Origin of the sequence: Pseudomonas sp. PAMC 26793 (assembly GCF_000313235.1) — a bacterium.
GTDB lineage: Bacteria > Pseudomonadota > Gammaproteobacteria > Pseudomonadales > Pseudomonadaceae > Aquipseudomonas > Aquipseudomonas yamanorum.
On sequence record NZ_AMXG01000054.1, the window covers coordinates 1 to 56,236 of the forward strand.

54 protein-coding genes and 1 pseudogene are annotated in these 56,236 nt (G+C 61.1%); 30 read left to right on the plus strand and 25 right to left on the minus strand.

Going from position 1 to position 56,236, the window contains the following annotated elements; translation table 11 throughout:
• Positions 1-641: 641 nt before the first annotated feature.
• Together macA and D109_RS0127830 are read left to right on the plus strand one after the other, a co-directional pair.
• The gene (gene macA / locus D109_RS0127825) at positions 642-1,793 is read left to right on the plus strand and encodes a macrolide transporter subunit MacA (RefSeq protein WP_026078267.1); all 1,152 of its coding nucleotides are present in this window, start codon (positions 642-644) and stop codon (positions 1,791-1,793) included.
• A gap of 3 nt (positions 1,794-1,796) precedes the next feature.
• A complete protein-coding gene (locus tag D109_RS0127830; RefSeq protein ID WP_026078268.1) occupies positions 1,797-3,755 on the plus strand; it encodes a MacB family efflux pump subunit in 1,959 nt (652 codons plus the stop codon).
• 123 nt (positions 3,756-3,878) lie between these two features.
• Here the strand turns inward: D109_RS0127830 and D109_RS0127835 are convergent, their stop codons facing one another.
• Together D109_RS0127835 and D109_RS0127840 are read right to left on the minus strand one after the other, a co-directional pair.
• Positions 3,879-4,580 (minus strand): helix-turn-helix transcriptional regulator, encoded by a 702-nt coding sequence (locus D109_RS0127835; RefSeq protein WP_017479792.1) that lies wholly within the window; start codon positions 4,578-4,580, stop codon positions 3,879-3,881.
• A gap of 185 nt (positions 4,581-4,765) precedes the next feature.
• Positions 4,766-6,010 carry a methionine gamma-lyase gene (locus D109_RS0127840; protein ID WP_017479793.1) on the minus strand — a complete coding sequence of 415 codons (1,245 nt, stop codon included), beginning with the start codon at positions 6,008-6,010 and terminating at the stop codon, positions 4,766-4,768.
• Between the two features lie 124 nt (positions 6,011-6,134).
• Between D109_RS0127840 and D109_RS0127845 the strand changes: the two genes are divergently transcribed.
• The 7 genes from D109_RS0127845 (at position 6,135) to D109_RS0127875 (ending at position 12,805) form a co-directional block, all read left to right on the plus strand.
• Entirely contained in the window at positions 6,135-6,605 is a 471-nt protein-coding gene (locus D109_RS0127845) for an Lrp/AsnC family transcriptional regulator (protein ID WP_017479794.1), read from the plus strand.
• 609 nt (positions 6,606-7,214) lie between these two features.
• Positions 7,215-8,444: a formamidase gene (gene fmdA, locus D109_RS0127850; RefSeq protein ID WP_017479795.1), complete on the plus strand. Its 1,230-nt coding sequence runs from the start codon at positions 7,215-7,217 to the stop codon at positions 8,442-8,444.
• 2 nt (positions 8,445-8,446) lie between these two features.
• Positions 8,447-8,794 (plus strand): zinc ribbon domain-containing protein, encoded by a 348-nt coding sequence (locus D109_RS0127855; RefSeq protein ID WP_017479796.1) that lies wholly within the window; start codon positions 8,447-8,449, stop codon positions 8,792-8,794.
• A 15-nt stretch (positions 8,795-8,809) separates the two neighbouring features.
• Positions 8,810-9,853 (plus strand): aliphatic amidase, encoded by a 1,044-nt coding sequence (locus D109_RS0127860; protein ID WP_017479797.1) that lies wholly within the window; start codon positions 8,810-8,812, stop codon positions 9,851-9,853.
• A 3-nt stretch (positions 9,854-9,856) separates the two neighbouring features.
• Positions 9,857-10,813, plus strand: a complete 957-nt coding sequence (locus D109_RS0127865; protein WP_017479798.1) for an AAA family ATPase — start codon at positions 9,857-9,859, stop codon at positions 10,811-10,813.
• Between the two features lie 50 nt (positions 10,814-10,863).
• Entirely contained in the window at positions 10,864-11,427 is a 564-nt protein-coding gene (locus tag D109_RS0127870; RefSeq protein ID WP_003218595.1) for a DUF2239 family protein, read from the plus strand.
• A 22-nt stretch (positions 11,428-11,449) separates the two neighbouring features.
• Positions 11,450-12,805 (plus strand): MATE family efflux transporter, encoded by a 1,356-nt coding sequence (locus D109_RS0127875; RefSeq protein ID WP_017479799.1) that lies wholly within the window; start codon positions 11,450-11,452, stop codon positions 12,803-12,805.
• Between the two features lie 812 nt (positions 12,806-13,617).
• Here D109_RS0127875 and potE read toward each other — a convergent pair.
• Both potE and D109_RS0127885 read right to left on the minus strand, forming a co-directional pair.
• Entirely contained in the window at positions 13,618-14,934 is a 1,317-nt protein-coding gene (potE, locus tag D109_RS0127880) for a putrescine-ornithine antiporter (protein ID WP_017479800.1), read from the minus strand.
• Positions 14,935-14,984: 50 nt separating this feature from the next.
• Positions 14,985-15,881, minus strand: coding sequence for an AraC family transcriptional regulator (locus D109_RS0127885; RefSeq protein WP_017479801.1), 897 nt, complete (start codon positions 15,879-15,881; stop codon positions 14,985-14,987).
• A 139-nt stretch (positions 15,882-16,020) separates the two neighbouring features.
• On the opposite strand from D109_RS0127885, the gene D109_RS0127890 reads away from it, so the two are divergent.
• Both D109_RS0127890 and D109_RS0127895 read left to right on the plus strand, forming a co-directional pair.
• Complete coding sequence (locus D109_RS0127890; protein ID WP_017479802.1) at positions 16,021-16,764, plus strand: SDR family NAD(P)-dependent oxidoreductase; 744 nt, start codon at positions 16,021-16,023, stop codon at positions 16,762-16,764.
• A 16-nt stretch (positions 16,765-16,780) separates the two neighbouring features.
• The gene (locus D109_RS0127895; RefSeq protein WP_017479803.1) at positions 16,781-17,185 is read left to right on the plus strand and encodes a VOC family protein; all 405 of its coding nucleotides are present in this window, start codon (positions 16,781-16,783) and stop codon (positions 17,183-17,185) included.
• Between the two features lie 19 nt (positions 17,186-17,204).
• Here D109_RS0127895 and D109_RS0127900 read toward each other — a convergent pair whose 3' ends face one another.
• Positions 17,205-17,636 (minus strand): hypothetical protein, encoded by a 432-nt coding sequence (locus D109_RS0127900; RefSeq protein WP_017479804.1) that lies wholly within the window; start codon positions 17,634-17,636, stop codon positions 17,205-17,207.
• Positions 17,637-17,797: 161 nt separating this feature from the next.
• On the opposite strand from D109_RS0127900, the gene D109_RS0127905 reads away from it, so the two are divergent.
• A complete protein-coding gene (locus tag D109_RS0127905) occupies positions 17,798-18,799 on the plus strand; it encodes an ABC transporter substrate-binding protein (RefSeq protein WP_017479805.1) in 1,002 nt (333 codons plus the stop codon).
• 160 nt (positions 18,800-18,959) lie between these two features.
• Here the strand turns inward: D109_RS0127905 and D109_RS0127910 are convergent, their stop codons facing one another.
• On the minus strand, positions 18,960-19,748 hold the full coding sequence (locus D109_RS0127910; protein ID WP_017479806.1) for a helix-turn-helix domain-containing protein: 789 nt from the start codon (positions 19,746-19,748) through the stop codon (positions 18,960-18,962).
• 85 nt (positions 19,749-19,833) lie between these two features.
• Between D109_RS0127910 and D109_RS0127915 the strand changes: the two genes are divergently transcribed.
• The 3 genes from D109_RS0127915 (at position 19,834) to D109_RS0127925 (ending at position 22,720) form a co-directional block, all read left to right on the plus strand.
• Positions 19,834-20,832 (plus strand): bile acid:sodium symporter family protein, encoded by a 999-nt coding sequence (locus D109_RS0127915; RefSeq protein ID WP_017479807.1) that lies wholly within the window; start codon positions 19,834-19,836, stop codon positions 20,830-20,832.
• An 88-nt stretch (positions 20,833-20,920) separates the two neighbouring features.
• Entirely contained in the window at positions 20,921-22,111 is a 1,191-nt protein-coding gene (locus tag D109_RS0127920) for a sugar transporter (RefSeq protein WP_017479808.1), read from the plus strand.
• A 42-nt stretch (positions 22,112-22,153) separates the two neighbouring features.
• Positions 22,154-22,720 (plus strand): hypothetical protein, encoded by a 567-nt coding sequence (locus tag D109_RS0127925; RefSeq protein ID WP_017479809.1) that lies wholly within the window; start codon positions 22,154-22,156, stop codon positions 22,718-22,720.
• An 18-nt stretch (positions 22,721-22,738) separates the two neighbouring features.
• Here D109_RS0127925 and D109_RS1000000135080 read toward each other — a convergent pair.
• Positions 22,739-22,819 (minus strand): annotated as a pseudogene (locus D109_RS1000000135080) (outer membrane lipoprotein carrier protein LolA); the annotation flags it as partial.
• Between the two features lie 35 nt (positions 22,820-22,854).
• On the opposite strand from D109_RS1000000135080, the gene D109_RS0127930 reads away from it, so the two are divergent.
• From D109_RS0127930 to D109_RS0127955, 6 genes are all read left to right on the plus strand, one after another.
• Positions 22,855-23,223, plus strand: a complete 369-nt coding sequence (locus D109_RS0127930; protein WP_017479810.1) for a lysozyme inhibitor LprI family protein — start codon at positions 22,855-22,857, stop codon at positions 23,221-23,223.
• 192 nt (positions 23,224-23,415) lie between these two features.
• Positions 23,416-23,619, plus strand: a complete 204-nt coding sequence (locus D109_RS0127935) for a toxin-antitoxin system YwqK family antitoxin (protein WP_371103598.1) — start codon at positions 23,416-23,418, stop codon at positions 23,617-23,619.
• Positions 23,616-24,044 (plus strand): hypothetical protein, encoded by a 429-nt coding sequence (locus D109_RS0127940; RefSeq protein ID WP_017479812.1) that lies wholly within the window; start codon positions 23,616-23,618, stop codon positions 24,042-24,044. The genes D109_RS0127935 and D109_RS0127940 overlap by 4 nt, the downstream gene beginning before the upstream one ends.
• An 18-nt stretch (positions 24,045-24,062) precedes the next feature.
• Positions 24,063-24,533 carry a hypothetical protein gene (locus D109_RS0127945; RefSeq protein WP_017479813.1) on the plus strand — a complete coding sequence of 157 codons (471 nt, stop codon included), beginning with the start codon at positions 24,063-24,065 and terminating at the stop codon, positions 24,531-24,533.
• 435 nt (positions 24,534-24,968) lie between these two features.
• The gene (locus D109_RS0127950) at positions 24,969-26,522 is read left to right on the plus strand and encodes a TerC family protein (RefSeq protein WP_017479814.1); all 1,554 of its coding nucleotides are present in this window, start codon (positions 24,969-24,971) and stop codon (positions 26,520-26,522) included.
• Positions 26,523-26,601: 79 nt separating this feature from the next.
• Entirely contained in the window at positions 26,602-27,444 is an 843-nt protein-coding gene (locus D109_RS0127955; RefSeq protein WP_017479815.1) for a PhzF family phenazine biosynthesis protein, read from the plus strand.
• Here the strand turns inward: D109_RS0127955 and D109_RS1000000133425 are convergent.
• Complete coding sequence (locus D109_RS1000000133425; RefSeq protein ID WP_081585412.1) at positions 27,380-27,757, minus strand: co-chaperone YbbN; 378 nt, start codon at positions 27,755-27,757, stop codon at positions 27,380-27,382. The two genes, D109_RS0127955 and D109_RS1000000133425, sit on opposite strands and share 65 nt — an antisense overlap.
• Before the next feature lie 156 nt (positions 27,758-27,913).
• Positions 27,914-28,150: a hypothetical protein gene (locus D109_RS0127960; RefSeq protein WP_017479816.1), complete on the minus strand. Its 237-nt coding sequence runs from the start codon at positions 28,148-28,150 to the stop codon at positions 27,914-27,916.
• Between the two features lie 337 nt (positions 28,151-28,487).
• Between D109_RS0127960 and D109_RS0127965 the strand changes: the two genes are divergently transcribed.
• From D109_RS0127965 to D109_RS0128000, 8 genes are all read left to right on the plus strand, one after another.
• A complete protein-coding gene (locus D109_RS0127965; protein WP_017479817.1) occupies positions 28,488-29,336 on the plus strand; it encodes a transporter substrate-binding domain-containing protein in 849 nt (282 codons plus the stop codon).
• Between the two features lie 53 nt (positions 29,337-29,389).
• Complete coding sequence (locus tag D109_RS0127970; protein ID WP_003207993.1) at positions 29,390-30,052, plus strand: amino acid ABC transporter permease; 663 nt, start codon at positions 29,390-29,392, stop codon at positions 30,050-30,052.
• Positions 30,053-30,061: 9 nt separating this feature from the next.
• Positions 30,062-30,724: an amino acid ABC transporter permease gene (locus tag D109_RS0127975; protein ID WP_017479818.1), complete on the plus strand. Its 663-nt coding sequence runs from the start codon at positions 30,062-30,064 to the stop codon at positions 30,722-30,724.
• Positions 30,721-31,506, plus strand: coding sequence for an amino acid ABC transporter ATP-binding protein (locus D109_RS0127980; RefSeq protein ID WP_017479819.1), 786 nt, complete (start codon positions 30,721-30,723; stop codon positions 31,504-31,506). Before D109_RS0127975 ends, D109_RS0127980 begins: the two co-directional genes overlap by 4 nt.
• 24 nt (positions 31,507-31,530) lie before the next feature.
• Positions 31,531-31,920, plus strand: coding sequence for a RidA family protein (locus D109_RS0127985; RefSeq protein WP_003208000.1), 390 nt, complete (start codon positions 31,531-31,533; stop codon positions 31,918-31,920).
• A 169-nt stretch (positions 31,921-32,089) separates the two neighbouring features.
• Positions 32,090-32,854 (plus strand): IclR family transcriptional regulator, encoded by a 765-nt coding sequence (locus tag D109_RS0127990; RefSeq protein ID WP_017479820.1) that lies wholly within the window; start codon positions 32,090-32,092, stop codon positions 32,852-32,854.
• Positions 32,855-32,863: 9 nt separating this feature from the next.
• A complete protein-coding gene (locus tag D109_RS0127995; RefSeq protein WP_017479821.1) occupies positions 32,864-34,072 on the plus strand; it encodes an amino acid deaminase in 1,209 nt (402 codons plus the stop codon).
• 129 nt (positions 34,073-34,201) lie between these two features.
• Positions 34,202-35,110 (plus strand): sugar kinase, encoded by a 909-nt coding sequence (locus D109_RS0128000; RefSeq protein WP_017479822.1) that lies wholly within the window; start codon positions 34,202-34,204, stop codon positions 35,108-35,110.
• A gap of 116 nt (positions 35,111-35,226) precedes the next feature.
• Here the strand turns inward: D109_RS0128000 and D109_RS0128005 are convergent, their stop codons facing one another.
• The 15 genes from D109_RS0128005 to D109_RS0128075 all read right to left on the minus strand — a co-directional run bounded on the left by D109_RS0128005 (position 35,227) and on the right by D109_RS0128075 (position 54,260).
• The gene (locus tag D109_RS0128005) at positions 35,227-35,502 is read right to left on the minus strand and encodes a peptidylprolyl isomerase (protein WP_010173346.1); all 276 of its coding nucleotides are present in this window, start codon (positions 35,500-35,502) and stop codon (positions 35,227-35,229) included.
• A gap of 42 nt (positions 35,503-35,544) precedes the next feature.
• The gene (locus D109_RS0128010; RefSeq protein ID WP_026078270.1) at positions 35,545-38,082 is read right to left on the minus strand and encodes a PAS domain-containing protein; all 2,538 of its coding nucleotides are present in this window, start codon (positions 38,080-38,082) and stop codon (positions 35,545-35,547) included.
• 135 nt (positions 38,083-38,217) lie between these two features.
• The gene (locus D109_RS0128015; RefSeq protein WP_017479824.1) at positions 38,218-40,176 is read right to left on the minus strand and encodes an acetoacetate--CoA ligase; all 1,959 of its coding nucleotides are present in this window, start codon (positions 40,174-40,176) and stop codon (positions 38,218-38,220) included.
• Positions 40,177-40,304: 128 nt separating this feature from the next.
• Positions 40,305-41,078: a 3-hydroxybutyrate dehydrogenase gene (locus tag D109_RS0128020; protein ID WP_017479825.1), complete on the minus strand. Its 774-nt coding sequence runs from the start codon at positions 41,076-41,078 to the stop codon at positions 40,305-40,307.
• 7 nt (positions 41,079-41,085) lie between these two features.
• Positions 41,086-42,477: a GntP family permease gene (locus D109_RS0128025; protein ID WP_017479826.1), complete on the minus strand. Its 1,392-nt coding sequence runs from the start codon at positions 42,475-42,477 to the stop codon at positions 41,086-41,088.
• Between the two features lie 295 nt (positions 42,478-42,772).
• Positions 42,773-44,170, minus strand: coding sequence for a sigma-54-dependent Fis family transcriptional regulator (locus tag D109_RS0128030; RefSeq protein ID WP_017479827.1), 1,398 nt, complete (start codon positions 44,168-44,170; stop codon positions 42,773-42,775).
• Entirely contained in the window at positions 44,167-45,738 is a 1,572-nt protein-coding gene (locus D109_RS0128035) for an ABC transporter ATP-binding protein (protein ID WP_017479828.1), read from the minus strand. The genes D109_RS0128030 and D109_RS0128035 overlap by 4 nt, the downstream gene beginning before the upstream one ends.
• Positions 45,739-45,749: 11 nt before the next feature.
• Positions 45,750-46,772, minus strand: coding sequence for an ABC transporter permease (locus tag D109_RS0128040; RefSeq protein WP_003208019.1), 1,023 nt, complete (start codon positions 46,770-46,772; stop codon positions 45,750-45,752).
• The gene (locus D109_RS0128045; RefSeq protein ID WP_017479829.1) at positions 46,772-47,833 is read right to left on the minus strand and encodes a microcin C ABC transporter permease YejB; all 1,062 of its coding nucleotides are present in this window, start codon (positions 47,831-47,833) and stop codon (positions 46,772-46,774) included. Before D109_RS0128045 ends, D109_RS0128040 begins: the two co-directional genes overlap by 1 nt.
• Positions 47,833-49,692 (minus strand): extracellular solute-binding protein, encoded by a 1,860-nt coding sequence (locus tag D109_RS0128050; RefSeq protein ID WP_017479830.1) that lies wholly within the window; start codon positions 49,690-49,692, stop codon positions 47,833-47,835. The genes D109_RS0128045 and D109_RS0128050 overlap by 1 nt, the downstream gene beginning before the upstream one ends.
• A gap of 140 nt (positions 49,693-49,832) precedes the next feature.
• Positions 49,833-50,114 carry a peptidylprolyl isomerase gene (locus D109_RS0128055; protein ID WP_017479831.1) on the minus strand — a complete coding sequence of 94 codons (282 nt, stop codon included), beginning with the start codon at positions 50,112-50,114 and terminating at the stop codon, positions 49,833-49,835.
• Between the two features lie 88 nt (positions 50,115-50,202).
• Entirely contained in the window at positions 50,203-51,120 is a 918-nt protein-coding gene (locus D109_RS0128060) for a LuxR C-terminal-related transcriptional regulator (protein WP_017479832.1), read from the minus strand.
• Entirely contained in the window at positions 51,117-52,535 is a 1,419-nt protein-coding gene (locus D109_RS0128065) for an aminotransferase (protein WP_017479833.1), read from the minus strand. Before D109_RS0128065 ends, D109_RS0128060 begins: the two co-directional genes overlap by 4 nt.
• A gap of 25 nt (positions 52,536-52,560) precedes the next feature.
• A complete protein-coding gene (locus D109_RS0128070; RefSeq protein ID WP_017479834.1) occupies positions 52,561-53,661 on the minus strand; it encodes a polyamine ABC transporter substrate-binding protein in 1,101 nt (366 codons plus the stop codon).
• Between the two features lie 104 nt (positions 53,662-53,765).
• Positions 53,766-54,260, minus strand: a complete 495-nt coding sequence (locus tag D109_RS0128075) for a DUF1543 domain-containing protein (RefSeq protein WP_017479835.1) — start codon at positions 54,258-54,260, stop codon at positions 53,766-53,768.
• Between the two features lie 108 nt (positions 54,261-54,368).
• On the opposite strand from D109_RS0128075, the gene D109_RS0128080 reads away from it, so the two are divergent.
• On the plus strand, positions 54,369-55,190 hold the full coding sequence (locus D109_RS0128080) for an aldo/keto reductase (protein ID WP_017479836.1): 822 nt from the start codon (positions 54,369-54,371) through the stop codon (positions 55,188-55,190).
• Between the two features lie 55 nt (positions 55,191-55,245).
• Here the strand turns inward: D109_RS0128080 and D109_RS0128085 are convergent, their stop codons facing one another.
• The gene (locus D109_RS0128085; protein ID WP_017479837.1) at positions 55,246-55,761 is read right to left on the minus strand and encodes an Hcp family type VI secretion system effector; all 516 of its coding nucleotides are present in this window, start codon (positions 55,759-55,761) and stop codon (positions 55,246-55,248) included.
• Between the last annotated feature and the right edge of the window lie 475 nt (positions 55,762-56,236).

A 56,236-nucleotide genomic window follows, 5' to 3' on the forward strand; every position in this document is an offset into this window, starting at 1 on the left:
CTAAATCGGCATCCCTGCCGATTTACCCGCTCCACCGTGCCTACTTGCGGCCATCGTGGTTAACGGGGCCCGCAGATCAAGATCAAGATCAAAAGCACGGCGGCCTGAAAGCCGACCTGAGTGTTAGAAGCAAAGGCAAAAGCTGCTTTTCTGTAGGAGCTGGCTTGCCTGCGATGCAGACACCTCGGTGTATCAGGCAGACCCAGTTGATGCCATCGCAGGCAAGCCAGCTCCCACATTTGACCGTGCCCGCTATAGCTTTTGATTTGGCTTTTAAACACTCAAGCCGGCCGGTAGGCCGCTGTGCTCTTGCTGTTGATCTTGATTTTGATCTTAGGCGCCCCGTTAAACCACGCTGGCCGAACGCAGGCTTTGGAGCGTGGGTAACCCGGCAGGACGCCGGGTTAGCCGCGCTGGGCCAAGGATGGCCCATCGCGGCGGCCCACGGTCCAAAGCCGGAGTGAGGGAACACCGAGCCTAGGCGAGGTGCCGAGTGGTGGGGCAAGAGCGTTTTGCTTACTTTTGCGCTGTTCAAAAGTGAGCCGCTGTAAGAGCGGAACCCATATCAGCCGTTACCAAAAAAACGGATATGTACTCCGAGCCAAAAGCCGGACCAACTTCAACGTCTTCTGTGGTCACTTATGGAAAAGTCAAAGCTTCGCAAAACAGGAATGGCCCTGGCCCTGGCAATCGCCGCCGCCCTGACCATCTACGCCGTGCAGGCCCCGGCAGACGCGCCGCAATACCTGACCGCCACCGCCGAACGCAGTGATATCGAAAACGCTGTCCTGGCCACCGGCTTGCTCGAAGGCGTCAAGCAGGTCGACGTCGGCGCCCAGGTCTCCGGCCAGCTCAAGTCCTTGAAGGTAAAGGTCGGCGACAAGGTCAAGAAGGGCCAATGGCTCGCCGAAATCGACCCGTTGATCCTGCAAAACACCCTGCGTAAAGCCGAGGTCGACGAAGAAAACCTCCAGGCCCAACGCCGCGCCACCGCGGCTCAACTCAAGGAAACCAAATCCGTCTACGAGCGCTACCAGGGCCTGCAAGAGGACGAATCCGTGTCCCGCCAGGACTTCGAAACCGCCGAGTCCAACTACGAAGTGCAACGCGCCAACCTGATGTCCCTCGACGCCCAGATCAAAAGCGCCCACATCCAGATCGACACCGCCAAGATCAACCTGGCCTACACCCGCATCGTCGCGCCGATCGATGGCGACGTGGTGGGCATCGTCACCCAGGAAGGCCAGACCGTGATCGCCAGCCAACTGGCGCCGGTCCTGCTCAAGCTGGCAGATCTGGACACCATGACCGTCAAGGCCCAGGTCTCCGAGGCCGACGTGATCCACATCAGCCCCGGCCAACAGGTGTACTTCACCATCCTCGGCGAGGCCGACAAACGCTACTACGCCAAACTGCGCGGCACTGAACCTGCGCCGCAAAACTTTCTCGAAACCCAGACTGCCGGCACCCCAAAACAAAATACCGCGGTGTTCTATAACGCCCTGTTCGACGTGCCCAACCCCGACCACCGGCTGCGCATCGCCATGACCGCCCAGGTGCGGATCGTGCTCGACACCGCCAAGGCCGCACTGACCGTGCCGGTGGCCGCACTCGGCCCGCGCAATGCCGACGGCAGCTTTCCGGTGCGGGTGCTGGACGCCAAGGGCAAGGCCAACACGCGACAGGTGAAGACCGGCATCAACAACAACGTCAAGGTGCAGATCCTCGATGGCCTGGCCGAAGGCGACAAGGTGGTGATCGGCGATGCATCGCCCGCCGTGGCGGGGGGCTGATTGATGACTCAGCCACTGCTGGAGCTTAAAGGCATCGTGCGCAGTTTCATGGCCGGTGACCGCGAATTCATTGCCCTCAAGGGCATCGACCTGACTATCCATGCCGGGGAAATGGTGGCGATCACCGGGGCCTCGGGCTCGGGTAAATCGACCCTGATGAACATCCTCGGCGGCCTCGACTACGCCACTGCCGGCAGCTACAAGATCAATGGCATCGAAACCCGCACCCTGGGGGATGAGCAACTGGCCGAACTGCGCCGCGACTACTTCGGTTTTATCTTTCAGCGTTACCACTTGCTGGCGCACTTGAGCGCGTTGCACAACGTGGAAATGCCGGCGATTTATGCCGGTACGCCGGAAACCGCCAGGCACAGTCGGGCAGGGGAGTTGCTGGCACGCCTGGGTTTGTCGGGGCATCTGACCCATCGTCCGAGCCAGCTTTCCGGCGGCCAGCAACAGCGGGTGAGTATCGCCCGGGCCTTGATGAATGGCGGCGAAGTGATCCTCGCCGACGAGCCCACCGGGGCCCTCGATACCCATAGCGGCAAGGAAGTGATGCGCATCCTGGCCGAGCTGCATGCCGCCGGGCACACGGTGATCATCGTCACCCATGACCCGAAAGTCGCGGCCAATGCCCAGCGGATCATTGAGGTGCGCGATGGCGAGATTGTCAGTGACCGCGCCAATCAGAGCGTCGGCCTCGACCTGCCCACCGAAGCGCCCATCGAGCCCAAGCGCAGCGGTGCGCGCAAATTGGTGGCGAGCCTCGGGCTGTTCAAGGAGGCCTTCAACATGGCCTGGGTTGCGCTGATTTCCCATCGCATGCGCACCTTGCTGACCATGCTCGGCATTGTCATCGGCATCACCTCGGTGGTGTCGATCTCGGCCATCGGTGAAGGTGCCAAGCGCTATGTGCTCAAGGACATCCAGGCCATTGGCAGCAACACCATCGACATCTTTCCCGGCAAGAGTTTCGGTGACAGCCGCGCCTCGGCCATCGAGACATTGTTGCCGTCGGATGTGGAGGCGCTGAACCAGCTGTATTACGTCGACAGCGCCACGCCGGTGGTGGGGCGCAACCTGTTATTGCGCTACGGCAACATCGACCTGGATGCCCAGGTCAATGGCGTCAGCGACCGCTACTTCCAGGTCAAGGGCCTGAAGCTCGAAGCCGGGATTACCTTCAGCGAAAGCGACGCCCGGCGCCAGGCCCAGGTGGTGGTGATCGATCACAACACGCGCCATCGGTTGTTCGGGCCCGGGGTGGATCCGTTGGGCCAGGTGATCCTGGTGGGCAGCCTGCCGTGCACGGTGATCGGGGTGACGGCGGACAACAAAAACATGTTCGCCGCCAGCAAGGCGTTGAACGTGTGGGTGCCGTATGAGACGGCAGCGGGGCGGCTGTTGGGCCAGCGTCATCTGGACAGCATCACCGTGCGCATCAAGGACGGCCAGCCGAGCAAGGTGGTGGAAGAGAACGTCACCAAGCTGATGTTGCAGCGCCACGGCACCAAAGATTTCTTTACCAACAACCTCGACAGCATCATGCAGACGGTGCAGAAAACCAGCCGGTCCCTGGCGCTGCTGTTGTCGTTGATTGCGGTGATTTCGTTGTTGGTGGGGGGCATCGGGGTGATGAATATCATGCTGGTGTCGGTGACCGAGCGCACCCGTGAGATCGGGATTCGCATGGCGGTGGGCGCGCGGCAATCGGATATTCGCCAGCAGTTCCTGGTAGAAGCGGTGATGGTCTGCCTGATTGGCGGGATGATCGGCATCTCGCTGTCATTCGCCATTGGCTATCTGTTTTCGTTGTTTGTGAAAGAGTGGGAAATGGTGTTTTCCCTGGGGTCGGTGGTGACGGCGTTTGCATGTTCGACGTTGATCGGGATTGTGTTCGGGTTTGTGCCGGCGAGGAATGCGGCGCGGCTGGATCCGATTGAAGCCCTGGCCCGGGATTAAGCCGGGTAGAGATCAACATGTGGGAGCGGGCTTGCTCGCGAATGCGGTGGATCAGTCACACATGTATTGACTGACACATCGCATTCGCGAGCAAGCCCGCTCCCACATTTGTCCTGCGGTGTTCTAGAGCGTTGCGTTTTCTTCTGCGGCGTACATCCAGCGCATCAACGAATGCCGGCCACTGATGCCCATCTTGATCGCCGCCCGCTTGAGGTAGCTCTCGATGGTATTGACCTTCAGCGCCAACTGCTCCGCCAGTTCCGGCGCGGTACGCCCGGCCAGCAACCCCACGCACACCTCCAGCTCACGGCTGGACAGGGCCAGCCCCGATTGCGCGAGGCGTTCTTCGAAGCGTCGGCGCAAGGTGTCGATGCCGGGTTGCTGCGGCGCTTCACTGTCGGGGCCGCTGGGGTGCAGGGCGCTGATGTGCTTTTCAACCATCGGCAGCAGCAAGGAGGAGAAGTCTTGCAGGATGATCCGTTCCTGCTGGGAAAAGCTTTCGGAGGGGTTCGAGCGATACACCGACAGCACGTAGCTGACGTCATCCTTGCGCCGGGTCAGGTGCAGCTGTGCGGCGGCCTGGGCTTCGTCGAGCCCGGGCACCGTGTCGGTGTACACCGGGCTGATCCCCAGCATTCGCGAGCTGCCGGCCTTGCGCGGCGCGTGTTCCCTTGGACTCACGGGCATTTGGGTGATGTGCGTGGCGTCGACTGCCAGTTGGGTGAGGATCAGGTCATGCAGCATGCGCGGGAAATGTCGGCTGCCGGTGCTGGCGATGACCTTGCCAATGTGGGGGAACAGGTGTGAGTTCATCATTTCATCCATGAGTTTCAAGGAGGGCGGCGTACAGGGCAGTGATCTCCATGACTGCCGCCTCGTATGCTAGTACAGGCTTTCGCAAACGGGCCAACGAATGGATCAAATTTTTTGCAGTGCAGGGCGCAACGGGAAAAGCCCGACCTTTTCAGGCCGGGCTATTGGTAAACGTCGCGCCTGGTTGTGAATTTACCTCAAGCGTGATGAACGTTTTGCTGCACAACCCTAGATTTCGGTTTCAGGGCACAGGCGTGCAGTGCCTGCTCAACGTCCGCCAACAGATCGGCGACATCCTCAAGACCCGCCGAGAGCCGCACCAGTCCTTCGGAAATCCCGTGGTGGGCGCGTTGTTCCGGGGTGTAGGTGGAGTGGGTCATGCTGGCCGGGTGCTGGGCCAGTGACTCGGCATCCCCCAGGCTCACTGCCCGGGTGAACAGCTTGAGGGCATTCATGAAACGCCGGCCCATCTCGATGCCGCCCTTGAGTTCAAACGCGATCATGCCGCCGGATTGTTTCATCTGCCGGGCGGCCAATTCGTATTGGGGGAAGGAGCGCAAGCCGGGGTAGGTCACCCATTCCACCAGGGGATGAGCCTGCAAGGCTTCGGCGATGGCCAGGGCGTTGCTGCAATGACGGTCCATGCGCAGGGCCAGGGTCTTGAGGCCGCGCATCAGCAGGGCCGCGTCCTGGGGCGACATCACCGCGCCGGTCAGGTCCTTGAGCCCTTGCAGGCGAATGCGCTGGGCCAGGGCCTGGCTGCTGACGGCGATACCGGCAGTGATATCGCCGTGGCCGCTGAGGTATTTGGTGGCCGAGTGCACCACCACGTCGGCGCCCATTTCCAGTGGGCGTTGCAGGTAGGGGGTGCAGTAGGTGTTGTCCACCACCACGGTGATGCCGGGTTGTTGGTGGGCGATGTTGGCGACGGCGGCGATATCCACCAGTTGCAGGTTGGGGTTGGCCGGGGTCTCGAAATAGATCATGCGCGTGGCCGGGTTGATGGCCTCGCGCAGGGCGATCAGGTCGGTGAGGTCGACGTGGCGGACCTTGATGCCGAACTCGCCGATGCCGTGATGCAGCAGGGCGAAGGTGCAGCCGTAGAGGGTCTGGCTGACGATGATCTCGTCACCGGGGCGCAGCAGGGTCCAGAACGTCGCCGCAATCGCGCCCATGCCGGAACTGAAGGCCACGGCGGCTTCGCCGTTTTCCAGGGTGGCCATGCGCGATTCCAGCAGGGCCAGGGTGGGGTTGGAGATGCGGGTGTAGAAGTGCCCGTTTTCTTCACCGGCAAAGCAGGCGGCACCGTATTCGGCGGTGGGGAAGGCGAAGGTGGCCGACAGGTAGATCGGCGGCACGAGAGCGCCGTGATGGTCCTGTGGGTCGTAGCCGTGGTGGATGGCACGGGTGGAAAAGCCGAACGTATTGTGTTTATTTTTCATGGTCGGACGCTCCTTATTTCCTACAATGCTATGCTTATAACGGCGGCCGAACGTTCCATAGTTTGGTGGGAAAACCCGGTAGATTGGGATGAAAAACAATAAAAATGACGTTTTGAGGCAAGATATGCCCATTCATCTGGATCGGACTGACAAGGCACTTTTAAACGCCTTGCAGGGCAATGCGCGGTTGACGGTGGCGGAGTTGGCGGAGCGGGTGTCGCTGACCACTTCGCCGTGTTGGCGGCGGGTGAAGAACCTCGAGGACAGTGGGGTGATCGGGGGGTATCAGGCGATCCTGTCACCCAAGGCGCTGGGGTACGGGGTGACGGCGTTTGTCAGCATCATGATGGACACGCACTCCCGCGAGGTGGCCCGTGCGTTTGAGCAACGGTTGCTGGAGATTCCCGAGATTGTGGCGTGTCACAACGTTTCGGGGCGGTATGATTTTTTGTTGGAAGTGGTGGCGAAGGATCTGGAGTCGTTTGGGGAGTTTGCCCGGGAGGTGTTGCAGGGGTTGCCGTGTGTTAAGGAGATTTACTCCAGTTTCTCGTACAAGTCGGTTCGGCCGTTGCGGGTGATTCCTTTGCCGGAGTGATGGTGTACATATCCGTTTCTTCGGTAACGGCGGCTTATGGTTCCGCTCTTACAGCGGGTCACTTTTGGCAAACGCCCGGAATGCCGGCCCAGCCAAAAGTAACCAAAAGGTCTTTGCCCCACCACTCGGTGCCTCGCTTAGGCTCGGCATGCCCGCACTCCGGCCATCGTGGTTAACGGGGCCCGCAGATCAAAATCAAAAGCAGATCAAAAGCAGAGCACAGCGGCCTCCCGGCCGGCTTGAGTGTTAAAAGCAAAAGCAAAAACCAGAGCGAACACAGAGCTGCTTTTCTGTGGGAGCGGGCTTGCTCGCGAAAAACCTGAGGTCGCCGCGTTCAGCCAGAATGCCCGTGTCATCGTTAACGACCTTCGCGAGCAAGCCCGCTCCCACATTTGGACCGTGCCCGCTTTAGCTTTTGATTTTGCTCTTCAACACTCAAGCCGGCCGGGAGCCGCTGTAAGAGCGGAAACCTAAATGGCCGTTACCTAAATAACGGATATGCCCCCAACCCCAACCCCAAAGCCACATACGTCATCCAACGTATTCCCCGCCCAACCCCATCCCCGCGAGACTGCTCCCGACAGCCAAGCCACCTCCGGGAGCACCTCGATGACCGACACCCTGATCAAAGTCGACCTCAACCAACCCGTCACCGAAAACGAGCAAATCCACAACCGTTGGCACCCGGACATCCCGATGGCCTGTTGGGTCAAACCCGGCGATGACTTCATCCTCGAAACCTACGACTGGACCGCCGGCGCCATCAAGAACAACGACGACGCCAGCGACGTGCGCGACGTCGACCTCTCCACCGTGCATTACCTTTCCGGCCCAGTGGGCGTACACGGCGCCGAACCCGGCGACCTGCTGGTGGTCGACCTGCTCGACATCGGCGCCAAAGCCGACTCCCAGTGGGGTTTCAACGGCTTCTTCTCCCGCCAGAACGGCGGCGGCTTCCTCACCGACCACTTCCCCAGCGCGCAAAAAGCCATCTGGGATTTCAAGGGCATGTTCACCAGCTCTCGACACATCCCGGGCGTGAACTTCGCCGGCCTGATCCACCCGGGCCTGATCGGCTGCCTGCCCGACCCGGTGATGCTCGCCGACTGGAACCGCCGCGAGCAGGAACTGATCGACACCAACCCGACCCGCGTCCCACCCCTGGCCAACGCCCCGCTGGCCGCCACCGCACACATGGGCAAACTCAAGGGCGCGGCCCTTGACGACGCCGCCGCCACCGGCGCCCGCACCGTGCCGCCCCGTGAGCATGGCGGCAACTGCGATATCAAGGATCTGTCCCGCGGTTCGAAGATCTATTTCCCTGTGTACGTCAACGGCGCCGGACTGTCGGTGGGGGACTTGCACTTCAGCCAGGGCGACGGCGAAATCACTTTTTGCGGCGCCATCGAAATGGCCGGCTGGGTGCACATGAAGGTCGAGCTGATCAAGGGCGGCATGGCCAAGTACGGGATCAAAAACCCGGTGTTCAAGCCAAGCCCGATCACCCCGAACTACAAGAACTACCTGATCTTCGAAGGCATCTCCGTCGACGAACAGGGGCAGCAGCACTACCTGGACGTCAATGTCGCTTACCGCCAGGCCTGCCTGAATGCGATCAACTACCTGACCAAGTTCGGCTACTCGCCGGCCCAGGGTTATGCGTTGCTCGGCTCGGCGCCGGTGCAGGGGCATATCAGCGGCGTGGTGGACATCCCCAACGCCTGCGCGACGTTGTGGCTGCCCACCGAAATCTTCGAGTTCGACATCAACCCCAACGCCAACGGCCCGACCCAATTCCTCGACGGCAGCATCGACCTGCCCATCGCACCGGACCTGTAGCCATGCCGACCTATGAATATGCCTGTGAGTCCTGCGGCACCTTCACGATGCTGCGGCCCATGGCCCAGCGTCACGAACCCAGCCAGTGCCCGTATTGCGACGGCCCGGGCGGGCAGTTGCTGCTGTCGGCACCGGCGCTGACCACGCTGTCGGCCAATCAGCGCAAGGCGATTGCCGGCAACGAGCGCAGCGCCCATGCGCCGCAAACCGTCGGCGAGTATCAGGAGGCGCGCAAGCACCCGGCGGGCTGCAGTTGCTGTGGCAGCCGCAAACCGGTGGTGCCAAGCAAGGCCAACCCGCTGGGGCTCAAGACCAAGACCGGGCCACGGCCCTGGATGATCAGTCACTGACCGAGGAGATTTGCAATGCGCCATGGCGACATATCCAGCAGCCCGGACACGGTCGGCGTTGCTGTCGTGAACTACAAGATGCCGCGCCTGCACAGCAAGGCCGAGGTCATCGATAACGCGAAGAAGATTGCCGAGATCATTGTCGGCATGAAGCAGGGTTTGCCCGGCATGGACCTGGTGGTGTTCCCCGAATACAGCACCATGGGGATCATGTACGACCACGACGAGATGATGGCCACCGCCGCGAGCATTCCCGGCGAGGAGACGGCGATCTTCTCGGCGGCCTGTCGCCAGGCCAATACCTGGGGCGTGTTTTCCCTGACCGGTGAGCGCCATGAAGAGCATCCCCACAAGGCGCCGTACAACACGCTGGTGTTGATCAACAACCTGGGAGAGATCGTCCAGCGCTATCGCAAGTGCATTCCGTGGTGCCCGATCGAGGGTTGGTACCCGGGCGACCGCACCTATGTCTGCGACGGGCCCAAGGGCATGAAGGTCAGCCTGATCATCTGCGACGACGGCAACTACCCGGAGATCTGGCGCGACTGTGCAATGAAAGGCGCCGAGCTGATCGTGCGTTGCCAGGGCTATATGTACCCGGCCAAGGAGCAGCAGGTGCAGATGTCCAAGAGCATGGCCTGGGCCAATAACTGCTACGTGGCGGTGGCGAATGCGGCGGGGTTCGACGGGGTGTATTCGTACTTCGGGCACTCGGCGATCATTGGTTTTGATGGCCGTACCCTGGGGGAGTGCGGCGAAGAGGAAATGGGCATTCAGTACGCCCAACTGTCGGTGTCGCAGATCCGCGACGCGCGGGCCAATGATCAGTCGCAGAACCATCTGTTCAAGCTGCTGCACCGTGGCTACACCGGCATGCACGCTTCGGGCGACGGGGACAAGGGCGTGGCGGATTGTCCGTTCGAGTTCTATCGCACCTGGGTGTTGGACGCGCAAAAGGCCCGGGAAAATGTCGAGGCATTTACCCGCAGCACCGTCGGTGTCGCCGAATGCCCGGTGGGGCAATTGCCCCATGGCGGTAAAGAAAAAACGGCGGGTTGAGGCATGCGGTTTACCTTTGAGCCGGCTCAGGTCATGGCCTTGCTACGCAGCCGCATCGTCGGCCAGGACGCGGCCCTGGCCCAGGTGGAAGGCTTGCTCAAGGTGGTCAAGGCCGATATCGGCGAGCGCGAGCGGCCGTTGAGCGTCAACCTGTTCATGGGGCCGACCGGGGTCGGCAAGACAGAAATTGTCCGGCTGCTGGCCCTGGCCTTGCACGGGCGTGCCGACGGGTTCTGCCGCATCGACATGCACACCCTGGCCCAGGAGCATTACGCCGCTGCCTTGACCGGGGCGCCGCCGGGTTACGTCGGCAGCAAGGAAGGCATCAGCCTGTTCGACAGCGAACTGATCCAGGGCAGCTATAGCCGCCCCGGCATCGTGTTGTTCGACGAGTTGGAAAAGGCCAGCCAGGAAGTGGTGCGCAGCCTGTTGGGCATTCTTGAAAACGGCCAACTGACGCTGGCGGGTGGCGCTCGCACGCTGGACTTTCGCAACAGCCTGATCTTCATGACCAGCAATATCGGTGCACAACAGGCGCGCCGCCATCGACAGCGATTTGCCCCGTTGCGCTGGTTGAGGCGTGGGGAGGCGGCGGTGTTGGAGGACGCCTTGCACAGTCACTTCGAGCCGGAGTTTCTCAATCGCATCGACCGTATCCTGATGTTCGAGTCCATCGACCATCAATGGATTGAAGCGCTGCTTGAGGTGGAACTTGGCAAACTCAATCAACGCCTGGCGACGCAGCAGCGTTCATTGGTGCTGGATGAATCGGCACGTGCCTGGCTGTGCCGCGACCATGACGTACGCTTTGGTGCCCGTGCCTTGGGCCGCCGATTGCGGGTGGAACTTGAGCCGGCGATTGCCGAGTGTCTGCTGGGTGATCCGGGTGTGGGCCCCATGGGCGCGACTGTCGACAGTGATCGTTTGGTGGTTTCGCGACAAGCGGCTTGCAACAAATAAATTCCAAGCTAATATAATCCGGGTAAAACAATATATTCCGGGTAAAAGTCATGAGCGCATCACACTGCACCGCCTTCCTTGGTCACCAACGCGTGGCCGCCGGCTCTTATGCCGATGTCGCCAAAAACCTGAAAAACCTCGACCTGTCGACGGGCAGCTTGCTGGTGTTCGATGACGCCAGCGGTGTTCAAGTCGACTACCCCTGGCCCGCCGGTTACGCACCACAGCAACCGACCGTCGCGGTGACGGAGGCCGACGTGCCGGCGTCACCTACCGTAGGCCGACCGAAGCTGGGGGTGGTCGCCCGTGAAGTGACCCTGCTGCCACGGCATTGGGAGTGGCTGGGGCAACAACGCGGCGGCGCCTCGGCGGCTTTGCGCCGGCTGGTGGATGAAGCACGCAACGCCCATGCCGAGCACGATGAGCGACGCCAGGCCAAGGAATCCAGCTATCGTTTCATGAGCGCCCTGGGCGGCGACCTGCCGGGTTTCGAAGAGGCCTCGCGGGCGTTGTTTGCCCAGGACGGCGCCGACTTTTCCAACAAGATTGCGCACTGGCCGGTGGATGTGAAGTTGTACCTGGCCTGGTTGTCACGCAACGCTTTCCCTGCCTAATTGCATTGAGATCCGAACCTTCATGGAAGTCACCCAGCAACGACCGTTGTGGCAGATCTACCTGATCTTTCTGGCACCCATGGTGCTGTCCAATTTCCTCCAGAGCTTTTCCGGCACGCTGAACGGTATCTACGTCGGGCAGATGCTCGGTACCCAGGCGTTGGCGGCGGTGTCGGGGATGTTCCCCATCGTGTTTTTCTTTATCGCCCTGGTGATCGGCCTGGGGGCGGGCGCTTCGGTGCTGATTGGCCAGGCGTGGGGCGCTCAGGAAACCTCGATGGTCAAGTCGATCACCGGCGCCACCCTGACCCTCGGCGCCCTGATCGGGGTGATCGCGGCGGTGCTGGGCAGCGTGTTTGCCCGCCCGGCGATGCAGGCCCTGGGCACACCGGTGGATGTGCTGGATGACGCGGTGGGTTACGCGCAGATGATGATGCTGATCATGCCGCTGTTGCTGGTGTTCATCCTGTTCACCCAGCTGCTGCGGGGCGTGAGTGACACGGTGTCGCCGTTGCTGGCGCTGATGGTCTCGACCGCCGTGGGCCTGGTGCTGACCCCGGCACTGATCAAGGGCTGGCTGGGTTTGCCGCCGATGGGCATTCAGAGCGCGGTACTGGCAGGGCTGGTGGGTAACGCCCTGGCGATGACGTTTCTGGTGCTGCGCCTGCGCCATAAAAACCACGTGATGGCGCCGGATCGCGAGTTGATGGCGGCATTGCGACTGGACCGGGCGATCCTTGGCAAAGTGCTGCGTATCGGCTTGCCGACCGGGTTGCAGATGGTGGTGCTGTCGCTGTCGGAGTTGGTGATTCTGGCGCTGGTCAACAGCCATGGTTCCCAGGCGACGGCGGCGTATGGGGCGGTGACGCAAATCGTCAATTATGTGCAGTTTCCGGCGTTGTCGATTGCCATCACCGCGTCGATTCTTGGGGCGCAGGCGATCGGGGCGGGGCGGCTGGAGCGGATTGGGCCGATCCTGCGTACGGGGATTTTGATCAACCTGTGCCTGACGGGTGGGTTGATTGTGTTGGGGTATGGGTTGTCGCACTGGTTGTTGGGGTTGTTCATTACCGACGTGGATGCGCGGGTCAAGGCTGAGCACCTGCTGCATATCATGCTCTGGAGCATTTTGGTGTTTGGCTTCCAGGCGGTGGTGGGCGGGATCATGCGGGCCAGCGGCGTGGTGCTGGTGCCCGTGGGGATTTCGATCGTGTGCGTGTTGGGGGTGGAGTTGCCGGTGGCTTATCTGCTGAATGCGCGGTTTGGGCTGGAGGGGGTGTGGATGGCGTTTCCGGTGACGTATCTGGCGATGTTGGGGTTGCAGACGGCGTATTACCGGTTGGTTTGGCGGCATAAGCAGATCAAGCGGTTGGTGTGAGGTTTTTTTGGGGGGCGGGGAGTACATATCCGTTATTTAGGTAACGGCCGCCTATGGTTTCGCTCTTACAGCGAGTCACTTTGCAAAAGCGGCAAAGTAACCAAAACGCTCTGCCCCGCCTGTCGGGGCCTCGCTGTGGCTCGGCGTTCCCTCACTCCGGCACCGCGAAGCGGGCCGCCGCGATGGGCCATCCATGGCCCAGCGCGGCTAAACCGGCGTCCTGCCGGTTTACCCGCTCCGCAATACCTGCGTTCGGCCTCGGGCTTATTGGGGCAGTCAGATCAAAAGCAAAAGCACAGCGGCCTACCGGCCGGCTTGAGTGTTAAAAGCAAAATCCAGAGCGAAAACAGAGCTGCTTTTCTGTGGGAGCGGGCTTGCTCGCGAAAAACCTGAGAGCGCCGCGTTCATCCAGAATGCCCACGTCATCGTTAACGACCTTCGCGAGCAAGCCCGCTCCCACATTTTTGACCGTGCCCGCTTTAGCTTTTGATTTTGCTCTTCACACTCAAGCCGGCCGGTAGGCCGCTGTGCTTTTGCTTTGCTTTTGATCTTGATCTTAGGCGCCCCGTTAAACCACGCTGGCCGAACGCAGGCTTTGGAGCGTGGGTAACCTGGCAGGACGCCAGGTTAGCCGCGCTGGGCCAAGGATGGCCCATCGCGGCGGCCCACGGTCCAAAGCCGGAGTGGGCACACCGAGCCTAGGCGAGGTGCCGAGTGGTGGGGCAAGAGCGTTTTGCTTACTTTTGCGCTCTTCAAAAGTGAGCCGCTGTAAGAGCGGAACCATAAGCGGCCATCACCTAAATAACGGATATTCACCCCCCACCGGCCGTAACAAACCGCCGCGCCAAAAACCCATACAACAGATACCCAAACGCCAACACCAGCGTCGCACCAAACACCGCCTCCTCACCACAGGCATAAATCGCATACAGCGAATACCCCACGGCAATCAGCAACACCGTGGTATTGCGTGCATAAATCGAGGCCGCCACCCGCGCCTTGTGCATCATCACCAGCAACCCGGTCAGCGCAGTGACGTAAGGAATCAAATTAGTCACCACCGCCAGATTCACCAGCTTGCCGAATTGCGCGCTGGCGGTGGGCGAGATGGTCGACAAGGCAATCAGACTCTGCAACGCCGCGCAGGCAATCAGCCCTAACACGGGAGCCTGGGCGCGGGTCACCCGGCTGAAGAAATGCGGAAACAGACGCTGGTCCGCCGACATCTTGGCCGTTTGCGCCAAGGTAAATTGCCAGCCCAGCAGCGAACCTATGCACGCCACCACCGCCAGCGCCATGATGATATCGCCCACCAGCGGCGTGAAGATCTGCGCATACACCAGGGCAAACGGCGCTGAAGACTCGGCCAGTTCAGCATTGGGCACGATGCCCTGGATCACGCTGGTGGACAGTACATACACCAGCGCCGCGCCGAGGGTGCCCAACAGGCAGGCCAGCGGTACGGTGCGCTTGGGATCTTCCACCGCGTCATAGCCCTGGGCGGCAGACTCCATGCCGAGGAACGCCCAGAGGGTCAACGGGATACTCGCGCCAATCGCATCCCACAGTTGCAGCTGGTTGGGGTTCCAGGCGTCGCTGAACACCTCGGTCTTGAAATAGAACCAGCCGATCACACTCAGTCCCGCCACGGGAATGATCACGCCCCACACGGTGACCACGCCGATACGGCCGGTCAGGCGCGGGCCGCCGAAGTTGGCCGCGGTGGTCAGCCAGATCAGCGCGAGGGTACCGATAAACAACGGGATCGGCCCGCTGCCCAGCCACGGGATGAAGGACGACAGATAGCCCACCGCCGAAATCGCAATCGCCACATTGGCGATGATCAGCGACAGGAAATACAGGAACGAACAGAGGAAGAACCCGGACTTGCCGTGGGCCTCTTCGGTGTAGGCCGACATGCCGCCGGTGCGGGTACAGAACAGGCCGCACTGGGCAAAGCAGTACGCGATCGCCATCGAGCCCACGGCGGTGATCAGCCACGACAGCAGCGAGATCGCGCCCAACTGCGCCATGCTGGCGGGCAGCATGATGATGCCCGAGCCCATCATGTTGATCGCCACCAGGGTGGTCAGGCCCATCAGGCTCATCTTTTTGCTTGGCTCGGCCATCGGCAACTCCTTGTCGTGGGGGCGTGCGAAGGCAGGCTAGCACGTTGTTGTCAGTTCGCCTTCGGGCCCCGGTTTTCCCCCAGGATTCGCGCCGCATCCCGTGCCGGTGGCAGGCCGAACACTCGGGCGTAATCGCGGCTGAACTGGGTGGCGCTCTCATAGCCGACTTCGAAGGCGGCGCTGGTGACGTTTTTGGCGCTGGCCACCATCAACGTGCGGGCCTGCAGCAAGCGCACGCGTTTTTGATACTGCAACGGGCTCAGGTTGGTGACGGCCTTGAAGTGGCGGTGGAAGGCCGACACGCTCATCGCGGCTTTCTGCGCCAGGGCTTCTACCCGGATCGGTTCGGCGAAGTCCCGGCGAATCCGCTGGATGGCCTGGCTCACCCGAGCCATGGCGGTGTCCGGCGCGGCGATTTCACGCAGCATCCAGCCGTGGGGGCCTTGCAGTACACGGTAGAGAATCTCGCGCTCGTAAACCGGCGCGAGGGCGGCGATCGCCTCGGGGTTGCCCATCAGCCGCAGCATGCGCAGCCAGGCGTCCATCAGTTCGGGGGTGACGGCGGCCACGGAAAAGCCGGCATCGTGGTCGTAGCGCCCGGCAGGTTCGGGCAAGTCGCTCAGCAGCGTCGCGAGCACCGTCGGGTCCAGTGTCAGGCTGACCGCCAGGTAGGGTTCACCGGTCGCCGCCGGGTGCACGGTGCCCACGGCGGGCAGCTCGATGGACATCACGAAATACGTCGCCGGGTCGTACCGCAGGGTGCGGTCGCCCACGGTCATGGATTTGCTGCCCTGCAGGATCAGGTTGATCATCGGGTCATACACGGCGGCCAGCATATGCTCGGGAATCGCGCCCTGGACCATGGCCACCCGCGGGATACCCGTTTCAGTGCGGCGGTTTTCGGCCTTGGCGGCCAAGGCACGCAGTTCGATCAGTTGTGTGTTCATGCCGGGCATGCTGAGCGCCCAGGTGGGCCCTGTGCAAGCAAAAAGCAGAAACAGGCAGGTTTCGAGCAGGAACCGCCGCGCCGGCGCAGGCGCGCAGGCCTACTGTGGTGACTCATTTGAGCAAGCAGTGGAGCCACACATGGGCGTTATCCTTATCACCGGCGGCAGCCGTGGCATTGGTGCCAGCACTGCAGAGTTGTGTGCCCGGCAAGGCATGGGCGTGATCCTGACCTACAACAGCCATCCAGAGGCCGCACACGCCGTAGTGCAGAAGATTGAGGTTGCAGGCGGCAAGGCGGTCGCGCTGCCATTGGATGTAGCTGACGTCGGCGCCTTCGAGGGTTTTGCCGAGGCGGTAAAACGGGCGTTGTCGGCGACCTGGGGCGTAAGTGGCTTGAGTGGGCTGGTGAATAATGCCGGTTATGGCCTGTTCAATCCCCTGGAGTCGGTCACCGAGGCCCAGTTCGACGGCCTGCTGAATGTGCACCTCAAAGGGCCGTTTTTCCTGACTCAAACCCTGTTGCCGCTGCTGCAAGCCCACGCCTGCATCGTCAACCTCACCAGCGCGACGACCCGTGTGGCCACCGCCGGCGTAGCACCTTATGCAGCCTTCAAGGGCGCGCTGGATGTACTGACCCGTTACATGGCCAAGGAGTTTGGCGAGCGGCAGATCCGTGCGAATGCCGTCTCTCCGGGAGCCATCCGCACCGAACTGGGCGGCGGGCTCAATGACGAGTTCGAAGCGCTGCTGGCTTCCCAAACGGCCCTCGGCCGAGTGGGCGAGCCTGAGGATGTGGCGCGCGTGATCGCCATGTTGCTGTCTGAAGAAGGCCGCTGGATCAATGCCCAGACGATCGAGGTCGCGGGCGGTTACATCATCTGAAAAGCGAGGCTACAGCATGCTGGATCATGTCTTTTTGTCGGTCAGCGACGTTCAACGCTCTATCGATTTCTACCAGGCGGCACTCACACCGCTGGGCATCACCACGCGCCACGACTACGACGGCAAGGACGGCCCACCCGGCCATCCGGACCTCAAAGGGTTTGGCGCCAATGGGCGGATCTTCTTCTGGTTGCGCGAGGGCGTGGTTGAGGGCAGGTCGGTGCACGTGGGGTTTGTCGCCGGCAGCCGGGTCGAGGTCGATGCGGCCTACTTGGCGGCCATCAATGCAGGGGCTGTCGACAACGGCGCACCGGGTGCACGTTTGCACTATGACCCGAACTACTACGCCGCCAATGTGCTGGACCCCGACGGCTACAGCCTGGAATTTGTCTACAAGAACTGGCAGCACACCCAGCGGTAGCGGGCGAAGAGGGTGGCAATCAGCCCGCTGCCTGCGGCTGCATCCGCCATTCACCTTCTACATCCTTGACCAGCCCACTGGCCAGGAACAGCGGCGCCACGCGCTTGTGCAGCTGCGGCTCGACAAACTCTTTCACCGTGTCCAGGGCCAGCGCGCCACTCAGCGGCAGCTCGGCCTTGGTATAGGACAACCAGGCCTTTTTCAGCATCAACAGCACGTCGCTGCCGGCGGTGGAGGCGAAGCGGCGGTGGGTCTTTTTACCGTCGAAGTCGAAGGTGTGCTGGAACTCGTAACCGGCCTCGCTGCCTTCGCTGGCGACGCAGCGGATGCAGGTGCAGGGGCCATCGCCGAAGGCGCTGCGCAGGTAGTTGTTGAAGTCCACCACGGGCTTGAGTGACAGGCGCTTGTCCACTTCGAACAGGTCGCCGGTCATTTTTTCGTCAGAGTTCAAGGTCGATTTCCTCGCAGCGGGTTTTTCAAGGGCGGCACGATACCAGCCGAAGGCGCCGGCGGGCAGTGTTTTTCGTATATCCATAGATCCCGATATTCTTTTTCGCACCGTACGTGGGTCGTTACGCTCGCAACCCTTCTCAACATCGCGGCAGCGTTCTCATGATAATAAAACGACCCACCCTGACGCTCCTGGCAGCAGCCAGTGCGCTCCTCAGCCTTGGTGCCCACGCCGAAGGCAAAATCAGCATCGCCCAGCAGTTCGGCATTGGCTACTTGATCCTCGACGTGGTGCGCGACCAGAACCTGATCGAGAAACACGGCAAGGAACAGGGCCTGGACATCAAGGTGGAGTGGAACAGCATTTCCGGCGCCACCGCGATGAACGAGTCGTTGCTGGCCGGCGCGCTGGACGTGGTCTCGGCGGGTGTGCCGCCGATGCTGACGCTGTGGGACCGCACCAAGGGCAAGCAGAACGTCAAGGCTATCGCCTCGCTGGGGTCGATGCCCAACTACCTGCTGACCAACAACCCGGACGTGAAAACCCTCAAGGACTTCAGCGAAAAAGACCGCATCGCCGTGCCGGCAGCGGGCGTGGGCTTCCAGTCGCGCACCTTGCAGATTGAAACCGCCAAGCAGTTCGGTGATGCCAACTACAAGAAGTTCGATGACATCTCCATCAGCCTGGCGCATCCGGATGCCACCGCTGCGTTGATTGCCGGCGGCTCGGAGATCAATGCGCACTTTTCCAGCCCGCCGTTCCAGTACCAGGAATTGTTGAATCCCAAGGTGCACAAGGTGCTGAGTTCCTACGACATCCTCGGCGGCCCGGCCACGTTCAACGTGCTGTACACCACCGAGAAATTCCACGACGAAAACCCCAAGACCTACAAGGCGTTCTATGACGCGTTGGCCGAGGCGGAGAAGATTATCAAGGCTGACAAACCGGCAGCGGCCCAGGCCTATATCCGTGTCGAGCAGTCGAAGCTGCCGCTGGCGCTGGTGGAGAAGATCGTCCAGGACCCGGAAATCGACTTCACCATCGTGCCGCAGCGTACCTATGTCTATGCGGAGAAATTGCAGGCGTTGGGGGTGCTGAAGAACAAGGCGGGGAGTTGGAAGGATTACTTCTTTGACGAGGCCCACGGCGGTGACGGGAGCTGACTCTATTCTGAATTGAAACGCACACAAAAATGTGGGAGCGGGCTTGCTCGCGAATGCGGTGGGTCAGCCAGCACATGTCTCGACTGACCCACCGCATTCGCGAGCAAGCCCGCTCCCACAGGGGATCCCGTTCTCATTTTGGGGCTTTGTTGTCTGATGATCAGCGAAAGAACTCGCCGGGTGTGGCGTCGAACTGCTGGCGGAAGGCGTTGATAAAAGCTGAGGTGGACTCGTAACCACAGGCCAATGCCACGTCGGTCACGCGTTCGCCTTGTTCCAGGGCGGGCAGGGCGCTTAACAATCGCAGGCGCTGGCGCCACGCGCGGAAGGTCAGGCCGGTGTCGCTCAGGAACAGCCGGCTGAGGGTTTTCTCGCTGACCGCCAGTTTCTGACTCCACTGCCCCAGGGTGGTTTGCTGCTCGGGGTGCAGGTTCAGGCTGCGGTAAATCTGGCGCAAGCGGCTGTCGGCGGGCAGCGGCAACATCAGGTCGACTTGGGGTGCGGCGGCCAGTTGGTCCAGCACCACTTGGGCCAGCCGTCCATCCGGGCCATCCTCGGCGTATTCCACCGGCAATTCGCTGAAGCTGCGAATCAACTCGCGCAACAGGCTGCTCACCGCCAGCACCTGGCAGCGATCGGCCGCCCAGGCGGTGACGCTGCAATCCAGGTACAAGCTGCGCATCTCGGTATGGGGCGAACTGAAGACCCGGTGCGGCATGCCAGCCGGGATCCACACGGCCCGCTGGGGTGGCGCGACGAAGCGTCCTGCACTGGTCTGGATCTCCAGCACCCCGAATATCGCGTAGGACAACTGCACCCACGGGTGACTGTGGCGGCGGGTGAGTGCGCGGTTGGGCAGGGATTCGGTGCGGCCATACACCGGCCTCGGCAGGCTGGAAAGCCCGGGCACGCTGCGGCGCACGGTTTTGTCATGTCCTTTAGGCGGCATTTACTGGCTCATTGGCGTTAGTCGGTAACAAGTCGTTACGTTAGAGTCGCGAAGATGCTCTTGGCAACCCCTGGAAGATTGGCCTATGACCCGCCCACGCTTTTTACCTGACAACTTCACCCTGACCCTGGTGGCCACGGTGATCCTCGCGTCCCTGCTGCCCGCCAGCGGCCAGACCGCCGTGGCCTTTGGCTGGGTGACCAACCTGGCCATCGCGCTGCTGTTTTTCCTGCACGGCGCGAAACTGTCGCGCCAGGCCATTGTTGCCGGTGCGGGTCATTGGCGCCTGCACCTGCTGGTGTTCAGCCTGACCTTCGTGCTGTTTCCGTTGCTGGGCCTGGCGCTCAAGCCGGTGTTGTCGCCGCTGATCGGCAAAGACCTGTACATGGGCATGCTCTATCTGTGTGCATTGCCCGCCACTGTGCAGTCGGCGATTGCCTTTACCTCCCTGGCCAGGGGCAACATTGCGGCGGCGATTTGCAGCGCGGCGGCGTCGAGCCTGTTTGGCATCTTCCTGACGCCGTTGCTGGTGACCTTGCTGCTCAATGTGCATGGCGATGGCGGTTCCACCGTCGATGCGATCCTGAAAATCAGTGTGCAACTGCTGTTACCGTTCATCGCCGGGCAAATCGCCCGTCGCTGGATCGGCGAGTGGGTGGGGCGTAACAAGTCGTGGCTGAAGTTCGTTGACCAGGGTTCGATTTTGCTGGTGGTCTACGGCGCGTTCAGTGAAGCAGTCAACGAAGGCATCTGGCACCAGATTCCGTTGTGGGAGCTGGGCGGCCTGGTGGTGGCGTGCTGTGTGTTGCTGGGGCTGGTGCTGGTGGCGTCCACGGTGCTGGGCAAGGCATTTGGTTTCAGCCAGGAAGACCGGATCACCATCCTGTTCTGCGGCTCGAAGAAAAGCCTGGCCACGGGTGTGCCAATGGCCCAGGTGCTGTTCGTCGGGGCGAGTATGGGCGTGTTGATTTTGCCGCTGATGCTGTTTCACCAGATCCAGTTGATGGTCTGTGCGGCGCTGGCCCAGCGGTATGCCAAGCGTCCGGAATCGATTCCGGAGCTGATGGGGCAGGTCGATCCCTGAACCGTCGTGTTACTATTTTTTGCGCGCGGCTCAAGGCCCGGCATCGGGCCGGCTTGATCTGCGCGCAAACGAGTACGACGACCTGTCAATGAGCATTACCGCCGCAACACCTCAAGCCAACTGGCAACCGGTCTTCGCTCTCGCGTTGGCCGCTTTCGTTTTCAATACCACCGAATTTGTGCCGGTCGGCCTGCTGAGTGCCATCGGCGCGAGCTTCGACATGCCCATCGCCAGCGTCGGCCTGATGCTGACCATCTATGCCTGGATCGTGTCCCTGACCTCGCTGCCGGTGATGCTGCTGACCCGCAACGTCGAGCGGCGCAAGCTATTGATCGTGCTGTTCGGCATGTTTATCGCCAGCCATATCCTGTCCAGCGTGGCCACCAGCTTTGGCATCCTGATGCTCAGCCGGGTCGGCATTGCCCTGTCCCATGCGTTGTTCTGGTCGATTACCGCCTCCCTCGCGGTGCGCCTGGCACCGGAGGGCAAGCAGGTGCAGGCCCTCGGCTTGCTCGCGACCGGCACCTCCCTGGCCATGGTGTTGGGCATTCCGCTCGGCCGCCTGCTGGGTGAAGCCATGGGCTGGCGCACCACCTTCCTGGTGATCGGCGCGTTTGCCGGCGGGCTGGTGTTCTGGCTGGCGCGCACCTTACCGCTGCTGCCGAGCCAGAACTCCGGTTCGTTGCGCAGCCTGCCGCTGCTGTTCAAACGCCCGGCGCTGGTGGCGTTGTATGTGCTGACGGCGATGGTGGTGACGGCGCAGTTCACCGCCTACAGCTATGTTGAGCCGTTTGTTGAAGGTGTTGCCGGTATGAGTGGCAATACGGTGACCCTGATCCTGCTGGTGTTTGGCGGCGCAGGGATCATCGGTTCGCTGCTGTTCAGCCTGGTGCACCGCTTTAATCCCCATCGTTTCCTGATCAGCGCGGTGACAATCCTGGCGCTGTGCCTGGCGCTGTTGTTGCCGCTGAGTGGCGAGGTGTCGTACCTGGTGACCCTGAGTGTGTTCTGGGGCATGGCCATCATGGGCTTTGGCCTGGCGCTGCAATCGAAGGTACTGGTGCTGGCGCCGGATGCGACGGATGTGGCGATGGCGATGTTTTCCGGGATCTACAACATCGGTATCGGCGGCGGGGCGTTGATGGGCAGTTGGGTGGGCAGCCACTTTGGTTTCGCCTGGATCGGCGCGGCGGGCGGGTTGCTGGCAGCGGTGGCGTTGATTGGTTATTGCCTGGCGATTTATCGGTTTGGGCAGGGTGTGGCTCGCGGCCCTCTGTAGGCGCGACATTCTTAATGCAGTGGTTTTTTCTAGGGATTTAATATGAAAGCAGGGTTGCTGATCGCTGTTTTATTGATGCTGGGTGGTTGCGTCACCAATCAGTTGCACTTCGCTTCTTATACCTCTGACGCGGAGTTGGCCAGCATTAAGAACAGTGCTGTTCAGTCGGATATTGTCGGGGTTTCAGGCTACGAGCGTTGTGGGCCCTGCACTGAGCGAAGCAAGATTGTATGGCATGCCGCGAACCACGAAATCGTCAGCCTCTACGAGGGGATGGCCAATGTTCCTGTCGATGATTGGGTTGGCTTTACCAAGCGGGCTATAGGGTCTGATTCGGCATCGTCCATTAAAACCCGGGTCGAGATTGATCGGGTTTTCGTAAAAACCTGGAGTGATCCCGAATACTATGCAACTGATGTAGAACTTTCGGTCTATATCGGCGGTGTCAAATATGCCGGGCATTCACGAATCAAGATAAAAGGCGCAGGCCAGACGCTTATTCAGCGGGATAAAGTGGCTTTCAATTCAGCTACCCTCGATGCCGTCAGTGTGGGATTGAAGGCAGCTTATCTGGATGCATTTGCAAAGTTTAAAATCGCAACTCACTGATTGGCGCCGCTTACTGCCTACTGTAGGAGCGAGCTTGCTCGCGAAGAACTTGAGTGCGCCGCTGGGTGTCAGACTACCCGCGTCATCGTTCACCACCATCGCGAGCAAGCTTGCTCCTACAGGAGAATATTTCCATGGCAGTTCGTTTGATTAAACCGGCGGTATTCGCAGTGCTCGCCGGGTTTTCCGTGTTGTGGCTCAGCCCTGCAAGCCTGGCGGCCAGTTTTGACTGTGACCGGGCGAAGGCGGCTGACGAGAAAACCATCTGTGCCACGCGCTCCCTGAATGATCAGGACGTGACCATGGCGCTGCTTTATGACCTCAACCGGCACTTCATGGCTATGGGCGGGCGCGGTTCATTGATGGATGATCAGGCTGTGTGGCTCAAGCAGCGGCATACGTGCGGCGCCCAAGTCAGTTGCCTCAGCAAAGCCTATACGGAGCGTATTGCGATGTTGCGCAGCTTTATTGATGAGCGGGTGATGACGAAGGGGCCGTTCTGAATAACGAGCATAAACGTACAACGCCGGCTAAAGTCAGTTTTCTCAACAGAGTCTGAAAGCACGTCAACACACCGCAGCAGGTTTGCCATGGACGAAAAACCAAACGCGTTACACATAGCGGAAATTCCCTACGAGACCGGTGACGTTCGATTCAGGTATTCGCGTTACCTGTCCGAGGACGGCACGCAATGGATTCGGCATGGGCTTTTTCGCGCCTACCACCCAAACGGCAACCTGGCTTCCGAGGGGAATTACGTGGATGGCGCCGAACACGGTGACTGGCGGGACTACCACGACAATGGACGGGTAGCGGCGCAGGGCGTTTATGAGCGTGGCCAGGAAGTTGGGGTGTGGTCGTTCTGGGATGCAGATGGATCTCTGGAGGAGTCCTCATGACCACTGAGCTTGCGTCGTTTCTGCACGAAGAGATCCAGTCGCTATGCAGTGCAGGTGATCAATTGGCCGATGAAGGCTGCTATGAAGAGGCCATCGAGCAATACAACAAGGCCTGGATTTTGATCCCCGAACCGAAAAATAACTGGGAAGCCTCCACCTGGGTATTGGCTGCCATCGCTGATGCATGCTTTTTATCCGGATTCAACGGCTCAGCCCGGGATGCCTTGGACTATGCGATGACCTGTCCGGGCGGTCTCGGAAATCCGTTTTTACATCTGCGCCTGGGGCAGGTTTTGCTGGATCAAGGCCACGATGACTTGGCCGCCGATGAATTGATGCGGGCATACATGGGCGCAGGGGCCGAGATCTTTGAGAGCGAGGACGGGCGCTATCTGCGCTTTCTTGGCACGCGGGCAAATCTCTAGACGCGAGGGCGGGTGTTGATGTCCACGTTGGCAATGATCCGGCAGCAATGTTTGCTTTTGAATGGCGCGCGCGCCGTTGAGCTTGGGTTTCTTGATGAGGTGCAGAGCCACCTTGGCCTGGAGCTTGCGGATGATTTTCGTGAGGCTGCCGAGTTCTTCGATGGCTCTGGAATCTACGTTTTGCCCTTGCACGCAATAGGGTGGGCGCCTGCGCCGAATGTCTTGGATGAAACCAGAAGTCTTCGAGAGCGTGCCGGGCTTGCGCGGCAGTTTTTGGTATTAGCCCAGCCGCCGGCCAGTTTGATCGTGATGGATTGCTCGGGCGGAGGCGGTCGGGTGATTTGGTGTGACGACGTCGATGTATGTCGCTTGGGTAGGGAGGCCTTGTTGACTGAGCCGGATTCATGGCCGACGTATACCGCGTTTCTTGAATACCTGATCAGTGAAGAGCAGCAAGATCGTGTGGATCTGCCCGACGATAAAGCTTGATGCTACGAGCCTGGCTGAAGTCCAGCGAGAGGGTGACGCGGAGCGTCACGGTATGCATTCCCACGCAGAGCGTGGGAACGATCAAATGCTCAAAATTTGTTATGGGCCGTCCCAATCATAGTGAAAAATTGTTGGCTCACGACACTCTCCCTAATATCAGAATGCTTGATCCTACAGATCTTGTAATAATTTTAGATTGTAAGAAATTCCTATTTCGCCTGTACGATTCAAGTCCTTTTTCCACAACAGGACCTACATGAACACCCTCTTGGAGCCTCCCAGTCGTCTTTCCCCAAGACATGCACTGTCGCCGTTCCCGCTGATCGCCTGCCTCCGGGCCAAGCATCCCGTCTTCCGATTGCCTACCCTTACCCGGTCCCTCGACCGTGCGTTGCCGTGCCCGGCATTCTGAAAAACTTGAAGAGATACTGAAAAATGGAATGGTTAGCGGATCCAACGGCCTGGCTCGGCCTGTTGACTTTGATTGTGCTGGAGCTGGTGCTGGGTATCGACAACCTGGTGTTTATCGCAATCCTGGCGGACAAGTTGCCGCCGGAGCAGCGTGACCGTGCGCGTTTGATCGGTTTGTCCCTGGCATTGCTGATGCGCCTGGGCTTGCTGGCAAGTATTTCGTGGTTGGTGACCCTCACCCAGCCGCTGTTCGAGGTGTTCGACAAGAGTTTCTCGGGCCGTGACTTGATCATGCTGTTTGGTGGTGTGTTCCTGTTGTTCAAGGCCACCATGGAATTGCATGAGCGGCTTGAGGGGCATGTGGCCCAGCGCACTGGCAACGTAGCTTATGCGATGTTCTGGCCGATCGTTGCGCAGATTGTGGTGCTGGATGCGGTGTTCTCCCTCGATGCGGTGATTACCGCCGTGGGCATGGTGGATGAGCTGGCGGTGATGATGATCGCGGTGATCATTTCCATCGGTCTGATGATCGTTGCCAGCAAGCCGCTGACCCGTTTCGTCAACGCCCACCCGACGGTGATCATGCTGTGCCTGGGCTTTTTGATGATGATCGGTTTTGCCCTGACCGCAGAAGGTTTGGGCTTCCACATTCCTAAAGGCTATCTGTACGCGGCCATCGGTTTTTCGATCCTGATCGAGGTGTTCAACCAGATCGCTCGGTCGCGCCGCAAGAAGTCGGCTCAAGGCACGCTGCCGATGCGTGAGCGCACGGCCCATGCGGTGATGCGTTTGCTCGGCGGGCGTAACCTGGCGGTGGAGGAGGTGGGTGAAGAGGTCGCCGACCTGCTGGACAACCCCGATGCCAACGGCGGGCCGCTGTTCGACCGGCGTGAGCGGGTGATGATCAGTGGCGTGCTGCAACTGGCTGAGCGCCCGATCCGTACCCTGATGACGCCTCGGGCGAAGGTGGACTCTATAGATCTGTCGGACGATCCCGACACGATCCGCCTGAAACTGATGCATTCGTCTTACTCGCGGCTGCCCTTGATCCGCAACGGTAATGTCGACGAGCCATTGGGCTTTGTGCACAAGAAGGAGTTGCTCAAGGAATACCTGGCCGGTAACGAGCCGAACCTGGAGCACCTGGCGCGCCGGGCGGTCAACCTGCTGGAGAGCTTTTCGATTCTCAATGCCCTGGAGCAGATGCGTCAGGAATCCACTCACATTGCCTTCGTGATCAACGAATTTGGCGACTTTATCGGGGTGTTGAGCATGACCGACATCCTCGAGTCCATCGCCGGTGAGTTGCCGGACGCGAGTGAAGTCGAAGGGCCGGATATCGTTGAGGAGGAGGGTGGTTTCCGGGTCAATGGTGCCTTGAACCTTAACCTGATCCGCCAGCGCACCGGCTTCAAGGCGGTGGCGACGGAGGATTACCAGACGCTGGCCGGTATGGTGATGAGCCTGTTGGATCGCCTGCCGATGGTCGGCGATAGCCTGGAGCATGAAGGCTGGCGTCTGACCGTGGCGGCGGTGGAAGAGCGGCGGGTCACGCAGGTGTTGCTGGTCCCTCTTTGACGGGTGAATTTCATTCGACGCTGCGCTGGCCTTTGGATAGCATCGGCGCTCATTGAACCGTTAAGGAAGGGTTACCCGAATGACTTTGGACGTGCTTAAGATTTCTGCATTTTGTGACGGTAACCAGGGCGGTAACCCGGCAGGCGTATGGATCGGTGACAACCTGCCGGAAGCCGCAGAAATGCAGCGTATCGCCCACGAAGTCGGGTTTTCGGAAACCGTATTCGCCTGCCCGCAGGATGACGGCTGGCGTGTGCGGTACTTCGCGCCGGAGTCCGAAGTCGCCTTTTGCGGGCACGCCACCATCGCCCTCGGTGCGGCCTTGAGCCTGGCGCTGGGCGATGGCGAATTCCACCTGACCTTGAACAACGGCGATATTTCCGTCAGTGGCCGTAGCGAAGGCGACCTGATCGAAGCGGCCCTGCAATCCCCGCCAACCCGCAGCGCACCGGCTAACGATGCACTGGTGGACGCGGGCCTGACCCTGTTCGGTTACACCCGCAATGACCTGGACCCGAGCATTCCGCCGGCGATCATCCATGCCGGCATTTCCCACCTGGTGCTGGCGCTCGACAGCCGCGCCAAGCTCAGCCAGATGCACTATGAACTGGAAGCCGGTCGCCGCTACATGACCGATGCCGGTTTGGGCACCGTGGTGCTGGTGTTTGCCGAAAGCCCGACACTGTTCCACACCCGTAACCCGTTTGCGGTAGGCGGCGTGTACGAAGACCCGGCTACAGGCTCCGCGACGGCCGCGTTTGCCGGCTATCTGCGGGACTTGGGCTGGCCGCACAACGGGCGCATCGACATCATTCAAGGCGAGGACATGGGCAGCCGTTCGCGATTGCAGGCGCAGATCACCGATGAGAAGGGTGCCTCGATTCGTGTTTCCGGCACGGCGCGGTTGATGTTGGAGGACTGATTCTGGTCTCGGCGAACGTCTCCCTCAGAATTTTTTCGTCGAACCCCTTCAGCTTATTGATCATCTTGCCATTCTGAAAAACCAGGAGGGTGGGAGTGCCGGTTACCTCGGGGTGTCTCGGGGTTTGGGCTGTGTCGAGCACCAGGCTTTTCACAGTGCTGCCGTATTTCCCGGCAATCCGCTCAAACAGTGGCCCGGCTTCCCCGCAGGCCGGGCAATGCTGCGAAACAAACAGCATGAACACCGTTTCATGCGACTTCAGTACCTGCTGATACGCCTCGGCATTGGCAATCACCGCCGTTGCAATTCCCATAATGATCTCCTTGGCAAAAGGGCATGCCCCACGCTAACTACGGCGATCAAAACGGTCTACTGTCAAAACTAACAGGTACCCACCTCCATGTGGTCGAACCGGCCATTGTGGCGAGGGAGCTTGCTCCCGCTGGGCTGCGCAGCAGCCCCAAGGCTTTCAGCGCTCCGCCCGCTCCCGCGCCTTCTTCGCCAACCCCACGCACTGCTTATAGTCGCCCTGATCCTTGGCATCCTTCGCCCGACGATACCCATGATGATTCTGCGTGGTGTAGTTCGTACTGAACGCCGCCTTGAGCTTGACCAGCTCGGCCTTGCATTCGCGCCGGTCATTCTTGGCGAACACCTGGGTGGCAAACGCCAGCGACAACAACATAAGGACAAGGCTGATCTTCATCTGAGCGCATTCCTTGGGGAGGGCCGATCATCTGCCAAGCCTAGCCCAGCCGCAGGATTCTTCCATTCAGCCGCCGCACCGCTTGTGTGCAAGGTAACGACCCGCACCCGCACCCAAATGTGGCCTGTCGCCCCCGTGTGTAGCCAACGGTAGCAATCCGATTGTAGCGGCTGGCCCGGTGCCTTATCCCCGATAAAAATTTATCCCGTTGATTTAAAAAGAAATTAATCCCGCAATATTTTTCTGTTACTGCGTGTGGCACACTTTCTGCTGTCTATTCCGTTGTTACATACTAAGTTCCGGTATAGCGGAATACACAACCCTTGGAGTGCTTGTCATGCATCACCGACCTTCCGTGTTCAAAGCGTGTGTTTTTCTCTTCGCCGCATCGGCTTCCCTCGCCAGCGTAGTGCAGGCGGCGGACAGCAAGCTCGATACCGTGCTCAAGCGTGGGCACCTGATCGTGGGTACAGGCAGTACCAATGCGCCGTGGCACTTCCAGGGAGCGGATGGCAAGTTGCAAGGTTTTGATATCGACATCGGCCACATCGTGGCCAAGGGGCTGTTCAACGACCCGAGCAAAGTCGAATACGTGGTGCAATCTTCCGATGCCCGGATTCCCAACCTGTTGACCGACAAGGTCGACATGAGCTGCCAGTTCATCACCGTCACCGCCAGCCGTGCGCAGCAAGTGGCCTTCACCCTGCCGTACTACCGCGAGGGCGTGGGCCTGCTGCTGCCGGCCAACAGCAAGTACAAGGAAATCGAAGACCTGCAGGCGGCCGGCGACAGCGTCACCGTGGCCGTGCTGCAAAACGTCTACGCCGAAGAACTGGTGCACCAGGCCTTGCCTAAAGCCAAGGTCGACCAGTACGACAGCGTCGACCTGATGTACCAGGCGGTGAACTCCGGCCGTGCCGACACCGCCGCCACCGACCAGTCCTCGGTCAAGTACCTGATGGTGCAAAACCCGGGCCGCTACCGCAGCCCGGCCTACGCCTGGAGCCCGCAGACCTACGCGTGCGCCGTCAAGCGTGGCGACCAGGACTGGCTGAACTTCGTCAACACCGCGCTGCACGAAGCCATGACCGGCGTGGAGTTCCCGATGTACAAGGCCTCGTTCAAGCAATGGTTCGGTGTGGATCTGCCAGAGCCTGCGATCGGTTTCCCGGTTGAGTTCAAGTAATCCGTAAACACTGGGGGCGTCGCTGACGGCGCCCCAATCAGGTACTGCTGACCATGAACTATCAGTTGAACTTTGCCGCTGTGTGGCGCGACTTCCCCAGCTTGCTGGCGGGTCTCGGCCTCGGCCTTGAACTGGCACTGCTGTCCATCGCCATCGGTTGCGTGATCGGCCTGTTGATGGCGTTTGCCATGCTGTCCAAACACCGCGCGCTGCGCATCGTGGCCTCGGTGTATGTGACGGTGATCCGCAACACCCCGATCCTGGTGCTGATCCTGTTGATCTACTTCGCCTTGCCCAGCCTAGGGATCCGGCTGGACAAGATCCCCTCGTTCATCATCACCCTGTCGCTGTACGCCGGTGCCTACCTCACCGAAGTATTCCGCGCAGGCCTCTTGAACATTCCCAAGGGGTTGCGTGAAGCGGGCCTGGCCATCGGCCTGGGCGAATGGCGCATCCGCGCGTACATCACCGTGCCGGTGATGCTGCGCAACGTGTTGCCGGCGCTGTCGAACAACTTTATCTCGCTGTTCAAGGACACCTCCCTGGCGGCCGCCATCGCGGTGCCGGAGCTGACCTATTACGCCCGCAAGATCAACGTCGAAAGCTACCGGGTGATTGAAACCTGGATGGTCACGACCGCGCTCTACGTGGCTGCCTGTTACCTCATTGCCATGCTGCTCCGTTACCTGGAACAGCGTTTGGCGATTCGCCGCTAAGGAGCCCCCATGTACGAATCCCCCAGCTGGCTGCATGAGTTGTGGATCGCCCGGGAAACCCTCTGGGCGGGGTTCCAGACCAGCGTTTACTGCTCGGCCCTGGCCATCATCTTCGGCACCCTGATCGGCATCGTTGCCGGATTGATCCTGACCTACGGCAAATTCTGGATGCGCGTACCGTTTCGCCTGTACGTCGACCTGATCCGCGGAACGCCAGTGTTTGTGCTGGTATTGGCATGCTTCTACATGCTGCCGGCACTCGGCTGGCAGATCACCGCGTTCCAGGCCGGTGCCGTGGGCTTGACGCTGTTCTGCGGTTCCCACGTTTCGGAAATCGTGCGCGGTGCGTTGCAAGCCATTCCCAAGGGGCAACTGGAAGCCGGCAAGGCCATCGGCCTGACGTTCTACCAGTCTCTGGGCTACGTGCTGTTGCCTCAGGCCCTGCGGCAGATCCTGCCGACCTGGGTCAACTCGTCCACGGAAATCGTCAAGGCGTCCACCTTGCTGTCGGTGATCGGCGTGGCCGAATTGCTCCTCAGCACCCAACAGGTCATTGCCCGGACGTTCATGACCCTGGAGTTCTACCTGTTCGCAGGCTTTATGTTTTTTGTCATCAACTACGCCATCGAATTACTGGGGCGTTACATTGAAAAGCGGGTGGCGTTGCCATGAACCAATCCTCAAATGAAAGCCAGCCGCTGCTGAACATTCGCGGCCTGCGTAAACAGTACGGCCCGGTGGAAGTGCTCAAGGGCGTCGACCTGAGCCTGCAGCGCGGCAACGTCGTGACGTTGATCGGCTCCAGCGGCTCAGGCAAGACCACGCTGCTGCGCTGCGTCAACCTGCTGGAAGAATTCCAGGGCGGCCAGATCACCCTCGACGGCGAGTCCATCGGCTACAGCGACATTGGCGGCAAGCGCGTGCGCCACCCGGAGCGGGTGATTTCCCAACACCGCGCGATGACCGGCATGGCCTTCCAGCAGTTCAACCTGTTCCCGCACCTGACCGCCTTGCAGAACGTCACCCTGGGCCTGCTCAAGGTCAAGAAGATGGGCAAGGACGAGGCGGTTGCACTGGCGGAAAAATGGCTGGACCGTGTCGGCCTGCTGGAACGCCGCAATCACTTCCCGGGCCAACTGTCGGGCGGCCAGCAACAGCGCGTGGCGATTGCCCGGGCGATTGCGATGAACCCGAGCCTGATGCTGTTCGACGAAGTCACCTCGGCCCTGGACCCGGAGCTGGTGGGCGAAGTGCTCAGCGTGATCAAGGGCCTGGCGGAAGAGGGCATGACTATGTTGCTGGTCACCCACGAAATGCGTTTTGCCTATGAAGTCTCGGACAAGATCGTCTTTATGAACCAGGGCCGCATTGAAGAACAGGGGCCGCCGAAAGACATTTTCGAACGCCCGCAATCACCGCGACTGGCGGAATTTCTCAAGAACATTCGTTTTTAATTCACTCGTTTCAGGAGATCCATTATGAGCATTACTCGTTACGGCACCGGCGCTACGGCCGGCGGCGGCCAGCCTCGTCCTTTCGCCCGCGCGGTGGAAGCGGATGGCTGGTTGTACGTGTCGGGCCAGGTGCCGGCGGTGGACGGTGAAATCATCACCGGCGGCATCGTCGAGCAGACGCACCAGACCATGCGCAACGTGGTGGCGATTCTCGAAGAAGCCGGCTACGCCCTGGAAGACGTGGTGCGCGTCGGTGTGTGGCTGGAAGACCCACGGGATTTCTGGAGCTTCAACAAAGTGTTCGGTGAATACTTCAACCCGGAACACGCCCCGGCGCGGGCCTGTGTGCAGGCGAACATGATGGTTGATTGCAAGGTTGAGATTGATTGCGTGGCCTACAAGAAAAAAGGCTAAATGCCCGTCTCTTGAGACCACAGGAGACCCAATGTGGGAGCGGGCTTGCTCGCGAATGCGGTGGATCAGTTTTAGATGTATTCACTGACACACCGCTTTCGCGAGCAAGCCCGCTCCCACAGGGGATCTGTGTTGATAGCTACATCTTCAAACGGGACCGACGACTGCCATGACCGAAGACACCATCAAACGCCGCGCCAAAGGCCTCGACCGGGCGTTCGATATCCTCGATTTCCTCAAGGAGATCGGCCAGCCCCTGCGCCCGAATGATATCGCCAGCGGCATCGGCAGCCCCAAATCCACGGTCTACGAACTGGTGGCCTCGCTGCTGGAACGGCGCATCCTCGAAACCGTCGGTAAGGACGGTCACGTCTACCTCGGCCGTCAGCTGTACTTCCTCGGCCAGGCCCACCTGCGCCATTTCGACCTGACCCGCGAAGCCGACCACGCCCTGCAGGAAATCGTCAGCCAGACCCACGAAACCGCCCAGATGTGCCTGCTCAATGGGCGCAAATACACCGTGGCCCTGATGCGTGAAGGCGAACGGCATTTCCGCATTTCCTCAGACATCGGCGAGAACGCGCCCATCCCCTGGACCGCCTCCGGCCGCTTGCTGTTGGGCCACCTGAGCGACCAGCAAATCATCGACCTGATCGACTATGACGACTTCATCCTCCCGGACGGTCAGCGCCTGCCTCTGGAAACCTTCCTCGGGCAAATCCGCCAGGCCACCCTCGACGGATTCTTCTCCTTCGACAGCGTCGCCGACACCTTTACCCACTGCTTTGCCGCCCCGGTTCGGGACGCCCAAGGCATCAGCATTGCGACCCTGTGCATCGTCGCCCCACGGGCCGATGCCCTCAAAAACTACAACGACTATCGCCGGGTACTGATCGAAAGCGCGAACAACCTGGCCCGTCGCATCAACGAATAGGAAATTGCTATGTCTGCCTTCAATGCCGTTGAAAAAGGCGCCGCCCCGGTCGGTGCACATTTGGTGCGTGACGTCAGCCTGCCGGCCCTGGTGCTGCACCGCGATGCCCTGGAACACAACATCCGCTGGATGCAGGATTTCGTCAGCAACAGCGGCGCGCAACTGGCGCCCCACGGCAAGACCAGCATGATGCCCGCGCTGTTCCAGCGGCAGATCGAGCAGGGCGCCTGGGGTATCACCCTGGCCAACGCCGTGCAGACCCGCGCCGCGTATGCCGGTGGGATTCGCCGGGTGTTGATGGCCAACCAACTGGTGGGCGCACCGAACATGGCGTTGATCGCAGACCTGCTGGCCGACCCCGAATTCGACTTCCACTGCATGGTCGACCACCCGGACAACGTGGCCGACCTGGGTTTGTTCTTTGCCGCCCGTGGCTTGCGCCTGAACGTGATGATCGAATACGGCGTGGTCGGCGGCCGTTGCGGTTGCCGCACCGAACAACAGGTGCTCGACCTGGCCAAGGCGATCAAGGCCCAGCCTGCGCTGGCCCTGACCGGCATCGAAGGCTACGAAGGGGTGATCCACGGCGAACACGCCATCAGTGGCATCCGCGAATTCGCCGCCTCCCTGGTGCGTCTGGCCGTCGACCTGCAAAACAGCGGCGCCTTCGACCTGGCCAAGCCCATCATCACCGCCTCGGGTTCGGCCTGGTACGACCTGATCGCCGAATCCTTCGAAGCCCAGAACGCCGCCGGCCGCTTCCTCAGCGTATTGCGCCCGGGCAGCTACGTGGCCCACGACCACGGCATCTACAAAGACGCGCAGTGCTGCGTACTCGACCGTCGCAGCGACCTCAACGAAGGCCTGCGTCCGGCGCTGGAAGTCTGGGCCCACGTGCAGTCGTTGCCGGAGCCAGGCTTCGCCGTGATCGCCCTGGGCAAGCGCGACGTCGCCTACGACGCCGGCCTGCCAGTGCCGCTCAAGCGCTACAAGGCGGGCGTGCTGCCGGCCGAGGGGGATGACGTAACCGCGTGCAAGGTCACCGCCGTGATGGACCAGCATGCGTTCATGGTGGTTGCGCCGGGGGTTGAGTTGCGCATTGGCGACATCATCTCCTTCGGTACTTCTCACCCGTGCCTGACCTTCGACAAGTGGCAAGTGGGTAATTTGGTGGATGAGCAGTTGCAGGTGATCGAAAGCCTGCATACCTGCTTCTAGACCGAGTCGCGCCTTTCGCGAGCAAGCCCGCTCCCACATTCGACCGAGTTCCTTCAGCTGAAATGCGATCAAATGTGGGAGCGGGCTTGCTCGCGAAGAGGCCCTCCAGTACATCGAGAGCCCCCAGACATGAACACACAACCGCGCATCGCCCTCATCGGCGAATGCATGATCGAACTGCAACACCGCGCTGACGGCAGCCTGCAACAAAGCTTCGGCGGCGACACCCTGAACGCCGCCGTCTACCTGCGCCGTGAGTTGGGTGAACCCAGCACCGTCGACTACGTCACCGCCCTGGGCGATGACAGTTTCAGCGACGCCATGTGCAAGCACTGGGCCGAAGAAGGCCTGGGCCTGGGCATGGTCCAGCGCCTGCCCGGTCGGTTGCCGGGGTTGTACTGCATCCAGACCGATGCCAACGGCGAGCGCAAATTCCTCTATTGGCGCAACGAAGCCGCCGTGCGCGATTGCTTCACCACACCGGCAGCCGAGCCGATTTTGGCGGCGCTGCCGGCGTACGATGTGGTGTATTTCAGCGGCATCACCCTGGCAGTACTGGGCGAAGTAGGCCGTGGGCGCTTACTGGAAACCCTGATCGAAATCCGTAAACGCGGTGGCAAGGTGGTGTTCGACAACAACTACCGGCCACGCCTGTGGGCCAGTGTGGACGCGGCGCGTGCGGCGTATCACCGGGTATTGGCCGAGGTGGACATTGCCTTGCTGACCGAAGATGACGAGCGCGCATTGTTTGGCTATGAGGACAGCGAGCAGGTGTTTGCGGCCTACCCAGCGATTGCCGAGGTGGTGCTCAAACGCGGCGCGGATGCGTGTTTGATTCGCTGTGAAGGTGAGCGATTCGAGGTGCCGGCGTTGGTGGTGGAGAAGGTGGTCGACACCACGGCGGCGGGGGATTCGTTCAGTGCGGCGTATCTCGCCAGTCGGCTCAAGGGAGGTTCACCGCAGGATGCAGCACTGGCCGGGCATCGATTGGCGAGCCGGGTGATTCAGATGCCGGGTGCACTAATCCCCCGAGACTAACGCTGATCGTTCCCACGCTCCGCGTGGGAATGCAGCCAGGGACGCTCTGCGTCCCAATAGCGGACGCAGAGCGTCCGGTGAGGCATTCCCACGCGGAGCGTGGGAACGATCACCCATCAATCGCGGTAAAACACCTGCACCAGGTGATACCCAAACTTGCTCTTGATCGGCCCATGAACCACCTTCACAGGCTTCTTGAAGATCACCGCATCAATCACCCCCACCATCTGCCCCGGTCGCACTTCACCCAAATCACCGCCGCGCTTGGCGGAAGGGCAGGTGGAGTACTTCTTGGCCAACACGTCAAACGCTTCGCCCTTGGCAATACGCTGCTTGAGCTGTTCGGCTTCCTCGCTGGTTTTCACCAGAATGTGACGGGCTTGGGCTTTCATTGATCGGTCCTGATGTGAAACGGCGCGCGATTATGCCTGAAGTCAGGCCTCTGAGCTGATCATGCTGCGGATTTTGTTAGCCAGCAGGTCAATCGAAAACGGCTTGGCCACCATGTCCATGCCTTCCTCCAGGAACCCCTGGCGCTCGGCGGCTTTCTCGGCGTAACCGGTCATGAACAGCACCTTGAGTTCGGGTCGATGCTGGCGTGCAATTTCTGCCAATTGCCGACCATTCATTCCCGGCAAGCCCACATCGGTCACCAGCAAATCCACCCGCAGGTCGGACTCCAGCAACGGCAATGCCGCCCGTGCATCGGCGGCCTGATGCGCGGTGTAGCCCAGTTCAGCCAGCACATTCACCACCAGCATCCGTACCGCCGCGTCATCCTCGACCACCACCACCGCTTCCCCCGCCAGGGCCACCGGGGCTTCACCGTGGCTGGCGGGCACGGTGCGTTCCAGTGCTGTGCCATGCAGGCGCGGCAGGTACAACCGCACACAAGTGCCCTGGCCCGGCTGGCTTTCAATGGTCACGTGGCCGCCGGATTGCTGGGCAAACCCATAGATCATCGACAACCCAAGGCCGGTGCCCTGGCCGATAGGCTTGGTGGTGAAGAACGGGTCGAAGGCCTTGGCGAGGATTTTCGCGGTCATGCCGGCGCCGTTGTCGCTCACGCCAAGCATCACATAGTCGCCGGCCTTGACCGGCTCCAGGGTGGTGATGTCGGTGCCGTCGAGGTAGCTGTTGGCGGTCTCGATACACAATTGCCCGCCGTCGGGCATTGCATCGCGGGCGTTGATCACCAGGTTGAGCAGGGCGTTTTCCAGCTGGCTGGCGTCGGTGTTCACCGGCCACACGTCAGTGCCCAGTTGTACCTTGAGTTCGATATGCGCGCCCTTGGTGCGGCGGAACAGGTCTTCCAGGGATGCCACCAACTGATTCGGGTCTACCGGCTTGGGGTCCAGGGATTGGCGGCGGGAGAACGCCAGCAGGCGGTGGGTCAGCGCAGCCGCACGATGAGCCGAGGACACGGCGGCGTCGGTGAAGCGGCCGATCTCGTCGCTGCGTCCGGCAGCGATGTAGCGTTGCATCAGGTCCAGGCTGCCGATGATCCCGGTGAGCATGTTGTTGAAGTCATGGGCGATGCCGCCGGTGAGCTGGCCGACCGCTTCCATCTTCTGTGCATGGCGCAGGGCGTCTTCGGCACGCTCGCGCTCGAACATCTCGTTTTGCAGGCGCTGGTTGGCTTCGGCCAGGGCCTGGGTGCGTTGGTTGACGCGCTCTTCGAGGTTTTCGTTGAGGTGACGCAGGGCTTCTTCGGTCAGTTTGCGCTCGGTCTCGTCGATCACAAAAATGTAGAAACCGTTGACTGAACCGTCAGCGCTGAAGCGCGGCAGGTACTTCATCAGCGCGTGGCGGGGTCGGCCGTCATGGTGCGGCGTGACGGTGACAAAACTGCAAGCCTTGCCCTTGAGCGCCGCTTCGATCTTGTCGACGCGCCCGGCATAGATTTCGTCGCCTACGACTTCGCGGATGGTCTTGCCATACAGCTCTTGCGGGGTCATGCCGTACCAGTCCAGGTAGGCGCTGTTGTTCAGGCGAAAGCGCTGCTCGTGGTCGACATAGCCGATCAGCACCGGCATGGCGTTGATGATCAGTTGCAGCTCGGTCTGGCTTTGGCGCAGGGCCTGTTCGGTGTGCTTGCGTTCGGTCAGGTCGAGGGCGGCGCCGAGAAAACGTGCCGGTCGGCCATGGTGGTCCTTGTAGCAACGGCCCCGGGCAAACACCCAGCGCACTTCGCCGTCGGCCTGCAGCAGGCGGTATTCCTCGGCGTATTCGGTGCCGTGGGTGATGCAATGCTTGATGCTGCGGGCCACCATGCCACGGTCTTCGGGGTGCACACCCTGCAGGTAGTCGCTGATGGGCAGCAGGCCGGCATCGCAGGGGTCAACCCCATGCAGTTGGGCGAAATGTGCGTCGGCGATAAACCGGTCTTCGCCAATGTCCCAGTCCCAGGTGCCCACGGCGTCGGTGGCGGCCAGGGCCAGTTGCAGGCGCTGTTCGGTGTCGCGCTGGGCCTTGAGGCTGTTTTCGGTGCGTTGCTGGAGTTCCAGGGCGATGCGCCGACGCTCGTTGGTTTCGATGGCGGTGATCAGGATTCCGGCGACCTCACCACGCTCGTCGCGGATCGGGCTGTAGGTCAGGTCGAGCCAGATCTCGGTGTCGCGGTGGTTGCGTTGCAGCACGAAACGCTGCTCGGTGAACGTGCGCACCTGGCCCGCGAAGACGGCGCTGTAGATCGGGTCGGTGAAGGGCTTGAGTTCCGGCCAGATCAGGTCGGCAGGCTGGCCAAAGGCGCCAGGGTGCTTGTTGCCGGCCAGCATTGCGAAGCCGTCATTGTAGATCTGGGTGAGTTCGGCACCCCACAACAACAGCATCGGCATGGGTGAATGGATCACGATGTCGACGGCTGTGCGGAGGCTTTGCGGCCAATCAATGGCGTCACCGAGGGGGCTTCGTGCCCAGTCCAGCCGCGCAATCAGTGCTGCGGCCTCGCTGCCGGTGGGTGATACATTCATGAAAATGCCCTGCGCGTAACGCTTGAAGAATGACAAAAGCCGATTATCCCGTGAGGAGTGATCGGCTTTCCACCCTCGAAAAATAGCATGCTTGAGGGTTTTGTCTTCAAATGAGTGCTGAAGGGCTAAAACGTTTCATCTTTCTGCCAGCTCCGGGCGATCACGAAATTGCTCCAGTGCCTCGGGGTTCGCCAGGGCGTCGGTGTTCTTCACCGCCTCGCCATGCACCACGTTGCGCACCGCCAGTTCGACGATCTTGCCGCTGATGGTGCGCGGGATGTCCGTCACCGCGAGAATCTTCGCCGGCACATGGCGCGGCGTGGTGTTGGCGCGGATCACCTGGCGGATCTGCTGCTCCAGGGCGTCATCCAGTTCGACGCCGTCGTTGAGCCGCACAAACAGAATCACCCGCACGTCATCCTGCCAGCGTTGGCCGATGGCCAGGCTTTCCAGGACCTGCGGCACCTTTTCCACCTGGCGATAAATCTCTGCGGTGCCGATGCGCACGCCGCCGGGGTTGAGCACCGCGTCCGAGCGGCCATGGATCAGCAGGCTGCCATTGGGCCGTTGTTCGGCGTAGTCGCCTTGGGCCCACACGCCGGGGAACTGGCTGAAATACGAGGCCCGCAGTTTTTCCTGGTGCGGGTCATTCCACAGGCCGATGGGCATCGCCGGGAAGTGCCGGGTGCACACCAGTTCGCCTTTTTCGCCCACCCGCGGGCGGCCCTGGTCGTCCCAGACTTCGATGGCCATTGCCAGGCTCTTGCACTGCATCTCGCCACGCCGCACCGGCAGCGCCGGGTTGCCGATCACAAAGCAGGAGACGATGTCGGTACCGCCGGACATCGACGACAGGCACAGCTGCGGCTTGATCTCGCGGTAGACGTAGTCGTAGCTCTGGGGCGACAGCGGCGAGCCGGTGGAGATCAAACCCTTGAGACTGCCCAGGTCGTGACTCAGCCGCGGTTGCAGCCCGGCCTTTTCCAGGGTGGCGAGGAACTTCGGGCTGGTGCCGAACACGCTGATTTTTTCCTGGTCGATCAAGTCCATCAGGCGTTCCGGCCCCGGGTGAAACGGTGATCCGTCATACAGCACCGCCGTGGCGCCGATGGCCAGCACCGACACCAGCCAGTTCCACATCATCCAGCCGCAGGTGGTGTAGTAGAACAGGCAGTCATCCCGGGACAGGTCGGCGTGCAGGCCGTGCTCCTTGAGGTGGGTGAGCAGTACGCCGCCGGTGCCGTGGATGATGCACTTGGGCACGCCGGTGGTGCCGCTGGAATAGAGGATGTACAGCGGATGATCGAAGGGCACGGCGACGAAATCGGGTTCGCCGCCGGGGCTGTAGACGTCGTCCCAGAGCGTGACGTTGGCCCGGGTCTGGTAATCCTCGGGACGCGCCTGCGGGCGGGCATACGGCACGATGATCAGCTGTTGCAGGGACGGCAGCCGCTGGAGGATTTCGTTGAGCTTGCTGCTTTGGTCGATGACCTTGCCGGCGTAGCGGTAGCCGGCGGAGGTGATCAGCACCTTGGGTTCGATCTGGCCGAAGCGGTCGATCACACCCTGGGTACCGAAGTCCGGCGAAGAGCACGACCAGATGGCGCCGAGGCTGGTGGTGGCGAGCATGCCCACCAGGGTTTGCCAGGTGTTGGGCATGCACGCGGCCACCCGGTCACCGATGCCCACACCGGCCCCCCGCAGGCTGCGTTGCAGGCCGGCGACGTGGCGGGCCAGTTCGGCATAGGTCAGTTGTTCGCGCTGGCCGTCTTCGCTGATGGCGACCACCGCAGGATGATCGTCGCGACGGCGCAGCAGGTGTTCGGCAAAGTTCAGGGTAGCGCCGGGAAACCACTGGGCGCTGGGCATCTCGGCGCCTTCGATCAGTACCGCGCTCGGTGGCGTGCGGAGCTGCACGTCGAAGAACTCGACGATGGACTGCCAGAAGTCCGGGCGCTGGTCGATGCTCCATTGGTGCAGGGCCGGGTAGTCGCTGATCTGCAAGGCATGGCGATCATTGATGAAGCGCCGGAACTGGTCCATGCGGGTGTTGCGGATGCGTTCGGGGGAGGGTTGCCAGAGTATTTCGGACATAGGTGAGTCTCTCTCGTTCCCACGCTCCGCGTGGGAATGCAGCCCGGGACGCTCCGCGTCCCAAGAGCGGACGCAGAGCGTCCAATGAGGCATTCCCACGCGGAGCGTGGGAACGATCAAATCGTCGTTTATTGGGCCAGCCAGCCGCCGTCGATATTCCACGCCGCGCCCCGCACCTGGCTGCCGGCTTCGCTGCACAGGAACAGCACCAGCTCACCCAATTGCGGTGGCGTCACGAACTCCAGGGACGGTTGCTTCTCCGCCAGCAAATCCTGCTGCGCCTGCTGTGGGTCAACCCCGGTGGCGATGCGATCATCAATCTGCTTCTGCACCAGCGGCGTCAGCACCCAGCCCGGGCAGATGGCATTACAGGTGACGTTACTCTGGGCGGTTTCCAGGCCCACTACCTTGGTCAGGCCGATCACGCCATGCTTGGCCGCGACGTAAGCCGCCTTGCCCACCGAACCCACCAGCCCATGCACCGACGCGATATTGACGATCCGCCCCCAACCCTTGGCTTTCATGCCCGGCAGGCTCAAACGCGTGCTATGGAACACCGACGACAGGTTGATCGCAATGATCGAATCCCAGCGCTCCACCGGAAACTCATCCACCGGCGCCACATGCTGGATCCCGGCGTTGTTCACCAGGATGTCGATGCCGCCAAACTCGCGCTCCGCGTAGGCAATCATCTCGGCGATCTGTGCCGGGTCGCTGACGTCCGCCGGGTGATGCCCGACCTTGCCGCCGAAGGCCTGCACCTGGGCGATCACCGCGCTGGCGTCGCCGAAGCCGTTGAGGATCAGGTTGGCGCCGGCCTTGGCCAGGCTCAAGGCGATGCCCAGGCCGATGCCGCTGGTGGAGCCGGTGACCAGGGCGGTCTTGCCGTTCAATGTCGTCATATCAACCTCACACAATGCCGGTGGCGTAGAAAGTACCAATCACCACGAACACCGCGAGGGTCTTGATGATCGTGATGCCGAAAATATCTTTATAGGCTTCGCGGTGAGTCAGCCCGGTGACCGCCAGCAGCGTGATCACGGCGCCGTTGTGGGGCAGGGTGTCCATGCCGCCGCTGGCCATGGCCGCGACCCGGTGCAGTACTTCAAGGGGGATATTGGCCGCATGGGCCGCTGAAATAAAGCTCTCCGACATGGCCGCCAGCGCGATGCTCATGCCGCCCGAGGCGGAACCGGTGATACCGGCCAGCAGGGTCACGGTAATCGCTTCGTTGACCAGTGGGTTGGGAATGCCCTTGAGCCAGTCCGCCAGCACCAGGAAGCCCGGCAACGAGGCGATCACCGCACCAAAACCGTATTCCGAAGCGGTGTTCATCGCCGCCAGCAATGCACCGCTGACCGCGCTCTTGCTGCCCTCGGCGAGCTTGCTGCGAATCGCCGAGAAACCGAACACCAGCACCACGATGATCCCCACCAGCAACGCCGCCTGCACCGCCCAGATCGCCGTGAGCTTGGCGACTTCGGTCTGCACCGGCGCGCTCATGCCCGGCAGGCTGAGGGTGTGGGTCTTGCCGTACCACAGCGGAATCCAGTGGGTGAACAGCAGGTTCATGATGCCCACCAGCAACAGCGGCGACAGGGCGATCCATGGGTTGGGCAGCTTGATGTCTTCGGCGGTCTCTGGCTCGTTGCGCAGGTTGGTGCCATAGCCTTCACCGGCCCGCTGGGCCTTGTTGCGCTGGCGGGCCAGGTACAGCATGCCGACGCAGAACACGAAGATTGTGCCGATCAGGCCCAGCCACGGCGCAGCCCAGGCGGTGGTGTTGAAGAAAGTACTGGGGATGATGTTCTGGATCTGCGGCGTGCCGGGCAGGGCGTCCATGGTGAACGAGAATGCGCCAAGGGCGATGGTCGCCGGCAACAGGCGCTTGGGGATATTGCTCTGGCGGAACATCTCGGCGGCAAACGGGTACACCGCGAACACCACCACAAACAGCGACACGCCGCCGTAAGTCAGCAGGGCGCACACCAGCACGATTACGAGCATCGCCTGGCGGGTGCCGAGCAACCGGATCGCGGCGGCGACGATGGAGCGCGAGAAGCCGGAGATTTCAATCAGCTTGCCGAACACCGCGCCGAGCAGGAACACCGGGAAATACAGCTTGAGGAAGCCGACCATCTTCTCCATGAACACCCCGGTGAAGGCGGGGGCGACGGCGGAAGGGTCGGTAAGCAGAACAGCGCCGAGGGCGGCGATGGGGGCAAACAGGATGACGCTGTAGCCACGGTAGGCGGCCAGCATCAGCAGCGCCAGGGCTGCGAGGGCAATGATCACACTCATGGTGTGTCTCCATCTGATTGTTATTTTTGTGGGGTGAGGCGGTGGGGAAGGGCTATAGCGAGATGTGTGCCAAGTGGTTAACTTGTTGAAATATATAGAGAAATTATTGATCTATGAGTGTGTTCTCAAGTTTTGTCCCGAATTTGAGACTGTTGGAGATCAAATGTGGGAGCGGGCTTGCTCGCGAATGCGGTGTATCAGGCAGTAATTCAGGCACTGACACACCGCATTCGCGAGCAAGCCCGCTCCCACAGTGGATTTTCTCTGTATTTGGAATTATGTCTCTGTTTTGAGACTAGACGATGCCCAGCGCGACCATTTTCTTGTACAAGGTCGACCGGCCAAGCCCGAGCCGCTTCGCCGCCTCCACCACATTCCCCTCACACTGCTTCAACGCCGCCCCAATCACCTGCCGATCAAACCGTTCCCTGGCCGCACTGAAACTCTCGCCCTCAACGGTCTCTACCGAACTGTGTTCCACCGGGCTGAACGTACCAATTGCCGCGCGGATTTCACGGGCATCCAGCACCAGGTCATCACTCAACAGCGCCGCCCGCTCCAGTACATTGCGCAGCTCGCGGATATTCCCCGGCCAGGCATGCTGCGCCAATAGCGCCAGCGCTTCCCGGTCCAGCTCGTGCTGGCTGCGCAACTCCTCCAGGATCGCCTCACTCAACGCCGGCAAATCATCCAGCCGCGCGCGCAACGGCGGTACCTGGATCGGCAGCACATTCAGGCGGTAATACAGGTCCGCCCGAAATTCCCCGCGCTTGATCGCCGCTTCCAGGTCCATCGACGTGGCGGCAATCACCCGCACATCACTGTGGATCATCTCGTTGGAGCCCACGGGCTCGAACTCTTTCTCCTGCAACACCCGCAGCAGCTTGCTTTGCAGCGGCAGGGGCATGTCGCCGATCTCATCGAGAAACAGCGTGCCGCCCTGGGCAATCTGCAATTTGCCGGGACGGCCCTTGCGGTCGGCGCCGGTAAACGCGCCCGGTGCCGTGCCAAAGAATTCGGCTTCCAGCAAATCATGGGGAATCGCTGCGCTGTTGATACTCACAAAGGCTTTGTGCGCCCGAGGCGATGCACCGTGAATCGCCTGGGCCAGCAGTTCCTTGCCGGTCCCGGTTTCCCCCAGCAGTAACACCGGCGAGTCCGCGCTGGCACTGCGCCGCGCCCGGCGTTTGACTTCCAGGCTGGCCGCGCTGGTGCCGATAAAGTGCGCGAAGTTGTACTTGCTTTGCCGTGACCTCAGCAACGACCGGGTGGACGCCAGTTCCTGCTGCATGCTCAGGTAGCGCTCGATCAGCGGCGACAGGTTGCGCAGTTCATCAAACAACGCAAACCCGATTGCGCCGATCACCTTGCCCGCGTCGTCATGGATCGGCAGGCGCATCACCACCAGCGGGCCTTTGGGCGTGTCCTGGATATCCAGCAATATCGGCTGGTCGTTACGTACCACCTGGCGTAGCAGGCTGTTCGAAATTACCTGCTCGCACGGCTGGCCGATGGCCTCGTCGGCGCTTTTCAGGCCGAAGCGCTTGGCGTAACGCTCGTTCATCCAGACGATGTTGGCGTCACCGTCGACAATCACCGTGCCTTCGCTGGACTGCTCGATGATCTCGAACAACGACTGGATCGCCAGGCCACGAACGTATTGGTAATCCTTGAGGCTGCCGCTGGTGCTCATGGATGTGCCGCCGCGAGGAGTTCCTGGGTGTAGGGATGTTGAGGCGCGGCAAATACTTCGTCGCTCGGCCCGCGCTCCACCACCTTGCCGTCCTTGATCACGATCATGTCGTGGGCCAGGGCCCGCACCACTGCCAGGTCGTGGCTGATAAACAGGTAGGTCAGGCCGTACTTTTCTTGCAGCTCAAGGAGCAAGGCGACCACCTGTTTCTGCACGGTGCGGTCCAGCGCCGAGGTGGGTTCGTCCAGCAGGATCAGCGCCGGTTTGAGCACCAGGGCACGGGCGATGGCGATGCGTTGGCGCTGGCCGCCGGAAAATTCATGGGGGTAGCGATGGCGGCTGGCGGGGTCCAGGCCGACGTCTTCCAGCACGCGGATCACTTGGGCTTCGCGGTCCTTGAGGCTGCACGGGGCATGCACTTCGAGGCCTTCGCTGATGATCTGCGCCACCGACATCCGCGGGCTGAGGCTGCCGAACGGGTCCTGGAATACCACCTGCATCTGCTTGCGCCACGGCTGCATCTGTTTTTGCGTCAGGCCTTCGAGAGCCTCGCCCTGGAAGCGAATCGCGCCGCTGGAATCCAGCAGCCGCAGAATCGCCTGGCCCAGTGTGGATTTGCCCGAGCCGGACTCGCCGACGATCCCCAAGGTCTTGCCGCGCTGCACCGTCAGGCTGATGCCGTCCACTGCTTGCAGGTACTGCTTGCGCCGGAACAGTCCGCCGCCCAGCGGGAACTGCACGCTCAGGTCATCCACCTGCAACACCGTCTCCCGCGCCTGGTGATTCAAGACGATGCCTGCCGGTTCAGCATCCAGCAGCAGGCGGCTGTAAGGGTGTTTGGGGGCGCAGAACAGGGTTTCGCAATCCGCCTGCTCGACAATCTCCCCGGCCTTCATCACGCACACCCGTTGGGCAATGCTGCGCACCAGATTGAGGTCGTGGCTGATCAGCAGCAGCGACATGCCCAGGCGTTGTTGCAAGGACTTGAGCAGCAGCAGGATCTTGCGCTGCACCGTCACATCCAGCGCGGTGGTCGGTTCGTCGGCGATCAACAGTTCCGGCTCGCAGGCCAGGGCCATGGCGATCATCACCCGCTGGCGCTGGCCGCCGGAGAGTTGATGGGGGTAGGCCTTGAGGCGTTCCTGGGGCTTCTGGATGCCCACCAGTTCCAGCAATTCAAGGATCCGCGCCTGGGCTTGCTTGCCACCCAGGCCCTTGTGCAGCAGCAGGGTTTCGCCGATTTGCTTCTCGATGCTGTGCAGCGGATTCAGGGACGTCATCGGCTCCTGGAAGATCATCGCAATCCGGTTGCCCCGCAGCTTTTGCAGGGTGGCGGGTGAGGCGCCGAGCAGTTCCTGGCCGCGATAACGCACTGAACCGGTGGTTTCGGTGCCGGCTTCGGGGAGCAATTGCAGGATCGAATGGGCGGTCACCGACTTGCCCGACCCCGACTCGCCCACCAGCGCCAGGCACTCGCCGGGGCGCACGTCCAGGCAGAGGTTGCGCACCACGGTCTGGCCGTTGAAGGCGACGCTCAGATCGCGAATCTCGATCAGGTTTTCAGTCATCTCAGGGCCCTTCATGAGCGTGGGTCGAAGGCGTCACGCAACGCCTCGCCGATAAATACCAGCAACGACAAAATCAGCGCCAGGGTGAAAAATGCAGTCAGCCCCAGCCATGGCGCTTGCAGGTTCTGCTTGCCCTGGGCGATCAGCTCGCCCAGTGACGCGCTGCCGGCGGGCATGCCGAAGCCGAGGAAATCCAGGGCGCTCAAGGTAGAAATCGCCCCGGTCAAAATGAATGGCAAGTAGCTGAGGGTGGCGGTCATTGCGTTCGGCAGGATATGCCGGCGGATGATCTTGCCGTCCCCCAGGCCCAATGCCCGCGCGGCCTTGACGTACTCCAGGTTGCGCCCCCGCAGGAACTCGGCGCGCACCACGTCCACCAGGGCCAGCCACGAAAACAGCGCCATGATCCCCAGCAACCACCAAAAATTCGGCTCGACAAACCCCGACAGGATGATCAGCAAATACAGCACCGGCAGGCCGGACCACACTTCCAATATTCGTTGCCCGAGCAAGTCGACCCAGCCGCCGTAGTAACCCTGCAACGCCCCGGCGGCGATGCCGATGGCGGCGCTGATGGCGGTGAGGGCCAGGGCAAACAGGATCGATACCCGTGCACCGAAGATCACCCGCGCCAGTACGTCGCGGGATTGGTCGTCGGTGCCCAGCCAGTTCACGCTCGATGGCGGGCTGGGGGCAGGGCGGGTCAGTTCGTAGTTGGGGGTGTCGTCGCTGAACGGGATCGGCGGGAACAGCATCCAGCCGCCGTCCTTCTTGATCAGGTTCTGCACGTATTCACTGCGGTAGTCCGCCTGGAACGGCAGTTGCCCGCCGAACTCCTGCTCGGTGTAGCGCTTGAATACCGGGAAATACAGTTCGTTCTGGTAGCTGAGCACCAAGGGTTTGTCATTGGCGATCAACTCGCCGCCGAGGGTCAGGATAAACAGGCCGATAAACAGCCACAGCGACCACCAGCCGCGACGGTTTTTCTTGAAGCGTTCGAAGCGCCGACGGGCCACGGGGGAGAGCTTGAGCATCAGGCGTTCCTCGCGGCGAAGTCGATACGCGGGTCCACCAGGGTGTAGCAGAGGTCACCGATGAGTTTTATCAAAAGGCCAAACAGTGTGAAGATAAACAACGAGCCGAACACCACCGGATAGTCCCGTGAAACGGCCGCTTCGTAGCTCATGCGGCCCAGGCCATCGAGGGAGAAAATCACCTCGATCAGCAGCGAACCGGCAAAGAACACCGCGATAAACGCCTGGGGAATTCCCGAAATCACCAGCAGCATGGCATTGCGAAACACATGCCCGTACAGCACCCGGCGTTCACTCAAGCCTTTGGCTCGGGCGGTGACCACGTACTGGCGGGTGATTTCATTGAGGAACGAGTTTTTGGTGAGGATGGTCAAGGTGGCGAAACCGCCGATCACCAGGGCGCTGACCGGCAGTACCAGGTGCCAGAAGTAGTCGGCGATCTTGCCCACGGCGCTCAACTGGTCGAAGTTTTCCGAGACCAGTCCGCGCACCGGGAACCAGTTCAGCGAAGTGCCGCCGGCGAAGACCACGATCAGGAACATCGCAAACAGAAACGCCGGCATCGCATACCCAATCACGATCGCGGTGCTGCTCCACACATCGAAACTGCTGCCATGGCGCACCGCCTTGCGAATCCCCAGCGGGATCGACACCAAGTAGGTGATCAAGGTGGCCCACAGGCCGAGGGAAATGGTCACCGGCATCTTTTCCAGGATCAGGTCGGTCACGCTTTTGCCGCGGAAGAAACTGTTGCCGAAATCCAGTTGGGCGTAGCTCTTGAGCATCAGCCACAGGCGTTCCGGCGCGGGCTTGTCGAAGCCGTATTGTTTTTCGATGTCCTTGATCAGCTTCGGGTCCAGGCCACGGCTGGCCCGTGAACCGCTGCTGAGGCTTTCGGCAGACGAGCCGCCGACGCCACCGCCCCCGATGCCTTGCAGGTGAGCGATGGCCTGTTCCACCGGCCCGCCGGGCGCGGCCTGCACGATAACGAAGTTCACCAGCAGGATAATCACCAGGGTGGGAATGATCAGCAGCAAGCGCCGCACGATATAGGCAAACATCAGCGGGCTCCCGGGCGTTTGGTCAATTCGGCTTTCATCTGTTCATTGGTCAGCGGCGTGGGGCTGATTTCCCACCAGGTTTCCAGGGCCTCATCGGTCTTGGCTTCCACGGCCGGGCGGCCGAAGCGGTTCCACCACGCGGCGGAGGTGCCCGGCGGGTAGTAGTTGGGAATCCACAGGTAATTCCATTGCAGCACGCGGTCCAGGGCGTGGGCGTAACTGAGCATCTGCGACTGGGTGTTGGCCTTGACCAGGCCGTTGATCAGGCTGTCCACGGCTGGGTCCTTGAGGACCATGTAGTTGTTGGCGCCGGTATCAAACGCGGCGGCCGAGCCAAAGTAGTTGTACAACTCCATCCCCGGCGAGGTGGTGACCGGGAAACCGGTGACGATCATGTCGTAGTCCCGGGCCATCAGGCGGTTGACGTATTGCGAGGAGTCGATACGGCGGATATTGAGGGTGATGCCGATTTGCGCGAGGTTGCGTTTGTAGGGCAACAACAGGCGCTCAAGGCCGTTCTGGGCGTTGAGGAAGGTGAACTCCAGCGGCTCGCCTTCGGCATTTACCAGCTTGTCGCCGTCGGGTTTCCAACCAGCCTGTTCCAGCAGGGCCAGGGCTTGCAGCTGCTTGTCGCGGATCATCCCGGTGCCGTCAGTGGTGGGGGCCTTGAACACCTGGGTGAAGACTTCGTCGGGAATCTGCCCGCGCAAAGGTTCCAGAATCGCCAGCTCCTGGGCGTCCGGCAGTTGGGTCGCCGCCAGTGGGCTGTTGGAGAAGAAGCTTTGCTGGCGGATGTACATGTTGCGCATCATCTGCCGGTTGGCCCATTCGAAGTCCCACAACATGGCCAGGGCCTGGCGCACGCGGCGGTCCTTGAACATCGGCTTTTGCACGTTGAACACGTAGCCCTGGGCCGGTTGCGGCGCCTCTTTGGCCAGGTGCGCGCGCTGCAGGCGACCATCGTCGAGGGCCGGGCCGTTGTAGCCGATGGAGTAGCCGGTGGCGGAGAATTCGCGGTTGAAGTCGTAGGCTCCGCCCCGCAGGACCTGGCGCGCCACTTCGGTGTCGCCGAAGTATTCCAGGCTCAGGTGATCGAAGTTGTACAGACCACGGCTGATGGGCAGGTCCTTGCCCCACCAGTTCGGGTCACGCTTGAAGGTGATGGTGTTGCCGGCATCCACCTTGCTGATGGTGTAGGGGCCGCTGCCGAGGGGAATCTCGTAGCCGCCGCCGTCGGCGAAGTTGCGGGTCTTCCACCAATGCTCGGGGAACACCGGCAGGGTGGCGACATCCAGGGGCAAGGTGCGGTTTTCGTTGCTGGAGAAGTCGAAGCGCACCTGGCGCGGGCCTTCGACTTCGACGTGTTTGACGTCGGCGAACAGCGTGCGGTAGCGCAGGCTGCCCTGGGTCATCAGCAGGTCGAAGGTGTAGCGCACGTCTTCGGCGGTGATCGGCTGGCCATCGGCGAAACGCGCCTTGGGGTTCAGGTAAAAACGCAGGGACAGACCGTCGTCTGACCGCTCCATCTTTTCCGCCACCAGGCCGTAGACCGTGTAGGGCTCATCCAGGGAACGCTGGGCCAGGGGCGAATACAGCCAACCGTCGACCTGGCTGACACCGATGCCTTTGTCGCCATAGGGCAGCACGTGGTCGTAGCGCCCGATTTCGATCGCCGAACGCCGCAAGCTGCCGCCCTTGGGGGCATTGGGGTTGGCGTAGTCGAAATGGGTGAAGCCGGGCTGGTATTTGGCCGGTTCGCCGTACACGGTCAGTGCCGATTGCGGCGCGGCGATCACGGCGGTGCTGGCCAGCAACAGGGCCAGGGTGGAGCAAAGCAGGGTAGAAAAAGCGACTCGCATTATCAGCCTTGGGCGCCGGGTGAAGAGGTAAAGGGATTTGTACGCTATGCGCGTACGCCTCGCCAGTCTTCACACTGTCACAGATGCACAACGGCCCACCAAAAGGCGGGCCGCTGTTTTAAACATAGGTGCGGACAGGATCAGTCCTGACGGCTGGTCACTTCCAGCAGGTGATAACCGAACTGGGTTTTCACGGGGCCTTGCACGGTGTTGACTGGGGCGCTGAATACGACGGTATCGAATTCTTTGACCATTTGGCCCGGGCCGAACGAGCCCAGGTCGCCGCCTTGACGGCTGGACGGGCAGGACGAGTTGGCTTTGGCAACTTCGGCGAAATCAGCGCCGGCTTCGATTTGCGCTTTCAGTTCGTTGCACTTGTCTTCGCTGGAAACCAGGATGTGACGGGCGGTGGCTTTGGCCATGAGGGATAACTCCTTGGGTAAAAACGGTGAGCGTACCGGATTCAGGTGGTTATTTCCTGGCAAAGTTCCCCTGGGTTGCATGGACGGTTCAGGATCGGGCCATTACGCCGCTGTGGGTCAGCCAGTCGATAAACAGCGCAAACAGCTCCGCCTGGGAATTGATTTCAAGCTTGGTATACAGATGCTTGCGGTGCATGCGCACGGTTTCCGGGGAAATGCCCAGCACTTGGGCGGTGGATTTTACCGAGTGCCCGCGCAGGATCAGGTGGGCGATCTCCCGTTCGCGCACGGTCAATACGCCGCTGCCAAAATGCATGAACGCCGCTTCAATCTGCTGATGCACCTGGGTCTGGGTGAAAGCCTCGTCGCTGATCACCTTGCACAGCCCGCCGGTGGTGCCGAAGCGCCGCAGCAGTTCACGCACGATGGGTTGGGCGGTTCGTTGCAGCGCCAGTTGCTCATCGCTGAACTGGCCGGCACTCAGCCCCTGGAACATGCACAGGGAAATCTTGCTGTTGGGGCACAGGTCAACGATGTAGTAGCTCTCCTGGGCGCCGCCGCTGCGCAGGTAGTAGGTCTTGTAGTATTCGCTGTTGAAGAAATCGTCCGGGGCGATTTGCGCCAGGTGGTAGAAGCCTTCGGCCAGGCCCTTGTCTACCGCGAGGCAGAATGGGTCCAGCAGGTAGCCCCGGGAAAAGTAGCGGTTGATGATTTCTTCATAGTGCGGCCGGGGAATGCCTTGCTGGTAGAGCAAGTGTGGCGCCTGGCCCTGGCGCTCCAGGCTGATCATCATCGATTCGATAGGGGTCAGCGCACTGAGGGCGCAGGCCAGGTGTTCAAGGAAGGTCGCTTCGTCGACGTTGGCGAAGGCGTGGGCCAGCGCGCTGTTCCAGGCTTCAAGCACCTGGAAGGACGGGGCAGGGCAGTGATCGGCGTTCTGGCTCATGCCGGCCAGTATACCCGCCGGCCAGGGCCCCGGCAAAAGCACCGGGGCGCCCAGGCTCATCGGCCTTGATACTCGCCGCTTTGGCGCAGCTCTTCGGCGGTGTCGAGGATGCACTGGCGCAGGATCTCCACCACTTCATCCACTTGGGCATGGGTGATAATCAGCGGCGGCGACATCACATTCAGGTGGCCGATGGGCCGTACCAGCAAGCCTCTGGCCTGGGCCCGCAGGTGGATCTTCTCGCCGATGTTCACCGCGTCCGGCAGCAGCGCCTTGGTGTGTTTGTCGGCGACAAATTCAATGCAGGCCATCAAGCGCTGGCAGCGTACGTCGCCCACCAACGGCAGGCTGGCCAGGGTTTGCAGGCGCTGTTCGAGGTACACGCCGACGTCTTCGACATGGGCCAGCAGGTGTTCCCGCTCGATGATCTCGATGTTCTTCAGCGCCGCCACGCAACTCACCGGATGGCCGCTGTAGGTGAAGCCATGGGTAAAGCAGCGGCCCTTGCCCGGCTCGCCGATCACTTGCCAGATGCGGTCCGAGAAAATACAGGCGCCCAGCGGCAGGTAGCCGGAAGTCAGGCCCTTGGCGGTGGTGATGATGTCCGGCTGCATGTCGAACACCTCCTGGGAGGCGAAGAATTTGCCCAGCCGACCGAAGGACGTCACCACTTCATCCGCCACGTAGAGCAGGTCATAACGTTGGCAGACTTCCCACATGCGCCGGTGATAACCCTTGGGCGGGATGATCACGCCACCCGAGCCCATGATCGGTTCGGCAAAGAACGCGGCCACTTTGTCGGCACCGATGGTCAGGATCTTGTCTTCGAACTCATCCACCAGGAAGTCGAGGAACTGCGCCTCGCTCATGCCTTCCGGCGCCCGGTAGTAGTTTGGGCAGGAGATGTGGTGGAACAGGTCGCTCATGAAGTCGAATTCCGGCGCGCGGTCGGCGGCCTTGTTGCCGATGGACATCGTCAGGAACGTCGAGCCGTGGTACGCACTGAGGCGCGAGATGATGTGTTTCTTCCCATGCTTGCCGCGACTGTTCTGATAGAACTGCACCAGGCGATAGGCGGTATCGACAGCCGTGGAACCGCCGGTGGTCAGGAACACATGGTCGAGGTCGCCGGGGGCCAGGCTGGCGAGCTTGGCGCACAGTTCAATGGCGGTGACGTTGGCCATGTCGCAGAACGGGTTGGAGTAGGCCAACTGGCGCACCTGGTTGGCGATGGCGTCGGCCATTTCTTCGCGGCCCAGGCCGATATTCGTGCACCACATGCCGCCGACGGCATCCAGGTAACGGTTGCCGGCGGTGTCGTAGATGTAGGCGCCGTCACCGGCCGCAATGTTCAGCGAGCCTTGTTCACGGTGTTCGTCGAACATATGGAAGCCGTGCATGTAATGGGCCTTGTCGGCGGCGTCCAATTGCTCGTGGTCGAACTGGGCGAAAAAAGCAGGATTTGGCAGGGTCATGGCATTTACCTTCAATGGCTGGGTTTCACTTGCCGGTCTTCACGGCGTTCCAGGTACGGGTGATCAGGCGCACGGCGGCTTGGGACTGGCTTTTCTGGGTGAACAAGCGCTGCATCGTCGCCAGGTCCGGGTAGATGGCCGGGTTGTCGCGTATGTCCGCATTTACAAAGGGCTTGGACGCCAGGTTGCTGTTGGCGTAGTGAATGGTGTTGCTGACGCCGGCGATGACTTCCGGTTGCAGGAGGAATTCGATGAATTTGTGGGCATTCGCCACATGGGGCGCGTCGCTCGGGATGTAGAAGTTATCGAACCAGATCAGCGAACCTTCCTTGGGGATGAAGTAACCCAGGTTGACCTTGGCCCCGGCTTCCGCGGCCCGGGCCTGGGACGTGGCGTAGTCGCCGGACCAGGTCGTGGCCATGCATAGCTCGCCGTTGGCCAGGCCGTTGATAAAACCGCTGGAATCGAATTTGCGGATGTACGGGCGTACGGCCATCAGTACATCCTGGGCGGCCTTGAGGTCTTTGGGCGCCACACTGTTGGGGTCCAGGCCGAGATAGGTCAGGGCCAGCGGGATCATGTCGGTGGGGGAGTCCATGAACGTAATGCCGCAGTCGGCAAAGCGCGAAACGATCTTGGGATCGAAGATCATCGCCAGGGAGCCGATAGGCGCATCCGGCATGCGCTCCTTGATCTTGTCGATGTTGTAGGTCACGCCGTTGCTGCCCCACGTGTAGGGCGCCGAATAGGTCACGCCCGGATCATGGGTTTCCAGGCTTTTCAGCACCTGAGGGTCAAGGTTGGTCCAGTCGGGCAGCAGCGTTTTGTTGAGGGGCTGGAAGGCCTGGGCTTTGATCAGCAGCGGCACCAGTGACGCGTTGAGCACCACCAAGTCATAACCCGAGCGCCCGGAGAGCAGCTTGCCCTGCACGGTTTCGTAGGAGTCGTAGGTGTCGTAGACCACCTTGATGCCGGTGGCTTTCTCGAAGTCGGCGAGGGTGTGTTCCCCGATGTAATCGGCCCAGTTGTAGATGCGCAAGGTGTTGCCCGGGTCGTCAGCGGCCTGGCTGAGGGACGTGGATGCAAGCAAGACAGCGCTGAACAGGGCGATAACGGCTTTATGCATGGCGGACCCACCTTGATGTTGTGCTTATTGTCAGGCCGAGGGGCTGATTGCACTTTCAGGCAGGTGGCGGGTGGGGCGCCATACCCCGTTCGGGTAGGAGGCGGTCAGGGCAGGACGATGTAGTCGTTTCGCGTGACGACCGGGCGGTGGACGCCCTGTTCCAGGTGGACGTAGCGCCCGTCTACCAGGTCGATGGGCAGGCAGTCATCGATATCCAGCACACCGTCGGTATGAGATTGCGTCCAGTGCGTGAGCATCTGCCGTTTGCCTTGGGCCGCAGCTTCCCTGGCCGTGTGTGCAACCACCAGCAGGTAGTGGTGGGCTTCGCCAAAGATGTTCGATTCGTAACCGCCCAGGTTGATGAAGTACAGGCGTGGCGCACCGGCGTTAGGTGCCAGGTGGCTGAGCTGGACTTTCCAGCCGTCGACGCCGTCCACCGTCATCCAGGAATCGATATGCACACCTTTCTGGCTGCCAAACCAGCCTTCGCGCAGTTGCGGGTAGGCGGCTTCCAGGGTGTCGGCCACGGCGAACACCACATCATGCACTTCGATTTTCGCCCGGGGGTGCTTGCCCCCCAGCATGACCACAAACAGCATTGGGCGCCCTTTCTATGGCTGGCATGGAAAGGGCCACCTTCCTTCGATTGAACCCTTTTGTCCAGTCGGTGCCACACTGTTAATTCGCGAATTCATCAGGAGGTTGTCATGCGCACCATTGATCTGGCCGGCGTTCCCGTCCCTGTCATCGGCCAGGGGACCTGGCGGATGGGCGAAAATCCCGGGCAACGCAGCGCCGAGGTAGCGGCGTTGCAATTGGGCATTGATGAGGGCATGACCCTGATCGATACCGCTGAAATGTATGGCGAAGGCGGCGCCGAGGAAGTCGTCGGCGAAGCGATTCGCGGCAAGCGCGACCAGGTGTTCCTGGTCAGCAAGGTGTACCCGCACAATGCCAGCCGCAAGGGTGTCCCACAGGCATGCGAGGCCAGTCTCCAGCGCCTGGGCACCGACTACATCGATCTGTATCTGTTGCACTGGCGTGGGCAATATCCCCTTGAAGAAACGGTGGAAGCCTTCGAACGCTTGCGGGAGGCGGGCAAGATCGGTCGTTGGGGCGTGTCCAACTTTGATGTGGCCGACCTGCAGGAACTGGCGTCCCCGGCCTGCGCCACCAATCAGGTGCTCTACAACATTGAAGAGCGCGGTATCGAATTCGACCTGCTGCCGTGGTGGCAGCAACATAATTTGCCACTGATGGCCTACTGTCCCATCGCCCAGGGTGGCGAGCTGTTGGCCAGCCCGACCCTCAAGCAAATTGCCCATCGCCACGAGGTCACTCCCGCCCAGGTTTCCCTGGCCTGGGTCTTGCGCCAGGACGGTGTGATCGCCATTCCCAAGGCCGTGACGCCCGAGCATGTGCGGCTCAATGCCGCGGCGGCAAAGCTGGTGCTGGATGAGCACGACCTGGACGCGATTGACCGGGTGTTTGGTGCGCCGAAGCGCAAGCATCCGTTGGCGATGGTCTAGTAGCCGACAGAAACGGCGCCGTCCATGGCGTTGCCGTTTCTGTTTCGGTGGGTGCTTAGCCGGCTACCGGGCTGCGCCAGTCATCAGAGCCCGAGGTGCCGCATACCTTATGGGTCCAGAGGATTTTCCGGTAAGCGAAATACACATCCTCCAGGTGTGTGAAGTGCGAATTGTTCGGGTCCTGGCAGTTGGGCATCCGTGACTGGATGTCCACCAGAATCGCGTCCTCCAGCTCGATGGTGAAGTAGTGCTCCTGGGTGCCGACTGAAGAGGTGCGGTACCACTCAAGGCGGCACTTGACCATTTCCCCGGAGGTCAATGCGTTGAACAGCAGGGGCGAAGATTTATCGAATACCTTGCTGATCATCAGGGGCTTGTGCACGCGCTGGCCGGTGGGCTGGCCGGATTGTGGGTCACGGGGAATGATCACCTGATGCTGGAACCCCTGCACCAGAATCTGGTTTTCGTGGCCTTCCTGATAAATGTTGCCGACCGAGTCCTGGGTGAACGTGCCTGCCGTAATCAAGCCTTGCTTGGTGCCGGTGATGGAGAGATACGCGGGTGTTGGCATAACTGGTTTCCTTGCCTGATAAATGAGGTCGCCCCAGTCGGCTGATCTGCCGGCTGGGTAATGCTCGATATCAAGAAGCGTGCCTGAAAGTTCAAGAGTCAATAAAGTCGGGGGATTAGGGTTTTATTGGTTTGTTTTTTCAGGCGTATTGCTGGTTTGGAACAGAAGTTAGTTGTATTTGTTTGCGCGGGGGTGTGCAGTTAGTTGCAGCATGCCGATAGGTGGCATATCCGCAGGGTTTACATGAATTATAAGCATGCGTGTTGTTCTGATTGCGCAAATTGTTGCGCATCGGAGAATTTTTTATTTTTGTAGGAAATTCCTTAACAGCTGTTTCGTGACTTGAACAATGCTTTTTGCATGGATAAGGTTTGTGTTCTTTCCGCCGGGAAGATGAACTTAAATAGTATTCTGACGTGCGCTTAAAGTGTCGTTAGTTGGCTGAACATGTCCAGTAAGTAAAGTGCAGCCCATG

Bases quoted from the DNA above. Each gene is read 5' to 3' on its own strand.
- D109_RS0128020 (WP_017479825.1), bottom strand. From the start codon at position 41,078: ATGACGACATTGAACGGCAAGACCGCCCTGGTCACCGGCTCCACCAGC.
- D109_RS0127985 (WP_003208000.1), top strand. From the start codon at position 31,531: ATGAGCATTACTCGTTACGGCACCGGCGCTACGGCCGGCGGCGGCCAG.
- D109_RS0127845 (WP_017479794.1), top strand. From the start codon at position 6,135: ATGCCCATTCATCTGGATCGGACTGACAAGGCACTTTTAAACGCCTTG.
- D109_RS0127890 (WP_017479802.1), top strand. From the start codon at position 16,021: ATGGGCGTTATCCTTATCACCGGCGGCAGCCGTGGCATTGGTGCCAGC.
- D109_RS0127970 (WP_003207993.1), top strand. From the start codon at position 29,390: ATGAACTATCAGTTGAACTTTGCCGCTGTGTGGCGCGACTTCCCCAGC.
- D109_RS0128000 (WP_017479822.1), top strand. From the start codon at position 34,202: ATGAACACACAACCGCGCATCGCCCTCATCGGCGAATGCATGATCGAA.
- D109_RS0128035 (WP_017479828.1), bottom strand. From the start codon at position 45,738: ATGACTGAAAACCTGATCGAGATTCGCGATCTGAGCGTCGCCTTCAAC.
- D109_RS0127930 (WP_017479810.1), top strand. From the start codon at position 22,855: ATGGCAGTTCGTTTGATTAAACCGGCGGTATTCGCAGTGCTCGCCGGG.
- D109_RS0127925 (WP_017479809.1), top strand. From the start codon at position 22,154: ATGAAAGCAGGGTTGCTGATCGCTGTTTTATTGATGCTGGGTGGTTGC.
- D109_RS0127865 (WP_017479798.1), top strand. From the start codon at position 9,857: ATGCGGTTTACCTTTGAGCCGGCTCAGGTCATGGCCTTGCTACGCAGC.
- D109_RS0128065 (WP_017479833.1), bottom strand. From the start codon at position 52,535: ATGACCCTGCCAAATCCTGCTTTTTTCGCCCAGTTCGACCACGAGCAA.
- D109_RS0127995 (WP_017479821.1), top strand. From the start codon at position 32,864: ATGTCTGCCTTCAATGCCGTTGAAAAAGGCGCCGCCCCGGTCGGTGCA.
- D109_RS0128040 (WP_003208019.1), bottom strand. From the start codon at position 46,772: ATGCTCAAGCTCTCCCCCGTGGCCCGTCGGCGCTTCGAACGCTTCAAG.
- D109_RS0127905 (WP_017479805.1), top strand. From the start codon at position 17,798: ATGATAATAAAACGACCCACCCTGACGCTCCTGGCAGCAGCCAGTGCG.
- D109_RS0127830 (WP_026078268.1), top strand. From the start codon at position 1,797: ATGACTCAGCCACTGCTGGAGCTTAAAGGCATCGTGCGCAGTTTCATG.
- D109_RS0127910 (WP_017479806.1), bottom strand. From the start codon at position 19,748: ATGCCGCCTAAAGGACATGACAAAACCGTGCGCCGCAGCGTGCCCGGG.
- D109_RS0127960 (WP_017479816.1), bottom strand. From the start codon at position 28,150: ATGAAGATCAGCCTTGTCCTTATGTTGTTGTCGCTGGCGTTTGCCACC.
- fmdA (WP_017479795.1), top strand. From the start codon at position 7,215: ATGACCGACACCCTGATCAAAGTCGACCTCAACCAACCCGTCACCGAA.
- D109_RS0128010 (WP_026078270.1), bottom strand. From the start codon at position 38,082: ATGAATGTATCACCCACCGGCAGCGAGGCCGCAGCACTGATTGCGCGG.
- D109_RS0128030 (WP_017479827.1), bottom strand. From the start codon at position 44,170: ATGAGCACCAGCGGCAGCCTCAAGGATTACCAATACGTTCGTGGCCTG.
- D109_RS0127965 (WP_017479817.1), top strand. From the start codon at position 28,488: ATGCATCACCGACCTTCCGTGTTCAAAGCGTGTGTTTTTCTCTTCGCC.
- D109_RS0127945 (WP_017479813.1), top strand. From the start codon at position 24,063: ATGTCCACGTTGGCAATGATCCGGCAGCAATGTTTGCTTTTGAATGGC.
- D109_RS0128015 (WP_017479824.1), bottom strand. From the start codon at position 40,176: ATGTCCGAAATACTCTGGCAACCCTCCCCCGAACGCATCCGCAACACC.
- D109_RS0128070 (WP_017479834.1), bottom strand. From the start codon at position 53,661: ATGCATAAAGCCGTTATCGCCCTGTTCAGCGCTGTCTTGCTTGCATCC.
- D109_RS0127870 (WP_003218595.1), top strand. From the start codon at position 10,864: ATGAGCGCATCACACTGCACCGCCTTCCTTGGTCACCAACGCGTGGCC.
- D109_RS0127920 (WP_017479808.1), top strand. From the start codon at position 20,921: ATGAGCATTACCGCCGCAACACCTCAAGCCAACTGGCAACCGGTCTTC.
- D109_RS0127895 (WP_017479803.1), top strand. From the start codon at position 16,781: ATGCTGGATCATGTCTTTTTGTCGGTCAGCGACGTTCAACGCTCTATC.
- D109_RS0127855 (WP_017479796.1), top strand. From the start codon at position 8,447: ATGCCGACCTATGAATATGCCTGTGAGTCCTGCGGCACCTTCACGATG.
- D109_RS1000000133425 (WP_081585412.1), bottom strand. From the start codon at position 27,757: ATGGGAATTGCAACGGCGGTGATTGCCAATGCCGAGGCGTATCAGCAG.
- D109_RS0127860 (WP_017479797.1), top strand. From the start codon at position 8,810: ATGCGCCATGGCGACATATCCAGCAGCCCGGACACGGTCGGCGTTGCT.
- D109_RS0128045 (WP_017479829.1), bottom strand. From the start codon at position 47,833: ATGTTTGCCTATATCGTGCGGCGCTTGCTGCTGATCATTCCCACCCTG.
- potE (WP_017479800.1), bottom strand. From the start codon at position 14,934: ATGGCCGAGCCAAGCAAAAAGATGAGCCTGATGGGCCTGACCACCCTG.
- D109_RS0127875 (WP_017479799.1), top strand. From the start codon at position 11,450: ATGGAAGTCACCCAGCAACGACCGTTGTGGCAGATCTACCTGATCTTT.
- D109_RS0127975 (WP_017479818.1), top strand. From the start codon at position 30,062: ATGTACGAATCCCCCAGCTGGCTGCATGAGTTGTGGATCGCCCGGGAA.
- D109_RS0127835 (WP_017479792.1), bottom strand. From the start codon at position 4,580: ATGGATGAAATGATGAACTCACACCTGTTCCCCCACATTGGCAAGGTC.
- D109_RS0127950 (WP_017479814.1), top strand. From the start codon at position 24,969: ATGGAATGGTTAGCGGATCCAACGGCCTGGCTCGGCCTGTTGACTTTG.
- D109_RS0127940 (WP_017479812.1), top strand. From the start codon at position 23,616: ATGACCACTGAGCTTGCGTCGTTTCTGCACGAAGAGATCCAGTCGCTA.
- D109_RS0128075 (WP_017479835.1), bottom strand. From the start codon at position 54,260: ATGCTGTTTGTGGTCATGCTGGGGGGCAAGCACCCCCGGGCGAAAATC.
- D109_RS0128055 (WP_017479831.1), bottom strand. From the start codon at position 50,114: ATGGCCAAAGCCACCGCCCGTCACATCCTGGTTTCCAGCGAAGACAAG.
- D109_RS0128085 (WP_017479837.1), bottom strand. From the start codon at position 55,761: ATGCCAACACCCGCGTATCTCTCCATCACCGGCACCAAGCAAGGCTTG.
- D109_RS0127840 (WP_017479793.1), bottom strand. From the start codon at position 6,010: ATGAAAAATAAACACAATACGTTCGGCTTTTCCACCCGTGCCATCCAC.
- D109_RS0127980 (WP_017479819.1), top strand. From the start codon at position 30,721: ATGAACCAATCCTCAAATGAAAGCCAGCCGCTGCTGAACATTCGCGGC.
- D109_RS0128050 (WP_017479830.1), bottom strand. From the start codon at position 49,692: ATGCGAGTCGCTTTTTCTACCCTGCTTTGCTCCACCCTGGCCCTGTTG.
- D109_RS0128080 (WP_017479836.1), top strand. From the start codon at position 54,369: ATGCGCACCATTGATCTGGCCGGCGTTCCCGTCCCTGTCATCGGCCAG.
- D109_RS0127955 (WP_017479815.1), top strand. From the start codon at position 26,602: ATGACTTTGGACGTGCTTAAGATTTCTGCATTTTGTGACGGTAACCAG.
- D109_RS0127990 (WP_017479820.1), top strand. From the start codon at position 32,090: ATGACCGAAGACACCATCAAACGCCGCGCCAAAGGCCTCGACCGGGCG.
- D109_RS0127915 (WP_017479807.1), top strand. From the start codon at position 19,834: ATGACCCGCCCACGCTTTTTACCTGACAACTTCACCCTGACCCTGGTG.
- D109_RS0128060 (WP_017479832.1), bottom strand. From the start codon at position 51,120: ATGAGCCTGGGCGCCCCGGTGCTTTTGCCGGGGCCCTGGCCGGCGGGT.
- D109_RS0128005 (WP_010173346.1), bottom strand. From the start codon at position 35,502: ATGAAAGCCCAAGCCCGTCACATTCTGGTGAAAACCAGCGAGGAAGCC.
- D109_RS0128025 (WP_017479826.1), bottom strand. From the start codon at position 42,477: ATGAGTGTGATCATTGCCCTCGCAGCCCTGGCGCTGCTGATGCTGGCC.
- macA (WP_026078267.1), top strand. From the start codon at position 642: ATGGAAAAGTCAAAGCTTCGCAAAACAGGAATGGCCCTGGCCCTGGCA.
- D109_RS0127885 (WP_017479801.1), bottom strand. From the start codon at position 15,881: ATGAACACACAACTGATCGAACTGCGTGCCTTGGCCGCCAAGGCCGAA.